This window comes from Antarctobacter jejuensis (genome assembly GCF_052266595.1).
Lineage (GTDB): Bacteria > Pseudomonadota > Alphaproteobacteria > Rhodobacterales > Rhodobacteraceae > Antarctobacter > Antarctobacter jejuensis.
The window spans coordinates 223,960-279,873 of sequence record NZ_JBQQXJ010000006.1 but is presented as its reverse complement, the minus strand read 5'-3'; the positions used below and the strand labels follow the sequence as shown (position 1 = coordinate 279,873).

The window sequence follows — 55,914 nt, the reverse complement described above, 5'->3', positions numbered from 1 at the left end:
TATTCATGCAGGCGCGACAGGTTGATGTCGGCGGTGCCCTCTTTCGACGCCGGTTTTTCCAGCCCCAGAACAACGCTGAGCGACAAAAGGATGCCCCCCACCGCAAGCACCTTGGGGAAGGTCGAAGGCCAGATCGGACGCTGCTTCATGATTGGGGGCAACAGCCCGTCCATGGTGAAAAACGCCGTGTACCCATAGGCCAGACACAGCAGCAGGATGACAAAGGCTATCCAGCGATCAATCGCCATCGTTCCCTCCGGAGGGTTGAAGTGTTGCGCCCGGGGGTGTCCCGGGCGCCTCTTTCTTGACTGTCAGTGGTGCGGATCAGAGGAAGCCGAGCTTCTTCATCAGGTCGCCGATGACCTTTTCCTGGTCTTCGAGGAAGCCGCGGAAGTCGTCGCCGGGCTTGTGGATGTTGACCCAGCCGTTGCGCGCGCGCACGGTTTCCCATTCGGGGGTGTCGTACATCTTGGCGATGGCGTCCTGATAGGCGGCCAGCTTGTCCTCGGGCAGACCGGGCGCCGCGAAGAAGCCGCGCCAGTTGATGAACGTGGTGTCGTAGCCCTGCTCGACGATTGTCGGCGCATCTGCGTAGGCGGGGACGCGTTCCGGCGCGGTTACGCCGATGATGCGCACCTCACCTGCCTTTGCCAGTTCGACCGCCTCGGAGAAGCCGGTGGACACCACCTGAACCTCACCCGACAGCAGGCCCGCCATCGTCTCGCCGCCACCATCGTAGGGCACGTATTTCATCTGGATCGGATCGGCGTCCGCCGCCTGCCAGACCATCGCGGCAACAAGATGGTCCATGCCACCCGGAACCGAGCCGCCACCCACGGCAATGGATCCCGGATCCGCGTTGAAGGCGGCAATCAGCCCCTCGACGTTCTGGATGTCGCTGTCTGCCGCGACAACCAATGCGGCGTAGTCGCCGATGGTGCCGGACACCAGCGTCAGGTCACGGAACGATTGCGGGAAAACGCCGGTAAGCGAGCGGATCACGATCGGGGTCGAGTTGACCATCAGCGTGCCGTGGTTCGATTCAGCGTTTTCGATCAGGTAGCCGATGGCCTTGCCGCCGCCGCCGCCCGACATGTTCTCATAGCTGGCGGTGCCGACCAGACCCGCGTTGGTCAGCGCCTCGCCGGTGCCGCGCGCGGTCCCGTCCCAGCCGCCGCCCGCGCCGCCCGGGATCAGAAAGTGGATGCTGTCCACAACCTGATGGCCGTCGGCCATGAGCGGCGTGCCGAGCGACATGGTTGCCGCTGTGGCAAGGGCAAAGGCCCGGCGTGAAAGTTTGAAGTGTGCCATTGGTTCCTCCCGTAGTAATGGCGTGAAGTCTTTTGACCTCTTTGGCTTTTCAGCCCTCAGAGTATAAGCGGAACATCCGCGACAAGAACACCGTCTTCATCGCAGTAAATGCATTGGCCGGTCTCAAAAAGCAGGTGGCCAAAGGCCACCGGCACATCCAGAGCGCCGATCCCGGCCTTGGCGGACCTGACAGCGGTTGTGCCCAGCGCCTTGATCCCGATGTCCATGCCGGCAAGCGCTGCGCTGTCGCGCACCGCGCCGTTGATGACGATCCCGACCCAGCCGTTGTCGATTAACCGCTGCGCCATCCGGTCGCCCAGCATCGCCGTGCGCAGCGATGCGCCGCCATCCAGCACGATCACACCGCCCTCTCCGGGCGTGGAAAACAGCGCCTCCTGCACAAGCCTGGTGTCCTCCATCGTCACCGCTGTGCGGATGCGGCCCGAAAACTGCCGCTTGCCGCCGAAATCCGTCAGAGGCAGCAGCAGGGGCCGCGCCTTGTCCGGGTGCGCGTCGCAAAGATCCGTGGTCGGGAAAAAGTCCAGCGCGCGGGTCATTCAGCGGCTTCCGGAAAATCCGAGGGGTAGAGCACCGCGCCTTCCATGATCCGCCGCTGAGTGCGGAAGGTGCCTGCGGAAATCGCCTCTGGCCCGTTTGGCCCGCTGCGCACCTCTGCCGTCACCGGCAGCACGCCAGAGGGTGTTCCGATGCGCAGGATCTGTCCCTTTGGCTGTGCCGTGGTCTGGATGAGGCTGCCCGCGATCTGCGCGGCAACGGCGCTGCACATGCCGCCCGTCAGCGTGATCGCCCGGTGGAAATTGCCCATCGAGACCAGCCGGATGTTGATGTCATGGCTTTCGGGGGCATAGGTCTGCCCATCCAGCGCGGTGAATTCCCGTGGTCCTGCGGCCATCGCCACCTTGGGGTTGGAGCGTTTGACCGTGTCCAGCGTCGCCGCCATGCCCATCGCAATCGCGCCTGCGCAGCGGATCTTTTCGACCTGCGCCATGAAGGCGGCATCGCTGTCCAGCTCCTGCGGAGACTCTGTCGCGGTCTTTCCCAGATCGGCGGCGCGGAAATAGACCACCGGATTGGCCGCGTCGATCAGGGACACCTCCAGCGCGCCGATGCCATCGACCTCTACGGTTTGCAGCGCGTGGCCGCCGGGCAAGAGCTGCCCCGTGGCCGCCCCACCGGGGAACAGGAAATCCAGCGTCACCCGCGACCCGGTGCCCGACACACCGGCGATGGCGAAATCGCCCTGTTCAACCGGCAGGCCGCCGCTGACCGCAAAGCGCGCATGGTAGATCTGATTGGTATTGGTGTTGAAGATGCGCACCAGCGCCTCTTCGTCGTCGTTGGCCACCGTGACCATGCCCTCTTCGAGTGCGAAGGGACCGACGCAGGAGGACATGTTTCCGCAGGCCGATCCGTAGTCGGCCAAGGGTTCGTTCACCGAGATCTGGACAAAGGTATAGTCCACATCCGCATCATCCCGGGCCGAGGGTTCGACAATCACCACCTTGGACAGAGAGGACAGCCCGCCGCCCATGCCGTCCAGCTGGCGGCCGTAGGGATCCGGGCTGCCCAGAACGTGCAGGAAGATGCGGTCGCGCAGGGCGCGGTCCGCTGGCAGATCGGCGCCGTTGAACACCACGGCCTTGGAGGTTCCGCCGCGGTAGAAGGCTGCTCTGAGACGCTGTGCCATCATGCTGCCCTTCCCAGAAAGCCGCGGAAGGCGCGGGGCAGCAGCCCGCCTTCGGCAAAGGTTGCCCGCTCTCCGTCGTTATACAGGCGCAGGTCCAGTGGCGTCGTGTCGGTGCTGCCGTCCTTGCGATGGATCGTCAGGGTCGCGCCGGTCAGGTCGTCCGCAAGGGCGATGTCGTAGGTTTCTGTCCCGTCGAGGCGCAGCGTCTTGCGCGTGACACCTTCGGGGAAACACAGCGGCGCGATGCCCATGTTCACAAGGTTCGAGCGGTGGATACGCTCAAAGCTTTCGGCGATCACCGCGCGGATCCCTGCCAGCCAGGGGGCCTTGGCCGCCGTGTCGCGGGACGAGCCGCAGCCGTATTCCTTGCCCCCGATCACCACCAGCTTTTGCCCGCGGTCCTGGTAGGTTTCGATGGCCTTGAACACGGTGGTTATTTCGCCTTCGGGTTCGATCCGCGCCCAAGAGCCCTCTTTGTCCGGCGTCATCTCATTGCGCAGGCGGTAGTTGGCAAAGGTCGAGCGGATGATCACATCCGAACAGCCGCGCCGCGTGCCGAAAGAGTTGAAATCGCGCGGTTCCACCCCTTTGGCTTGCAGGAATTGTCCGGCTTCGGATTCCGGCGTGATGATTCCGGAGGGCGAGATGTGATCGGTGGTCACGCTGTCGCCCAGAATGACCAGCGGGCGCAGACCTTTGAGCGGCGCGATTCCGGTGTTGACCGGGTCGATGTCCGCCACGAAGGGCGGGAAGGAAACATAGGTCGACGGCACCCAGTCGTATTTGTCGGTCCCGACCTCCAGCGCGTTCCACTGGTCGTTCACATTGGCGATGGAGGCGTAGTTCTTCTGGAATGCCTCTGGGGTCACATGCGTCTCGACGATCTGCGCCACCTCTTCGGCCGAGGGCCAGAGATCGTCCAGCATCACCGGGTTGCCATCCTGGCCATGGCCCAGGGGCTGTGTCGTGATGTCGTTCAGCACGGTGCCCATCAGCGCATAGGCCACCACAAGCGGCGGCGAGGCGATCATGTTGCGCGAGGCCAGCGGATGGATGCGGCCCGCGAAGTTGCGGTTGCCTGACAGGACGGCGATGCCCTTGATATCATGTTCCTTGATCGTCGCCTCATGCGCAGGATGCAGGGGGCCGGACATGCCGTTGCAGGTGGAACAGGAGAAGGCCGCGACCTCGAATCCCAGCGCATCCAGCGAGGTTTGCAGCCCGCTGTCGGCCAGGTATTTCGCCACAACCCGAGAGCCGGGAGCCAGCGAGGTTTTGACATGCGGCTTGACCGTCAGCCCCTTGGCGACCGCGTTGCGCGCCAGCAGGCCGGCCAGCACCATGTTGCGTGGGTTGGCGGTGTTGGTGCAGCTGGTGATCGCGGCGATGATCACGTCGCCATCGCCGATGTCGTGGCTTTGCCCCGCGACCGGGACGCGGCGTTCCGTTTCGCCGTCAAAACTCAGGCGGTCTGTGGCGGCGGCGAGGTCGATGCGCTGTTCGGGCCGCGAGGGGCCGGAAACCGAGCGGCCGATCCGGTTGAGGTTCAGCTCGATCACCTCTTCGTATTCGATGGCGCTATCGACGCCGTCGACCCAGAGGTTCTGCGCCCGGCAGTAGGCCTCGGTCCGGGCCACGTGTTCGCCCCTGCCCGTCTGACGCAGATAGCCGATGGTGCGCTGGTCCACCGGGCAGAACACCATGGTCGAGCCATATTCCGGCGCCATGTTGGCGATGGTCGCGCGGTCCGCCACGCTGAGCGCGCTGTAGCCGGAGCCGAACAGCTCGACAAAGGTATCCACCACGCCCACGGCGCGCAGCTTTTCGGCCACCACCAGCGCGATATCGGTGGCGGTGATGTCATCCGACGGCGTTCCCGTGACCTCCAGCCCGATGACGCGCGGCACGTTGACCAATGAGGTTTCGCCAAACAGCAGCGCCTCGGCCTCCAGCCCGCCGATGCCCCAGCCCATGATGCCCAGCGCGTTGATCATCGGGGTGTGGCTGTCGGTGCCAAGGCTGGAATCCGGGATCAGGATGGAGGGATCCTCGTTCGACGGCAGCACCGTCTGGCCGAGGTATTCAAGGTTGATCTGGTGACAGATGCCGCCGCCGGGCGGGATGACCCGCAACCGGGGAAAGCGCGTCTCGCAGGCCTTGAGAAAGGCAAAGCGTTCGCGGTTGACCTCGAACTCACGCTCCATATTCGCGTCCAGCGCAAAGCGGTCGGCCCAGTGGTTGATCGACATGGAATGATCGATCGCCAGATCCACGGGCAGGCTCATCTCTACCTTGGACGGGTCGCCGCCCTGATCCTCGAGCAGGTTGCGCATCGCCATGATGTCGATCAGCGCCGGAATGCCCAGCATGTCGTGCAACAAGAGCCGCGCTGGCCGGAAGGGCACGGCCTCTCCCTTGCGGGCCAGAACGTCCTGAACTGCCGCGCCCCCTTGGGAATGGCGGGCGGCGTTTTCGGCCAGAACGCGCAGCGAATAAGGCAGGCTGCGATAACCGGGGCCAAGCAGGCCGCAGTAGTCAACCGCGCGCAGCGACGTGTTGGCGATGTCCAGATATTGCATGTCGGGCCTCCTGAATTGACTAAAAACTAGACAGCACGCGAACGATGCCGCAAGCTGGCGCGACCAGCGTTTCACCTGACAGAATGCACATGGCCGCCAATCGCACCGAGTCCGTAGAACGCGCAATGGCGATCCTCAGCGCCTTTTCGGCGCAGAAACCGGCCATGACGCTGGCGGAGCTTGCCGAGGAGACCGGCCTGCACAAAAGCACCATCCTGCGGCTGACCAATTCGATGACGATCTTCGGCTTTATCCAGCGCGACAAGGAGGGCGTTTTCAGCGTAGGTCCCAGCGTCTGGCGGCTGGCCCTGATCTTTCGCCGGGACTTTACCAAGCGCGAGCATGTGGCGCCGTCGCTGAAGATCCTTGCCGAAGCAACCGGAGAGACCGCGTCGTTCTACGTGCGGGCGGGCAATGAAAGAGTTTGTTTATACAGGGAAAACTCCCCCAACCTGTTGCGCTTTCACGTTGAGGAAGGGATGCGGTTGAAACTGTCGACCGGGGCGTCCGGATTGGTGCTGCGGTATTTTTCGGGCGAGGGTATCGGGGAAATCGGGCAGTTGAACCAGAACGGCACCGCCAATTCAGTGGGCCAGACCAACCCCAATATCTCTTCCATTTCGACGCCGGTGTTCGATGCAAATGGCAAGCTGACCGGCGCGCTGACCGTCTCTGGTCTGGCCAGCCGTTTCGACGATACCGCGCGGGCCAAGGCGATTCCCCTGCTGGAAAGCCTGGCCCGGTCCCTGTCAGCCGGATAACGCCTGATTTCGTCAGATAGAACGCCGAGCGGCCATGCTGGACGCATTCCGCCCCTGCCGTTAGTCAAACCCGATATTCCACCAGTTCAGGAGACCGTTCCCATGATGACTCACGAGATCAACAAGGCATTCCGTGAACGGCTGAACACAGGTGGCGCGGTCCTGATGCCCGGTGCGGCCAACGCGCTGGCGGCGCGGGTGATCGACCAATTGGGATTTGAGGCGCTATATATTTCCGGCGCGGGTCTGACCAACACCTATCTGGGGATGCCTGACCTTGGCTTTATCTCGCTTCCCGAGATCGCCCAGCATACCGCGACGATCCGAAACACGACCGATCTGCCCATCGTGGTGGATGCCGATACAGGTTTCGGCAATGCGCTGAACGTGCATCACACCGTGCGCACGCTGGAACGCGCCGGGGCCAGCGCCATCCAGCTTGAGGATCAGGTGAACCCGAAACGCTGCGGGCATTTCTCGGGCAAGGATGTGGTTGATCTGGCAGAGGCGCGCAGCCGCATCAAGGCCGCGGCAGATGCGCGGCAGGATCCCAATTTCCTGATTGTCGCGCGCACCGATGCCTGCGCGACGCAAGGGTTCGACGCGGCCATTGAACGGGCCGAGGCCTTTATCGAGGACGGTGCCGACATCACCTTTGTCGAGGCCCCTACCGACATGGATGATATCCGCGCCATTCCCGAACGCCTCAAGGGCACGCCGCAGCTGATCAACCTTGTGGTCGGCGGCCGCACCCCGATCATCGACTTTGCCGATCTGGACGCGATGGGGTTTGGCCTTGTGCTATATGCCAACGTGGCGTTGCAGGGTGCGCTGAAGGGGATGCATGACGCACTGTCGATGCTGAAGACCGATCAGCGGATGGACGAAAGCGGCCCGGTGGCCAGCTTTGCGGTGCGTCAGGGCGCGGTGAACAAGGCGCACTATGACGAGATGGAAGAGCGGTATTCCACGGGCGGCTAGATCGCTTGGGGGCACGATTGGGCGTATAGCCATGTGCGGACATGGCTATACGCGCGCGTTTTGGTGGCTCAGAATGACTTGGTCAGGCTTACCTTGAACGTCCGGCCCGGCGCCTTGCGCTCTGACGAGGACAAGTGGCCCACGTAGTCGAGGTCAAGCACGTTCTCGATCCCGAAGCGGACCTCTGTTTCGTCCAGCCAGCCTGTCTGGTCCGGCCGCCACGTGGCGCGCAGATTGTGGACGGTTGCGACGAGCAGATCGGCCCCAAGCGCATCGCGCCGGTCGGCGGAATGCACCATCTCCCAGCTGAGATCCAGCGCATCGTCCCATTTCTTGCCAAGCGTCAGTTGCAAGCGATCCGCAGCCGTGTTGCGCCAGACGGTCCCGCCTGCCCCCGGTGCGAACTCTTCCCCCGACCCTATATGCCAGGCCACATCGACGTAGATACCCGTCTCGTGCCCGTAGGAGGCTTCGAGTTCGAAACCACGGGTTTCGATCCGTTCCAGATTGGTCGAGGTGAACCCGGCAGCGGTGTAGCTGGTGATATCCCAGATCGTGGTGGCGTAGGCGTTGCCCCGAATGGTGAAACTGTCGCCCGCGGCAAAGACGTCCGCGCCGGTATACTCTGCGCCCAGTTCGAAGGTGTGCGATTTTTCCGAGGTCTTCATCCGGGCGATGGAGGCCGCGGATGCGCCCAGATCGTCGATGATCGGCAGCCCTTCGGTGTAGGCGGCGCTGCCAAAGACAGAGAGGCCGTTGCCAAAATCATAGGCCAGCGCCAGCCCCCCCATCAGGGCGTCATTCCTGAAGGTTCCAAAGCTGGTCGCGCTGTCGACCTTTGAAGTCTCATAGCGCAGCGCGGGCGTCACGGTGACGGCGCCCATGGTGATCTCATCGACAAGGAACAGCGCAAAGCGCCGATCGGTCCCGCCCGGGGCGCTGGCCGCGGCGTTGTCCTTGCGTTCCTTGCGGATCAACTCGACCCCGGCCAGAAGATCATGCCCCACCATGTCCGAGCCGAACAGCGCCCGGTTGGAGAATGTCAGCTTGGTCGTCTGGTAGCGCTGATCCGCGTTGACCGTCCCGGAGAGGAAGCCAAAGGTCGGCGTGCCTTCGAGCGGGGAAGACCCGGGAACGTAATCGTATTCGATCTTCTGATCGGCATAGGAGAGGTTCACCCGCAGATCGACGAAATCGCTGACCGGGTTGTAGCGGTAATCCAGAACCGCAGCCCGCGTGTCGGTCAGACGATCGACATTGCCGAAGTTTCCGCCGGTGGTGGCGAACTGGTCATAGGGGACGTCCTTGTCATCGGCGACGGTCCGGGAATAGCTGAAGGTCAGCTCGTGCGCGTCATCCTCGCCAAAGGTGAACTTGGCCTTTGCCAGCCCCGACGGTGTGCGGAAGGCGCTGTTGCCGATGGTATGGCCGTCGCCGTCGGTCAGGTCACCCTGATCGCGGATGGTGTAGTTCAGCAGGAATTCCGCGCCCTGCGCGGGTTGCCAGGCCAGGGTGGTGGAACTGACCTTGCCGCCGCCGTTCGAGCTGAATTCAAAGGTTTGCGCCCCTCCGAAGCCCAGTTCGCCGCCGGTAAAGTCCCCGGCGTCCTTGGTTTCCAGCTTGACCACACCGCCGACGATCCCGGACCCGTAGGCAAAGCTGCCGATGGTGCCGCGCAGAACCTCGGCCTGTTTGTAAAGCAGGGGATCGGTGAAAAGCTGGGTGCCAATGCGGTAGAGTTCCTCTGACCCGACAGCCGCGCCATCCACCAGAACGGCGATTTTCTGGTCCGAGCCATAGGTCGTGTTCGCGCCGAAACCGCGAATGTTGATGCCGGACCCTTGCGGCGTCGTGCCGTTGACAAGGGTCACACCGGGCACCGAGTCGATGAGTTGCGCGACGGTGCTGGCCTGCCGGTCCTGGATTTCCTCTTCGTCGACCACGGTGCGCGACAGCGCCGTGCCGAAACTGAGGTCTCTTTTGCCGCCGGTCAGGATCAAGGTGCCTAGGAATCCGGAAGTATCCTGCGCCGCCGCGGGCATTGCCAGCGACAGGCAGACAAGCGCGGTGGTCCCGCGCAATAGGTTGGTGAGCATTTACGCTGTCCTTCGTGTGGGTGTGTTTTGGCCGTGGCTTGCGAAGGGCTGGCGCAGGCAAATTGTTGCCAGAGCGATAAAACTTATCGCGACGGCTTGCAGCGTTACAATAATCAGACTAAAATAGTCAAGTAACTATCGAGAGCCACGCGCGGCCAGAAACGGGCGAAGCCATCGGATTATCCCAATGATCTGAGGACGCCCAATGACCCAGCACACAGCACCGTCACCCGAAGAGATTCGCGCAGCACAAGCGGACAACCCGAAGGCCCGCGCCCGCGACCTTGCCGTACAACTTGGCATTTCCGAAGCGCAGTTGATCGCCGCCCGCGTGGGTCAGGGCGTGACGCGCATCGCCGCGCATCCGGACGGGATCATGTCCGCCGCCGAAGGGCTGGGAGAGGTCATGGCCCTGACCCGGGTCGAGGGCTGCGTGCATGAGAAAGTGGGCCGCTACGCCAACTATCACTCCGGCCAACATGCCTCGATGGTGCTGAACGAAGAGATCGACCTGCGAATCTTTCCCTCGCATTGGGTTCATTCCTACGCGGTAGAGGTTGCGGGCGACGCGGGGGTGGCACCGCGCCGTTCGTTGCAGGTTTTTGATGCGGCTGGCGATGCGATTCACAAGATCCACCTGCGCGACGCGTCGAACCATGACGCATGGGCGCAGGTTGTGGGCGACCTGGCGCTAGAAGATCAGTCGCAGGGTCAGACGGTAGCGGAACGCACCCCCACAGAGCCGCCCAAACCGCGCACCGACAAGCGCGATGTCCTGCGCGAGGAATGGTCGCGTCTGACCGACACGCACCAATTCCTGCGGCTTTGCGCCAAGCTCAGGATGAACCGCCTTGGGGCCTATCGCATCGCCGGGGCGCCGTTTGTCCGCGCGCTCAAGCCCGAAGCCGCCAATGCCATGCTGCAAGCGGTGCAGGAGAGCGGGATCGAGGTCATGATCTTTGTGGGAAACCGCGGCTGCATCCAGATCCATTCCGGCCCGGTCCAAACGCTGCGCCCGATGGGGCCTTGGCAAAACGTGATGGACCCGGGGTTCAACCTGCACCTGCGTCTGGACAAGGTGGCCGAGGTCTGGGCGGTGGAAAAGCCGACACAGCGTGGCCCGGCGGTCTCTGTCGAAGCCTTTGACGCCGAGGGCGGGATCATCTTTCAGGTCTTTGGCGTCGGCAAGGCAGGCCGCGACTCGCGCCCCGCATGGGGCCGGATCGTCGAGGCCCTGCCCGCACTTGAAGAGGTCACCGCATGACCCGTCGCCTGCGAAACCGTAGCATCGCCCTGTGCGGCAGGCTTTCGACCGCCGTGTTCGGCGCTCTTGCGGCCTGTGCCGTATCGGCCCAGCAGACGGACCTGCCGGATGCCGCCGCGGACATCCTTTCGATCGGCGGATCGGTGACCGAAATCGTCGTGGCACTGGGTCAGCAACATCGGCTCCTGGCCCGCGACACGACCTCGACCTATCCGCCGGAGGTGAACGCCCTGCCGGATGTGGGGTACATGCGCGCGCTTTCGCCCGAAGGCGTGCTGTCGGTCGGCCCTGCTCTGATCCTGTCGGAAGAAGGGGCAGGCCCGCCCGAAGCGCTGGATGTGATCCGCGCGGCGGGTGTCACCTTTGTCGAGGTTCCCGACGCCTTCGGTGCCGAAGGCATCCTTCGCAAGATCGAGATTGTCGGCGACGCGCTTGGCGTCCCGGAACGGGCCGAGACGCTGGCCGCCGAAGTCGGGGCCGCGTTGGACCTCGCCCGGAAGCGCGCTGATGTTGCCCCCGAAAACCGCAAGCGCGTGCTGTTTGTCCTGTCAACCCAAGGCGGCAAGATCAACGCATCCGGCACGGGAACGGCGGCGGATGCGATCATTCGCATGGCCGGGGGCGTCAACGCCATCGACGCCTTTGAAGGGTACAAGCAATTGAGCGACGAGGCGGTGGGGCTGGCCGCGCCCGACGTCATCCTGATGATGACCCGTGGTGGCACCGATGCGGACCTGTTCGAGATGCCCGCGATCCGGCTGACCCCGGCCGCAGCGACCCGGTCCATCGTCAGGCTGGACGGATTGTTGATGCTGGGCTTTGGCCCTCGGACGGCGGAGGCGGTCGAGACGCTCAATGCAGCCCTTTACGGCGAGGCGGGCTGACCCGATGGTTACGGTTTCCGAAAACCTGTCGCCGGGGCGCGACCGTCTGACGCGCGCCCGTGTCCTGCATGGGGTGCTGGCCGGGTTCCTGCTGCTCTGCGCCTTGGCCAGCCTGCAGGGCGGCGCGTCGGATGTGACGCTGACCACGTTGATCGGCAAGCTGGTTGCGGGGCAGGAGTTGAGCCAGATCGAACAGGTCGTCCTGTTCGACATCCGCCTGCCCCGGCTGGTCATGGGCATTCTGGTCGGGGCGGCGCTGGCCGTGTCCGGGGCGACCATGCAGGGGCTGTTTCGCAATCCGCTTGCCGATCCGGGCATTGTCGGCGTTGGCGCCGGGGCGGGGCTTGGCGCGATCCTTGCCATCGTTCTGGGTGGGATGCTGCCAGACTGGGTTCAGAACCTGACGGGCAATCAACTGACGCCTTTTGCCGCTTTCCTTGGCGGATGGGGGACAGCCGTACTGCTGTATCGCGTGTCGACCCGCCACGGCAGAACATCGGTCGCGACCATGCTGCTGGCCGGTATCGCCCTTGGGGCGCTGTCCGGTGCGCTGTCGGGGATCCTTGTCTACATCGCGGATGACCGGCAGCTGCGCGACCTGACATTCTGGGGCATGGGCTCGCTGGCAGGCGCAAGCTGGGCCAAGGTCCTGTCGGCGGGGCCGCTGATCCTGTTGGCGATTGGCACCGCGCTGGTGCTGGGGCGCGGGTTGAATGGATTGGCGCTGGGTGAAGCCACGGCCGCGCATATCGGCATCAACGTCCAGCGGATGAAGAACGTTGCCGTTCTGGCCGTCGCGGGGGCGGCGGGGGCGGCGGTTGCCGTTTCGGGCGGCATCGGTTTCATCGGGATCGTCGTGCCGCATCTGCTGCGTCTCTGGTCCGGGCCGGATCACCGGACGCTGCTGCTGAACTCTGCGCTACTGGGGGCGAGCCTGCTGATCCTTGCGGACGTGATTGCCCGCGTGATCATTGCCCCGGCGGAACTGCCCATCGGCATTGTCACCGCCGTGCTGGGCGCGCCGGTATTCCTATGGATTCTCTTGCAACGACGGGGGCTTGTCGATCTGTGACACTTGAAGCCGAAAACATCCGCGTCCGCTATGGCCGGCACGAGGCCCTGCGGGGTGTCAGCCTGCAGGCCCGGGCCGGCGAGCTGACCGCCATCGTCGGTCCCAACGGGTCCGGGAAATCGACCCTTCTGGGCGCCATCGACGGCACCGTTCCGCATGACGGCCAAGTGCGCCTGAACGGTGTTCCCGTGGCCGATCAACCACCCTGGGCGCTTGCGGCGCTGCGCGCTGTGCTGACGCAATCTTCGCGCCTTGCCTTTCCCTTTACCGTGCTCGAAGTGGTTCGGATCGGGCTGCAATCCGGGACCGCCGGGGACCGGCCAGAGGTCCCCTTGCAGGCGCTGGCGCGGGTGGGAATGGCGCGTTACGCAGACCGGTTCTATCAGGACCTGTCGGGCGGCGAGGCGCAGCGTGTCATGCTGGCGCGGGTTCTGGCGCAGGTCTGGGCGCCGGTGGAAAACGGTGAGCCGCGCTGGCTGCTATTGGATGAACCTGTGTCCAGCCTCGACATTGCGCACCAGTTGCAGGTGATGGAAATCGCGCGCGACTTTGCCAAGGCAGGCGGGGGCGTCGTGGCCGTGATGCATGACCTCAACCTGACCGCGCTGTATGCCGACCGGGTGGCCGTGCTGGCCGAAGGTCAGCGGCTGGCCTTTGGCACGCCGGAAGAGGTGCTGACCGACGACACGCTTTCGCGGGCCTATCGCTGCACGCTGCGGGTCTCTGCCCCGCCGCTCAACGGCATTCCCTACATCCTGCCACACGCAGCGTCCGCATGAGGAGGACTGACATGCGCCTTGCCGCCCTGATCATCTGTCTGGCCGGGTCCGCCCTGGCCGATGTCGGGCCCGACATCGTCATCCTGGGCGAGGTGCATGACAATCCCGACGCCCATCTGGGACAGGCAGCCGCGCTGGCGGATCTGCAACCCACCGCAGTGGTTTTCGAAATGCTGACCCATGAGGAGGCGCAGAAAGCGGACGCGGACCGAAGCCGGATCGAAGAGGCCTGGACAGCCAGCGGCTGGCGGGATTTCCCGATCTATGCGCCGATCTTTGACGCCTTGGGCGCGGCCCGGATCATCGGTGCCGCCGCGCCGCGCGATACCATCTGGTCGGTCTATTCCGATGGCCCCGCCGGTTTGTTCGGCCCGGATGCGCCGCTGTACGGACTGGACGTGGCTTTGTCAGCGGATCAACAGGACCTCCGCGAGACCCTGCAATTCGAGGCCCATTGCCAGGCGATGCCGATCGAAATGATGGCGGGTATGGTCGACGTGCAGCGCTACCGCGACGCGGTCTTTGCCCGCGCGGCGCTGGAGGCCTTGGAAACCTTCGGGCCGCTGATCGCAATCGTCGCGGGAAACGGCCACGCGCGCACCGATTGGGGCATCCCGGCGCAAATCGCGCGGGTGGCACCCAAGGTGACGACCCACGCCATCGCCTTTGTCAAAGCGCCGACCGACACGCCTTTCGACGAAATCCGCATCGTCCCGGAAACGGAGCGTGACGACCCCTGTGCGTCGCTGACATCCAACTGATGACGCGCGCTGTTTCGCCGGCCAGGACGCCAGAAGGAGATGGGCGGCTGGTTTTGATGCTGAACGCATCCATGCGGTTCGGGCTGCCGCAGCGGTCTTTCACATCTGCGAAACGGCGCGCCCAAATGGTTTATTGATTTAATCAGGTATTGAGGGCCGGTCTGCCGCGTGGTAGTTGCCATCCATCAGCAAGGGCCATGTCCCCAGCCATTGAACGATTCGGACTATCGGAGGCTGGTGCCATGTGCGCATTCCCAAAGACCCTGATTTCAACCTGTCTTGCCATCGCGGTGGCTGTTGGGGCCGTTCAGGCACAAGAGGTGCAGGGAACGAATGTTTCCATAGAACTCAACGCGCTGGAACCCGTCGACGATGCCTGTCGGATGAGTTTCATCATCCAGAACGGCCATGCGACGGACATTTCTCAGGCCGTGTTCGAAGCCGTCCTGTTTGATGGCGATGGGCGCGTGAACCGGATGACATTGTTCGATTTTGGCGAACTGCCAGCAGCGCGCCCGCGCGTGCGCCAATTCGTGATCTCCGGCCTGTCCTGCCAGAGCCTGAGCCGTGTGCTGATCAACGGGGCGGAGACCTGTAGCGGCGAGGCCCTTGTCGAGAGCGCCTGCACCAAGGGGCTGGAACTGCGCAGCCGCACAGAGGTGGAGATCATCGGATGATCGGCACGCTTCAGGATGCCGTCCAGCGTGTCTATGAACTGGGCGGTCCGGTGGTCATTCTGCTGGGCGCGATCTCCGTCCTCGTTCTGGCGGTCATCCTGTACAAGCTGTGGCAATTCACGGCGGCGGGTGTCGGGCGGCACAAGGCCCTGCGCGACGCTGTCGAGGCCTTGGACATGGGCGACCGCAGCGCCGCCCGCAGGCATCTGGACGCATCGCGAAGCTATCTGCGCCCCGTGGTCGCCATGGCCATCGACGGACAGACCGATCCCGAGCGGCTGGAGGCCGAGGCGGAAGCGCGCTTTGCGCGTCTGGAAACCGGGCTGAGGCTGCTGGATTCCGTCGCGCAGCTGGCGCCCCTGCTGGGTCTATTCGGCACCGTGCTTGGCATGATTTCGGCCTTTCAGGCGCTGCAGGATGCCGGTGCGCAGGTTGATCCCTCTGTTCTGGCGGGCGGCATCTGGGTGGCCCTGCTGACCACGGCGGTGGGGCTTGCGGTGGCCATGCCCACGGCCCTGATCCTGAGCTGGTTCGAAGGCCGGATGGACGCCGAGCGGGTGCTGGCGCAAAAGGCGCTGCGCACCGTCCTTGCGCCCTCGGGACATGGCCAGAGGGCGGGACATTCCGTAGGCACGCCGGTCCATGCGTAGGCACAAACGACGGCGCAGGCTGTCGATGACCTCGCTCATCGACGTGATTTTTCTCCTTCTTCTGTTTTTCATGCTCTCATCGACTTTTACGAAATTCGCCGAGGTGGAACTGACGGCGGGCGGCGCGGGCACGGGTGCCTTTCCTGCCAGCCCGCCGGTCTTTCTGCGCCTCGAAGAGACCGGGTTGACCCTGAACGGCACGCCGCACGAACTGACCGGCCTGCCCCGCGCCCTTGGGGAGCACAGGCCAGCTGGCAGCGGCGCGCTGCCGGTCATCGTGGCGCTGCAGGAAGACGTGACCGCGCAACGGCTGACCGACCTGCTGGTCACGGTCCGGGCCATTCAGGGGCTGAGCATCACTGTATTGGAGGCGGGATGAAACGCGTCGACCGGTCGAAACCGGACAAGGAACCCACCATTGCCCTGATCAACATCGTTTTCCTGATGCTGATCTTTTTCCTTGTCGCCGGAACCCTTGCGCGCCCCTTGGACAAGGGGCTGAAACTGGTTCGCACCGCGCAGCTTGAGGGGACCGCCCCTGCGGATGCGCTTGTGGTGCATGAAAACGGTCGCATGATCTGGCGCGGTGAGCCGCAGGCCTCGGTCGCGGCCTTTCTTGCCCAACTGCCGGCAGAGGCGCGGGCATGGGTGCGCATCGTTCCTGACAGGGACCTGAGGGCCGCAGATCTGGTCCGGATCGGTCGAACTCTGAGAGAGGGCGGGGCCGAAAAGGTTTTTGTCGTCACTGAAAAGGCCCTGCAATGATCGTTTCATCCCGGATGGTTAAGGTCGGTACGTTGTCGATGGCGCTTGTTGCGCATGGGGCCATTGCCCTGACCCTGTCGAAACCCGCCCCCCCCCAGATCGAAGGCGCCTCTGGCGGCGCGGAGGTGCGACTGGGCACGTCTTTCGCCGATATGTCCGCCGGGCGGATCACACCTGAACGGAGTGAGGACACGACTGAAACGGCGGAGCCGGAAAAAGCGGCCCCGGTTCCTGCGCGGGACGCGGTTGAGAGGGCGGATTCGGACAAGACGGATGCGGACGCGACGACGGACATCGCCAAAATGGCAGAGCCCGACCACGTCGAACCGGAGCAGGTCCGAGATGTGGCCGACAAGCCGGACCGGACTGTACCCCTCACCGCCCCAGAGGTGTCCATTCTTGCCCCCCGCCAGTCCATAGGCGCGGATTTCGCGGCCCGTCCCTTGGCGCTGCTCACGCCAGAGACCGGTTTGCGGCTGCAGGCCACAATATTGCCAGAACAGGCCGAGAAAGCAGCGGTCTATGCATCGCTTAGGTCCCCGGTTTCGCTGGAGATCTTGCCGTCGGCGAGCGTTTCGGATCGATCCAAAATGCTGGAGCCTTCAACTCCCGGCAAAACGGCGATGCCTGCACCGGCAGAACCAGCAAGCGCCGCGCCGGAAACGACCGAACGGCTGACCGGCCAAGCGCCGGTTCATGCAGCGGTTACGCGGTCCTTGCGCCCCCGGATGCGAACGCCGGAGTTCGATGCCGCGAACAAGCCTGCTGCGAAGCCCAGGCCAAAGGCGAAAGCGAAACCCGTGGCGGTGGCGAGCGGCGGTGCCAACCGAAACGCGCGGGCGGGCGCGCCGACCGGCAGCGTCCTGTCAAAAAGCGCGACCAGAGGCACCGAGGGTCGAAAGGCCGCTTCGGGAAACGCAGCGGCCAGCAACTATCCCGGTGTCGTCATGCGCAAGCTGTCGCGCGCGCGCCGCCCCAATGTGAACGCACGGGGGAAGGCGGTGGTCTCTTTCACGATCGGAGCGAACGGCGGACTGGTGTCGGTTTCACTGTCGGGCAGTTCGGGGTCGTCTGCTCTTGATCGGGGCGCTGTGCAAGTCGTCCGCAACGCCGCCCCCTTCCCTCGGCCCCCCAGCGGCGCGCGGCGGAGTTACTCGGTCGAGATCAAGGGACGGTGACGGTTTTATTGCCGAGCGGAAAGAGAAACTTCCTTCTGCTCTCTCCCATTAAACCTCTGTGAAATGCACCTGCTTTGGGCAGGAGTTTCGACCGTTGGCGGATGCTCCAACTCTTGGGAACACACGCGCAAATGGCGGCCGAGCAGGGGGCGCTGCCCCCGTCCCTGCGGGACTCCCCCGAGGTATTTTCAGCCCAAAGAAGCCGCGCCACCAGTCGTTTAGCGGGCGAGCGTGGTCAGTTCGATTTCGATGCGGTATTTCGGATCGATCAATCCGCATTCCACCATCGTCGCGGCGGGCGGATTGTCCCCGAAGGCCGCGTGCAGGATTGGCCAGCAGGGTTCGAATTCGCGCCGGTCCGGCAGGTAATAGGTCACGCGCACCGCGTCACTGAGACTGCTGCCCGCCTTTTCCAGCGCCGCAGAAATGGTGTCGAGCGCGGCGCGGCATTGGTCCTGCACTGTATCGCCCTGCCCCACGGTGCCGGCCACATGGACAAAGCCGCCCGCGACGACGGCGCGGCAATAGCCGATCTTTTCCTCGAAGGGGCTGCCGGAAGAGATGCGGGTGATGGTCATGTCCTGTGCTCCAGACAAAGGAAAGGCGGGGTAAACCCCGCCCTACGCAATTGTTTTTGTTTCGATCTCAGCCCGCCGAGGCGCCCTCTTTCTTGGGTTCGGCGTAGATCATCAGCGGCTTGGCGTCCGAGTTGACGGCCTCGTCGTTCACCACCACCTCTGTCACGTCCTCCATGCCCGGCAGTTCGAACATGGTGTCCAGAAGGATGCCTTCGAGGATGGAACGCAGGCCGCGTGCGCCGGTTTTGCGTTCAATGGCCTTTTTCGCGATGGCCGAGAGCGCGTCTTCGGTGAAGTCGAGCTTGGTGTCTTCCATCTCGAAGAGGCGCTGGTACTGCTTGACCAGCGCGTTCTTGGGCTGGGTCAGGATGGTGACAAGCGCGTCCTCATCCAGATCCTCAAGCGTGGCGATGACCGGCAGACGACCGACAAATTCCGGGATCAGGCCGAATTTCAGCAGATCCTCGGGCTCGAGCTCCTTGAAGGTTTCGCCAACGCCCTGTTCGCTGTCATCGCGCACGTCCGCACCGAAGCCCATGGCAGAGCCCTTGCCACGCTGCTTGATGATGCGGTCGAGACCGGCGAAGGCGCCGCCGCAGATGAACAGGATGTTTGTCGTGTCCACCTGCAGGAATTCCTGCTGCGGATGCTTGCGCCCGCCCTGCGGCGGAACGGAGGCAACGGTGCCTTCCATCAGCTTGAGCAGGGCCTGCTGCACACCCTCACCCGACACGTCGCGGGTGATCGAAGGGTTTTCAGACTTGCGCGTGATCTTGTCGACCTCGTCGATGTAGACGATGCCGCGCTGCGCGCGTTCGACGTTGTATTCGCTGGCCTGCAACAGCTTGAGAATGATGTTTTCCACATCCTCACCGACATAGCCGGCCTCTGTCAGCGTGGTCGCATCCGCCATGGTAAAGGGCACATCGAGGATGCGCGCCAGCGTCTGCGCCAGCAGCGTCTTGCCGCAACCGGTGGGGCCGATCAGCAGGATGTTGGATTTCGCCAGTTCGATATCCGACGATTTCTGCGCGTGGTTCAACCGCTTGTAGTGGTTGTGCACCGCGACAGAGAGCACGCGCTTGGCCGTTGCCTGACCAATCACGTAATCGTCGAGCACCTCACATATTTCGCGCGGGGTGGGCACCCCGTCAGAGGCCTTGAGCCCCGCGCCCTTGGTTTCCTCACGGATGATATCCATGCAGAGTTCAACACACTCGTCACAGATGAACACCGTGGGGCCAGCGATCAGCTTGCGCACCTCGTGCTGGCTCTTGCCGCAGAAACTGCAGTAGAGCGTGTTCTTGCTATCGCCGCCTGAATTCGTTGCCATCAGTCGCACCTTTCCCGGGCTCGGTCCCGGTTTCCTGCTTCGCCGGCGGCCAGTCCTGCACCCACCAATGCCGCCGATCGCCAGTGTTCGGACAGCTTAGGCCACGTCACGGGACGCGACAATCCGAAAATTGGCCCTGCGCCGGCTATGGCGCAGGGCTGATGAATTACGCGTCGCCCTTTTCGTCGCCGGAGACGCGAGAGGTCACAATCTCATCGATCAGGCCCCATTCCTTGGCCTTTTCCGCATCCATGAAATTATCACGTTCCAGCGCGGCTTCGACGTTTTCGTAGGTCTGGCCGGTGTGTTTCACGTAGATTTCGTTCAACCGTCTTTTCAGTTTCAGCGTCTCTTCGGCGTGAATCATGATATCCGTCGCCTGACCCTGATAACCGCCGGAGGGCTGGTGAACCATGATGCGGCTGTTGGGCAGCGAGTAGCGCATGCCCGGCGCACCGGCGGTCAGGAGCAGAGAGCCCATCGAGGCCGCCTGCCCGATCACGAGGGTCGAGACCTTGGGTTTGATGTACTGCATCGTGTCGTAGATCGACAGACCCGAGGTCACGACACCGCCGGGGCTGTTGATATACATGGAGATTTCCTTGGACGGGTTTTCCGCCTCAAGGTGCAGCAGCTGCGCCACGACGAGCGTGGACATGCCGTCATGCACCGGGCCGTTCACGAAAATGATCCGTTCCTTCAGCAGCCGCGAAAAGATGTCATATGCGCGTTCGCCCCGAGAGGTCTGTTCGACCACCATGGGAACGAGGTTCATGTATGTCTCGATTGGGTCGTTCATGCTTGCCTGCCTGCTGAAGTGTCGTCAATTGTTCGTAACGCCGAGAAGTTACCTGAGTCTTAGTATCGCCCTTGGGGGGCTGCAAGGGGCGGCGAAGAATTGCGCAGGTTGTGCGGCGGACGGGCTTGGCCCCGCGGCGGTTCGGATTAGTTGTGCAAGATGGGCAATTTTGGCTTTCGACCTGACCGCTCCACAGCGCTGGAGGCGCCGAACAGGTGGTGACGCCCTGTGCGCGGGCATGGCCGCATGCGGCAGCCGGGATTTTCAAGTTCAAAAGCGGATCCCAAAGCTGCAGGGTGACATGCGTGGGATGAGCCTCGCCTGACGTCGGGTGTTGTCAGCCAATCCGGCGCGCGTCGGTGCAGACATGCGCCGCGCATTCCATTTCGAGCGTTACATGGGTCAGACCATGGGCCTCTTTCAGGCGGATCTTGACGCTGTCCTTGATGGCATCGGCCCGATGCCATTCACCCGATGCAATCACCAGATGCGCCTGCAGGGCGGCGGCATGTTCGTCCACCTGCCACACGTGCGCGTGGTGCAGCCCCTCGACGCCCTCAACCGACTCGGCGGTGCGCAGCACATTTTCGGGGACCATGCGCGGCGGGCTGCCCAGCATGAGAATACGGATCACGCCGCCGATTTCGGACCAAGCCATCCACAGGATGTACCCCGCGATCAGGAGCGTGATCGCCGGGTCCACCCAGAACCAGCCAAAGGCCCAGATCAGCCCGCCCGCGACGATCACCGCGACTGACCCCATCGCATCGGCGAGGTTGTGCAGAAAGGCCGCGCGGATGTTCACGCTGTCCTGCGCCATCCGATAGGTCAGCGCGGCGGTCACGAGGTCGATCACAAGGGCCACCGTCGCGATGACGATCACCAGCCAGCCGATGACCTCCTGCGGCTGCAGGAAGCGCATCACCGCCTCATAGGCAAGATACAGGCCAATGACGATCAGCGTGGTCAGGTTGATCAACGCGGCCACCACCTCTGCCCGGCCGTAGCCGAATGTCATGTCCGAATCCGCCGGACGGCGCGCGATGCGGCGCGCCCAGGCGGCGATGATCAGGCTGGCGGCGTCGGAAAAGTTGTGCAGCGCGTCGGCGATCATGGCGAGCGATCCCGACAGGATACCGCCCGCCACCTGTGCGACTGTCAGCAGAAGATTGACGCCGACGGCGGCAGCCATGCGGGCGTCCCCGGCATCGGGATCGACTTGGTGGTGATGGTGATGACGACCGTGGGGCATGGGCGCAGGAAGGGCGCTATTTCAAGGCGCGTCAAGCGCCCACGTCAGGAAGGGCGGCGAAGCGCCGCGCGGGTGCCGGCCCCGGAGACATCCCCGGAGCCGGCATTTACTGGGCCGTCTAATTTTCAGTCACCCACAGCCTCGCGGGCGATGCCGTCCAGCAGGCTTTGCACGTCCTGCATCGGGCCATCGGGCAGGTTGCGGAATCCCACGGCAACCTCCCCCGCCTTGTCAGTGACGAAGATGCCATAGGGGCAATGCGCGATGTTCATGGGATCGGCCTCCATCACGCTGCGCGACACCACGGCCGAGCAGAAGATGAAGATGTCGGCGGCGTCGTAGATCTTGACGTCGCTTCCCACATCTTCGCCCGTGCGGTTCAGCATGTCGCCCACATGGCTGACGTAGTCGATCACCAGCCCCTGCCCGACGATCGCGCTTTCAACGGCAAAGGTCGCATCCTCGAACGTCCCATCGAAGGCATAGGTCGTAACGCCATCATCGGCGAGCGCCGCCAAAGGTGCCAGGGCAACGGCCCCGGCGGCCAATACAGTGCGTATCATGTCAATCTCCCTTTCGTCGTGTGAACGCCAAGGCGTCCGGTTCAGCCGAACATGTCGGCGGTGATGCCAGAGTACCAACCTATGCTTTCCTCATAGGTGGCCTTGCGCATGGCGGCGTCCTCTCCCGTCTGGCTGACGAAACTGGAGACCGATGCGATCTTTTCATCCGTCGCTTCATAGGCCGCGCCGACCTTGACGCCGTCGTCGGTGGCGATCAGCGACCAGCAGGTGTTGGAGTACTTGGCCGGGAAAATGCGGCTGCCGGTCAATGCGCCGCGCACAGCCATGGCCGCAACCTTGGCCTGGCTGTTGGCGGAAAAGCCGGATTTCGGCATGTCCCCCTGATTGGTGGCGTCGCCGAGGATGTGGATGTTCTCATCCATGCGCGACACCATGGTATGGCCGTCGACCGGGGCCCAGTTGCCATCGGTCAGACCCGCCGCGGCACAGATCATGCCCGCCTTTTGCGCCGGAATGACGTTGCAGACATCGGCCTTGACGATTTCGCCGTCGATATCGACCTCCATCGTGTCCGCATTGACCGAGACGTTGCCGCCGCCAAATTCCGGTCCCAGACGTTCGATCATGCCACCGTAATGCTTTTGCCAGCCTTCTTCGAAGAGTCCCTGCTTGGAGAATTTCTCTTTCGGGTCGGCGATGATGATCTTGGCGGTCGGGTTCTTTTCCTTCAGCACATGGGCGACCATCGAAATCCGCTCATATGGGCCGGGCGGGCAGCGGTAAGGGTTCGGGGGCGCGACCATGACATAGGTGCCGCCCTCTGGCATGGATTCGATCTGAGCCTTTAGCAGGGCCGTCTGCGTGCCCGCCTTGTAGGCATGCGGCATGGCGGTCTGGGTCGAGAGATCCCAGCCGGGCACTGCGCCTTCGACAAAGTTGATCCCCGGCGAGATCACGAGGCGGTCATAGGGAACGCTGCCACCACCGGCCAGCGCCACGGTCCTGGCGTCGCGGTCCACGCCCACGGCCCAATCATGCACGACGTTAATGCCGTACTCCGATGCCAACGTGGCATAGCTGTGGGCGATGCTTTCCAGCGTGCGAAAGCCGCCGATGTAGAGGTTCGAGAAAAAGCAGGTGTAATAGGTGCGCGTAGGCTCGATCAGGGTGACGTCGATCTCTCCCTTCGAATCCTTGGCGATGTAGCGGGCGGCGGTTGCGCCCCCTGCCCCGCCGCCGATCACCACAACGCGCGGCTTGCCGTGGCTGGCCGCCTGCACCATGGGTGCCGAAAGCGAGGCCGCCGCCGCGGCGGTGCCCAGAAACGCTCTTCTGTTGAATGTCATGTCCATCTCCTCATTACTGGACGGTATTTGTACGCGGCGCCCCCGTTTTTCTCAGAGGGTTACGCCGGCTGTGCCCCCCCCAAAACGTAGAACGCCCCGGGGAACAGCGTGTCCCTCGGAGCGTCCGTTGGTCTGAAAATGTCTTTTCGGGGCGCGGGCCCGCGTCGTCAGGCCGGTAACAGCCCGTATGACGCCGCAAGCGCAAGGATCGCGCCTAACATGACAATGCGGTAGGCGAAGGTCATTCGCATAAGGTCCATCCAAATCGTCCGGGGGTGCAGCCCCGGTCTGAAAACCACGCGTCGGCGATAAAAAAGCCTCTGCGCGACGGGTCGTCAGTTCCCGTAACGTCACTTTCGCGATTTGGGTGGCTTGCCTCAATTGCGGAATACCTGACCCTCCCTAGTCGATGGTGGCAAAATATGCCGCGAGCGCGGCGATTTCCTCGTCCGACAGACGCCCCGCCATCATCTGCATGACCGGATGCGGACGCAGGTTGCGCTTGTAGGCGTGCATGGCGACGACGAAGTCTTCTTCATGCCATTTCACGATGGACGGGATGCCGTCATCGGCGCCATCCCTTTTGTGACAGGTCAGGCATTCCGAGGCGAGATATTCGCCGTAAGCCACGTCACCGACGATGGCGAGGATCTCTGGCGGCAGTTCGACCTCGCGCGCGATGGCGGTCGGCTCGGCCTCCGGGATGTCCTGCGGGCTGGCGGAGAACTGGCGCAGATAGGCCAGCACGTCGTGGCGGTCCTGTTGGTCCTTGATGCCGCGAAAGGACATGCGCGTGCCGGACACAAGGGCGCGGGGATTTTCGATATAGGCGTCCAGGCGATCGTAATCCCAGATCAGCCCATCGTCATGGGCGCGGTCCATCGCGTCGGAATAATCGAAGCCATCGATGCTGCCCGCGCGGCGTCCGAAGATGCTGTTGAGATGAGGACCGGCGCGGTTGACAGCACCCGGGCCGAGGTTGTGACAGCCGGTGCATTTGCGAAAGACCTCTGCCCCGCGATCGGCATCGCCGATGAGCCGGGCTTCCTCCTCTGCAAGAACTGGCCCCCCGATCAGGGGGACCAGTGCGACGAGGGCTGTTTTGACCAGCCTCTTCATCTGCTTACTGCGGGTCTGACGTCAAATAGGCGATGATCGCCTCCAGATCCGCGTCTTTTTTCAGACCGGCAAAGGCCATCTTGGTGCCTTTCACCGTACCGCGCGGGTCGGCGAGGAAGGCTGCGAGGGTCTCTTCGTCCCAGGCGCCGCCCATCTCGGCCATGGTCCTGGAGTACTTGAAGCCGTCGATCCCGCCGATCGCGCGCCCGACAACCTCGTTCAGGTGCGGACCGGTGCGATTCTTGGCACCTTCCCCGATCTGGTGGCAGGCCTTGCACTTGCCAAAGACCTTTTTACCCGCGGCGACCAGTTCCGGGTCCAGCGCACCCCCTGCCGGGGCGGCGGCCGGGGTTGGCTCCGGATCGGGCGTGGCGGTGGGTTCCGGCGCGGGGTCGGCGGAGGCGGTCACCTCGGGCTGCGGCTCGGGATCGGCCTTGGGCTCGACCGTTTCCTCTTCGGGGGTCACGTCCAGCACGGTGGCGCGCATGGTGATTTCCACGCTGTCCTTGCAGTTTTCCATGCAGGGTTCGGTGCGCCAGATCGAATATTCGGTCTCTGCCCGATCATCGACGATGAACCCGTCCGCATTCGGCAGGGTAACTTGCGGCAGCGTCTCCTGGTTGAGCTCAAAGTCATCCTCGATCAGGTCGTTCGAATAGAGGATGTAGGCGACGATGGCATAGGTATCGTCCACCGACAGCGACTGCGCGTTGCCGAAGGGCATGGAGCGGTGCACGTAGTCCCAGACCGTCGAGGTATAGGGCCAGTAGCTGCCCACGGTCTTCAGCGGGTCTTCATCGGCAAGGGTGCCTTCGCCCCCGGCCAGCTTGGGCCAGTTGTCGACACCTTCGGCAAAGGAGCCGTGGCAGGAAGCGCAGTTCTCTTCAAAGATGCTTTCGCCGTCCAGCGCGTTGCCGGTGCCGGCGGGCAGGCCGGTGCCGTCCGGGCTAACGTCCAGATCCCATGCCTTGACTTCCTCCGGCAGCGCCTCGCGGCCAAGGCCGAATCGCAGGCCCTTGCTGTCACCGTTGTCGGCATGGGCCGCGCCGATGATGCCGCCGTCAAGCGCTGCCGGGTCCGCCGCCGGGGCGGTGGCGGTCTTGACCGGTTCGACCGGCTCCGGGATGGGCGCGGGCAGACTGCCCAGCATATCCGGGCGGTCGGGGAAATCGGCCACGTTGCGGTCGGCGAAGTTGTAGGCGCCGAGCAGCAGCAGGCCGACGCCTGCGGCAGTGCCTGCGTAAAGATTAAGAGACTTCGACATTTTCGGCCTCCCCGTTGGCTTTCACATGCCATGTCTGGATGCAGTTGTTGTGATAGATCGAGTTCAGCCCGCGCACGTCGCGCAACTGGGCCTTGGTCGGCTGGACATAGCCGGTCTCATCCATCGCGCGGGACTGGATCAGCATGTCTTCGCCGTTCCATGTGGTGTCGAGGTAGAAGCGGGTCAGGGCCTTGTCCTCACCCGGGGCCGCCAGGCGGGCGGTTTCCCATGTGATGCCGCCGTCCTTGGACACATCGACTCGGGTGATTTTGCCGTGGCCGGACCACGCCATGCCGGTGATGACCAGCGGGCCGTGACCGTGCGTGATGGGCGCCTGCGGGCTGGGCGAGGTGATGACGGACTTGGCGTCCATGACCCAGGTCCACTTGCGCGAGGTGCCATCCTCCAGCGTATCGGTGTATTTCGACGTCTCTTCGCGGCTTTCGACGGGGCCATCCATGACCTCGACGCGGCGCAGCCACTTGACCCACATGTTGCCTTCCCAGCCGGGAACGACAAGGCGGACGGGGTAGCCGTGCTCCTTGCGCAGCGCCTCGCCGTTGGCCTTGAAGGCGACCAGCACGTCGTCCATCGCCTTTTCCATCGGGATGGAGCGGCCGTTGGAGGAGGCATCCGCTCCCTCGACATAGACCCACTTGTCCTTGAAGTCGCCAGCCGCATCCAGACCGGCCTCTGCCAGCAGGGTGCGCAGCGGGACGCCGGTGTATTCCATGTTGTGGATCATGCCGTGCGTGAACTGCGCGCCGTTCAGCTGTGCGCCCGCCCATTCCATGCCGGTGTTGGCCGCGCATTCGCAGAAATAGACGTGCTGTTCGCGCGGGAAACGTTCCAGATCCTCGTAGGAGAAGACAAGCGGCTTATCCACCAGACCGTTGATCATCAGGCGGTAGTCGGGCTTGGACAGTTCGATCGCGCCCGAGTGATGGCGCTCAAAGGCGCAGCCTTGTGGGGTGATGGTGCCGTCCAGCGCGTGGATGGGGGTGAAGTTGATCGAAGAGATCGTGTCTGCGGTCAGCCACTCGACGTTGCGGCGCACAACATCGTCTTCGAACTTGATCGGCAGGCCATAGGGGACCTCATCTACGCCGTGGCCAAAGCCGGCCGCCCATTCCTGCACTTCGGTGATCAGCGGATCGGGACCTGCGGCGCGGGCGCCGGTGGCGGCCACTGCCCCTGCCCCCAGTGCGGCGGCACTGGTCAGGAACTGGCGGCGCGAAGGGCCGTTGGTTTCCTTGCTCATTGCGTTCTCCTTACGGATCATTTCATTCATCTATGTGAATGATTTGGCGAAATTTTCGGCGGGCCGAAGCCCGCCGGAACTGAAGGCCGGTCGCTCAGGCGTTCACGACCTCGACATTGTTGCGCGGGTCGATCGTCACGGTGCCCAGCTTGCGGATGTGGTTTTCGACCACGTCCCAGATCTGTGGCCCTTCGGTGCCCTCGTTGACCGAGGCCCAGCCGGCGACCACGTAGTTCTTGGCCGGGTCGATGGCCTCTCCGGTCTTGAGCAGGGTCATGTCGGAGATCCGCTCTCCCTGCGGCTTGGTCACGTCGCAGCGATAGCCCATGCCGCCGATGCGAACCATGTCACCGCCCTGCTGATAATAGGGATCGGGGTTGAAGATGTTGTCGGCAACGTCCTCAAGGATCACCTTGATGAATTCGCCTGTCATTTCAGAGCGATACGCCTTACCGTAGGACATGCTGGTGACGTTCCAGATGTCCTCTCGGGTGATGTCGTCACCAGGGATCAGCGACGGCCCCCAGCGGACGCCGGGCGACATGGCGATGTCCGCCTCACGCTCAGACAGCAGCGCGTCACAGATCAGGTCGTCCCATGTGCCGTTGAAGTTGCCACGGCGATAGAGCAGCGAATCCGTTTGGCCGATCACCTCGGACAGTTCCGACGCGTAAGGCGCGCGCTGTTCGTCGATCAGGGCGGCCATATCCGCATCCGGCGTGATCACGTCCGAGAAGATCGGGATCAGCTTGTGGCGGAAGCCCATCATGCGGCCGTTCTGCACGTCCAGATCAACGCGGGAGACGAATTTGCCGTTGGAGCCGGAGGCGATCAGGATGGTGTCGCCGATCAGGACCGGCTCAGGCAGGGCGTCATGGGTGTGGCCGGTCAGGATCACGTCGATGCCGGTGACCTTCGAGGCCATCTTCTTGTCCACGTCGAAACCGTTGTGCGACAGGCAGACCACCAGTTCGGCGCCCTCGGCACGGACCTCGTCGACCATGGCCTGCATGTTCTCGTCGCGGATGCCGAAGGAGAATTCCGGGAACATCCAGCGCGGGTTGGCGATGGGCATATAGGGGAAGGCCTGACCGATGACGGCAATCTTGACACCGCCACGTTCGAAGAACTGGTAGGGTTTGAACAGATCCGAAGGTTCGTCCCATTCGGCGTCAAAGATGTTCTGGCCCAGGGCTGCGAAGGGCAGCCCTTCGACCAGCTCTGTGACGCGGTCGGTGCCCAGCGTGAATTCCCAGTGGAAGGTCATCGCGTCGGGCTTCAGCCCGTTCATCACGTTGACCATGTCCTGCCCTTCGGTGTGGTAGCAGGTGTAGGAGCCGTGCCATGTATCGCCGCCGTCCAGCAGCAGCGCATCGGGGCGGTCGGCGCGGATCGCGTTCACCACCGTTGCGACCCTGTCCATACCGCCAACGCGGCCATAGGCTTGTGCCAGCGATGAAAAATCGCCCGAGGACAGCGCGTAATGCGAAGGAGAGCCGTCGTCGATGCCGTAGAGCTTGCGGAAATCCGCGCCGGTGACATGCGGCACCGCACCCTTGTTGCCGCCCACCCCGATGTTGACCGAGGGTTCGCGGAAATAGATCGGCTTCAGCTGCGCATGGATGTCGGTGACATGGATCAGGCTGACGTTGCCGAAGGTATCGAATTGCAGCAGCTGGTCCTGCGTCAGTTTCTGCTGGGCGGCGAGCCGCGCCCAGTTACCAAAGCCAGAGGCCCCGAGCATTGCCGAGGCCGCCATGGACACCTGCAGGAAATCGCGTCTTGAGATCATGGGGAGGGCTTTCTGTCTCATGACACACATGCGCATGTGTGAATTTGTATGTTGAAAGAAACCCCGCGCCAGTCACCTGACGCGGGGCCGGTTTGTTTAGTTGCGGACCGAGGGGCCTTCGACCGAGAGGCCGTTGCCGCGCGACTTGACGTAAAGCTCAAGCGCGATGAACTCGGGCGAACCGGTACCGAAGGTCTCGGCGCGGGTGTCGCGGATGCAGCCTTTGAAACGCGAATGCGTGCCGTTCAGCTTGGCATTCTTCAGACGGTAGGTCGGGAAACCGTTGATCTGGCCCTGGCTGAGGTGGTCGGCGCGGATGTAGTTGCCGTAATTCGCCTCGTGGCAGGACGCGCAGGCAAGCTCGAGCTGACCATAGCGCGTATAGTACATCTCCTTGCCTTTTTCCCAGTAGGACTGCGCCGGGCCGTCGATCGCCACGTTCACCGGCATGCCGCGCGAATGCGAGGTCACGAAGGCTTCCATGTTGATGGCGTCACCGGAGTCGTACTTCCAGGCATCTGCGCCCATCCGGTTCTCGCGGCAGTCGTTCATCTGCATCTGCAGCGTGCGCAGTTCGCCTGCTTCTTCGTTGTACTTCGGATAGGCCGCAGCGACGCCCTTCATGCTTTCGGCCGCGTCGGCGTGGCAGTCAGAGCAGGCCTTGCCTTCGGAACCTTCGGCTGTCTCCCAAGCTTCTGCGCCTTGGTCGACAAAGATCATGCCCTGGTTTTCGAAGTCGTCGGTCTGCAGTTGCTGCGTCTCATCCGAACGGAAATGCCAGCCCGAGATGATCTCGTCCAACGCGCCGTCCAGATGATCCGGAGCGGCGGCCTTGGTGACCATTTCGATCTCGCCATTGACGATCAGCGTGTCGTCATCGGCCCCGCCGGCAAAGGCCGCGGTTGCCGTCAGCAGTGCGGCCGCAGCCGTCAATGCCTTGATTTTCATTATGAACCCTCCCAATTGGCGACCCTGCCCCACTGCATGCGGGACAGGATGTAGCTTGCTCAGGTCAGCCGACGGCGACCGACTTGGTATCTTCGTAGACGTCGCCGTCATCGTCGTACCAGGTAAACTTCAGATCGCCGGCTTCCGGGATGGTCGCTTCGAATTCGAAGTAGGGGTTGGTCGAGATCGCAGGCGCGAGAACGATGTCGATCACGTTCTGACCGTTGAAATCGCAGGTGAAGCGATTGATGATCGACCGCGGGATGACATTGCCATCGCCGTCCTTGCGCTGACCCGATTCCATCTTGTGGGAAATCAGGGTCTTGATGGTCACGACCTCACCGGCAGATGCCTTCTTGGGGGCCTTGACGCGGGGTTTGACACCAGATGCCATTTTTCAGAACTCCTATGAGATAAGCCGCAGGATCAGCCGCCGCAGCCGCCGATGGTGACCTTCACAGTCTTCATCGCGGTTTGGTAGCTGCCGTCAGCCATCTTGGCGATGGCCTGCACGTCCTGCGTGCCTGCAAGGCGGATACGGGTCGATGCGGCCTGCGAACCGGCCAGCGGGCCAAAGCGGAAGGTGGCCACGCCCGGGGTCGGGTTGCCGAGGGCGTAGACACGCACCTCGACCGCGCCGGGCGCGTCGACCGCGATCGGAACGGTGTTGCCGTTTTCGGCGATTTCCGGGGCGGTCAGCGTCAGATCGCCCGCGCCGGCGTCCGCGCCAGCAAGGAAATCGTCAGGGGCGCCGACCATTTCGGCGTTCGGGTCTGCCTGAGCAGCAGCCTGCAGCGGCAGCATCGCCATTGCGGCGGCACCAGCGCCCAGTGCCAGGGTTTCACGTCTCGTGAAGTCCATCGTGTTTCTCCTTGGTGTGCTCGGTCAGCTTTCCTGCAGCGTCAGCAGGAATGCGACCACGTCTTCGATATCCTGCGCCGAAAGGATCGGCGCGAGTTCGCCCTTGGCAGCCTTGCCGGTATAGCCGTCACCGGGACGGATAAAGCCGGAGGTCTTGTAGAAGGACGGCATGACGGTGTCCGGGAATGCCATCTTGGCGTTTGCCACGATGCCGCGCAGCTCCTCGGCGGTGCGTGCCTCGCCTGTCCAGGACAGCTCGGGGCCGACTTCGCCCTGGAAAGGCACGTCGGGAAGCTGTGAAACCGCGTGGCAGGCCACGCAGTTGCCCTTGGATCTCGACGAAAAGACGGATTTGCCGTTTTCCACGTTTCCGTCAACGCCGGTCAGAGAAGCGGCAACTTCTCCGTACTCGCCATACTGGACGTCCCCTGGGGCGACGGTGTCCGCAAACGCGGCCCCGGCGACCAGAGCCGCCGCCGCAGTCATTGCTGTAAGCCTCATGTTCCCTCCCTAGGCTTTCGAGCCCCTTGAGAGGCTCTGGCTATTCGCTGTTGTCGTATACCGTAGGCCACCGCGCGTGTATTTCGCAACAACAAATTCACGGATGTGAATTATTGCTCCGTTTCGCCGCACCTTGAAATAATCTTTGCCGACGGTGCTGCGGCGCAGCGGTGCGCTAAGTTCCACATTTCCGCATAAAGATGAACGCGTTGACGGCTGCAACCGAGATTGTCGCGTGGCAAAGCGGACGGCCGAGACCCGTTCTGGACCCGCACGGCACCCAAAGCCGGAAACCGCAAAAGTTGACTAGAATCTCCCCTGTTCACCGGGGATGACTGCGCCCGGAGCGAAATGCCGACCGGGCCAGATGGCTTTCCGGTCAGCCGCGAATCGCGCGCGCCTCAGTCGGTGCGGCCGTTGTCCCGTTCCTGGATCCGGCGGGCGTGGTAGCGCTGAAAATCCTCGCCGGTTTCTTCCTGGATCTCGTACCGCTTTTCCGCAACCCAAGTGAACATGTCCAGCGACGTGCCCTTGGCAAAGGCCCCCGGCATCACCGCCACCTGAGCGTCCATCGCGGTCATGCCTTCGGGCACGTCTTCGGGCAGAAAGACGATGGTGGGCGTGAACAGCACCCGCCACTTCCGGGCCATGTCCTTTTCGGCCAGCGTCTCGCCGTCGAAATCCGTGACCTCGATGTCGCCGTGCAGGTTCAGCTGAACGACAAAGTAATTGTCTTCGATGAATTGCGACACGTCCGGCAGGTCAAACACCTCCTTGTGCATCGCGCTGCAGTAAACACAGCCGCGTTGCTCGAAGAACAGGACAAGCCGCTTGCCTTCGGCATTCGCCTCTTCGAGGTCTTCGCGCAGATCCTTGAAGGTGTCGCGCATCCAGGGTTGTTTGTGCAGGCCATCATCGCCCAGTTCCGCTGCCGCCACCGGCAAGGCCATGACAACGGCAAGCGCCGCTCCGATCCAGGTCTTCATACGGGTCTCCTCCTTGTATGCGATAGCGGGCCCGGCAGCGCCGCGACCGCGACCGTGAAATTGGCAGATGTCAGCTCAGGGCCGTCCACGACGGAAAGGTGTCGATCATCCACTGGGCAATCACATTGACGGTATCGGTTGCGATGAGAATGGCAAACAGGATCAGCATACCGCCCATCACCTTCTCGACATATTGCAGCTTGTCCCGGTGGCGCGCCGTCCATTTTAGGAAGGGTCCGGAGAACAGCGCCGCCACGACAAAAGGCGCGGTCATGCCAAAGCCGTAGACCAGCAACAGCAATCCGCCCCGGGTGATGTCCCCCATGCCGCTTGCGATCATCAGGATCGAGGCCAGCGCCGGGCCGACGCAGGGTGTCCAGCCAAAGCCAAAGGCAAGCCCCATCAGGTAGGCCCCAAATATGGTCGTGGGCTCTGCGCTGCTTTCCACGCGCGCCTCGCGGTACAGCAGCCCGATGCGGATCACGCCGAGAAAATGCAGGCCAAAAACCGCAAGGATCACCACGGCGACCCATTTGAGCGTGTCCAGATAATCGGCAAAGGCCTGTCCAATGGCCGTCGCGCCCATTCCCAGCAGCACGAAGATCGTCGTGACCCCTGCCGCGAAAAAGATCGCGGAGACAATCAGGCGGCGTTGCGCGCCGGGGCTGATCCCCGCATCATCGCGCAGTTCCGACATCGAGATCCCGGCCATGTAGCACAGGTAAAAGGGCACCATGGGCAGGATGCAGGGTGTAAAAAAGCTCAACAGACCGGCAAGTGCCGCACCGGCGAAGGATATCTCGAGCACGGGGGGACGCCTTTGCTTGAATAATTCACATATTCAGATTACGTTGTCCGTCAATCTGACGTCAATCGGTGTGCCATGCCTTCTGTGAAAATCTTTGCGGCCAGCGTGATCGGTCTCATCTCCACGATGGGGGCCGCGCTTGCGGACGACCTGCGGCTGGTGATTGTCGAACAACCGGGCTGCGCATATTGCGCGGCGTGGAATGACCAGATCGCACCGGCCTACCCGAACACCAGCGAAGGTAAGTTTGCGCCGCTGGTGCGTGCCGATCTGCACATGGGCCCGCCCGAAGGGATGAGCTATGCCCGCCGGGTCAACTTTACTCCGACCTTTATCCTGATCGAAGACGGCGAAGAAATCGCGCGGATGGAGGGCTATGTCGGCGAAGACTTCTTCTGGCCGATCTATTCCCAGCTCCTGCAGGAGCATACGGCCTATGTGCCGCCCGCGAACTGACACGAAAGACCCCCATGCCCCTACCGGTTTTGCACGACGATCTCTCTGACGATGAGCTTGACGCCATCGTGGAAAAGGCAACGACCGCCTCTTCGTTCCTGAAGGCGATCAGCCATGAAGGCCGGTTGATGATCCTGTGCCACCTTGTGACGGGCGAAAAATCCGTGACCGAACTCGAAGACCTTCTGTCCGCCCGGCAGGCAGCGGTGAGCCAGCAATTGTCGCGCCTGCGGCTGGAGGGGCTGGTGGTGCCCCGGCGTGAGGGCAAGGCAATCTATTACCGTCTCGCGGATGATCGTCCGCGCAAGATGCTGGAATGCGTCTACGAACTGTTCTGCAAGGACGACTGAGCCCGACGGAGCACCGCAGGGCGGCAGCGTCGGGACGCTTGCAGGATCGCGGACCGCCCTGCATACTCGATCTGCCTTGAGGCAACGGGTCAGGAGGAGGGCCCGTCCATGACCGAGTTTCTGACCGAACCCCAGGTGGTGGCCCTGATCGGGCTGCTGAGTGGTCTCCTGCTGGGCCTAGCGGCGCGGCTGGGGCGTTTCTGCACAATGGGTGCCATCGAGGATGCGCTGTATGGCGGATCGACAGTGCGGCTGCGCATGTGGGGCATGGCGATCGGGCTGGCCGTATTTGGCAGCTTTGCACTGATGGCCTCCGGTCTGTTGGTGGCTGCCGAAACCTATTACCTCTCGATCCGCTGGATGCCGCTGGCCTCTATCTTTGGCGGGCTGGTGTTCGGCTATGGCATGGCCCTGTCCGGCATGTGCGGCTACGGCGCAATTGCCCGGCTGGGCGGCGGCGATCTGCGCAGCTTTGTCATCGTGCTGGTGATGGGGGTGTCGACCTTTGTCGTCCTGTCCGGCCCGCTGGCCCCGCTCCGCGACATGGTGTTCCCGCAGGCCCCTGTCACGACAGAAGTGCCACCGGGCATCGCCCACCATCTGTCCGTCCTGACCGGCGCACCGGTCGCCGTGCTGGGTATGGGCCTTGGCGCACTGTTGTTCGCAGGCTCCGCAGCCTCTCGCGCGGTCTGGGAAAAGCCCGGACCGTTCATCTGGTCGACCGCCGTGGCGCTGGCGGTTGTTGGCGCTTGGGCGGGCACCTCATGGGTGGCCCATACCGGCTTCGACGCGCTGCCCGTCGTCTCGCACAGCTTTGCCGCGCCCTTGGGTGACACGATCCTGTGGTGGATGACCGGATCGGCCCGCCCGTTGAGCTTTGCCGTGGGGTCCGTCGCGGGTGTCTGGGGCGGAGCCTTTATCGGATCACTGATCAAGGGGCATTTCCGCTGGGAAGCCTGCGAAGACCCACGCGAATTGCGCCGCCAGATCTTTGGCGCGGCCCTGATGGGCGGTGGCGCTGTGATCGCGCTGGGCTGTTCCGTGGGTCAAGGGCTGAGCGCCTTTTCGGTGCTGGCCTTTTCCGCGCCTGTCACCTTTGCTGCCATCTTTGCCGGGGCTGCACTGGGCCTGCGGCAGTTGATCGTGGGCTTTCAGCCCGCAGAGTGATCCCGGGCTTATCGCGCCTTGATTGGCAAGACGGGGCGCTCTGAACCTTCAAATGTGACCAATGGTTCCGCTGGGGCGCGACGTGCTGACGGAATGGCCGACCTCCCTCAAAGGTCCGCCCCTTTGGACGGGACGGACCGGCATCGGAACACGGGCGACGCCGCCCTACTCCTGAATAGTCGACAGGAACATCGTGACGGCAAGGATGCGACCACTTGCAATGGCGATCGCGTCCCCCGGTTTGACACCGCGATCCGCCAAAGAGTCCGCGACGAAGTAATCCCCCCAGACCGGCATCTCCGCCTCACCATGGCCCGCCTTGCCCATGCCCCGCGCCAAGGTGTTGTAGACGCGGACAAAGGGAAACTGGCCGCCTTCGTTCTCTGAAAGCTTGGTCAGGTCAGCGGGCGGGATCTTGAAGAGTTCGGCAATCTCTCCTCCCCCCTTGCCGTCTTCGCCGTGGCAGACGGCGCAGAGCGCGCCAAACGCCGTTTTACCCAAAACCACTTCGTTTTCTTGCGCCTGTACCGTCGACGCACCGGCCAAAATCAATGCCGTCGCCAAGATTGACCTGAACTTCATGATCTTTCCTCCCGAAATCAGACAGCGGGAGCGGGAGACCCCCACTCCCTTTGAAACAAGCCAGAGACTTGCACATGAAAGACTACCGGGGCCCCTGAAGGCCCGGTATGATCTCCATCAATGCATTCGGGTTTTGGAATCTTTAGGCGCACACCCATCGGCTAAGCGCGCGGCGCGGGGGTTATCCGCCAATCTTGACCCTGAAAAGGATCAGCCCCAGTCCTGCAGACGGGCCACGTAGCGGGCAAGCGTGTCGATCTCGAGATTGATCCGGTCGCCGACTTTGGTCCCGCCCCAGGTGGTCACTTCCTTGGTGTGCGGGATGAAGTTGATGCCGAAATCGCGGCCATCGACCTCATTCACCGTCAGGGAGGTGCCATTGAGCGCCACTGATCCCTTGGGGGCGATGAATTTGGCCAGCGCCTCTGGCGCGCGAAAGGTAACGCGGGTGCTCTCCCCTTCGTCCTGCATCGCCACCACCTCGGCCACGCCATCGACGTGTCCGGACACGATATGCCCGCCCAACTCATCTCCGACGCGCAGCGCGCGTTCAAGGTTGATCCGGGTGCCTTCGGTCCAGTCGCCGACATTGGTCTTGGACACGGTTTCGGCGCTGATATCGACGTCAAACCAGCCCTCGCCCAGGCCCACAACCGTCAGGCAGACCCCGTTGCACGCAATAGAAGCCCCCATGTCGATACGCGAGGTGTCATAGGCGGTGCCGATCCGCGCATGCAGATCGCCGCGCTGTTCCAGCTTCTGAACCGTGCCCATATCCGTCACGATGCCTGTAAACATGCCGTCCCCTTGCCCTTGGGTCTTAATTTCGCCGAACTCAACGGGTAAACCATTTGCTCAGCAAGAGGGCATATCTGCGTGTCATGAGCAAGGCAACCGGCGATAAACGGGTCTTTCTGTTCCTTCAGGGACCGCACGGGCCGTTCTTTCACCGGCTCGGGACGATGCTGCGCAAGACCGGTGCCGATGTCTGGCGCGTGGGCTTCAACGCGGGCGACCGCGCCTTCTGGTTCCATCCCGAAAGTTACCTGCCCTATCGCGGGACGCCGCAGGATTGGCGCGGCTGGTTCGCGGACCTGATCAAGACGCGCCGTGTCACCGATATCGTGCTGTATGGCGATGTCCGGCCCATCCACGCCGAAGCGGTGGAAGAGGCACGGGCGCGCGGACTGACGGTGCATGTCTTCGAAGAAGGTTACATGCGGCCCTACTGGGTCACCTACGAACGTGGCGGATCAAACGGGCATTCGCGGCTGATGCAGATGTCGGTCGAGGACATGCGCCGCGCGCTGGAGCTGTCGGACATGGAGGCGCCCCTGCCCCCGGCCCATTGGGGCGACATGCGCCAGCACATCTTTTACGGCGCGCTCTACCATTGGTTCGTGATGTTCCGGAACGGCGCCTACCGAAATTTCCGGCCGCACCGGTCCGTACCGGTGTTTCAGGAGTTCCTGCTGTACCTGCGGCGGCTGTTCCTGATGCCGTTCAGCTGGGCAGACCGGGTCGCCGCCACGGCGCGCATCCGCATGGGCGGATTTCCCTATCATCTGGCGCTGATGCAGCTGGAGCATGACTCCAGTTTTCAGAAACACTCGCCCTTCGACACCATGCCCGAATTTGTCGACCTTGTGATCGAGGGCTTTGCGGAGGGTGCGCCGGGCCATCATCACCTTGTTTTCAAGGCGCATCCGCTGGAGGACGGCCGGGCGCGGGTGCGCCGCGCCGTGGCGCAGTCCGCCAAAAACCACGGCGTGGCCGACCGGGTGCATTACGTGCGCGGCGGCAAGCTGGCGCAACTGCTGAACGATGCGCGCAGCGCGGTGACGGTCAATTCCACCGCCGCGCAACAGGTGCTGTGGCGCGGTATCCCGCTGAAGGTCTTTGGCGAGGCGGTCTATGCCAAGCCCGAATTCGTCTCGGTCCAGACGTTGCCCGACTTCTTTGCCATGCCCACCCGGCCAGACAACAAGGCCTACAAGGATTACCGGCGCTACCTGCTGGAAACCTCGCAGCTGCCGGGCGGGTTCTATTCTGCCCGCGGGCGGCGGCAATTGCTGCGGCAGGTGGTCGATCTGATGCTCTCTCCCGATGATCCCTATGACGCGCTGAAGCGTGGGACCGCGGCCCCAAGGCAACAGTTGCGCGTGGTGCACTGACAGCCTGCGGCTGCCGGACTGGCTTTTATGCACGGAGTCCGGTACGTTATCCCAAAAACCTGAGGCAGAATAAAACAGGTCGAGGAGACCGAGCAGTGAAACAACCCCCTCTCCGGTGGGCGCGTGGAGTCGCGTTCCTGGTCGCGGTGTCGCTTGTGGCATCCTGCGGCCTGCCCCGCGTTGGTCCCAACAAACGTGAAATCTATGCCGGATCGGTCCAGCGCGAAGGCGATGCCTTTATCGTCTCCGTCAATGACCGGGTGACGCGGGCCACCGCAGTTGTCCCGGCCCTGGGTTTCACCGATTCCTTCAAGAACGCAGGCGTCGTTGGATCCGACACCATCCGACCCGGTGACACACTGGGCCTGACGATCTGGGAAAACGTCGATGACGGCCTGCTGGCCGCCGAAACCGCCAATTCCACCATCCTCGAAGAGGTGCAGGTGGATGGCGCGGGCTTTATCTTTGTACCTTATGCAGGCCGCATCCGCGCCTCGGGCAATACACCGGAACGTATCCGGCAGATCATCACCACCCGGCTCGAAGACCAGACCCCCGATCCGCAGGTCGAGGTGCGCCGCGTCGCCGGTGACGGATCGACCGTTAGCCTAGTCGGCTCTGTCGGCGGTCAGGGTGTCTATGCGATCGAACGGCCCACGCGCACGCTGTCCTCCATGCTGGCGCGCGCGGGTGGCATCACGATCGAGCCCGAAATCGCGCAGGTCACTGTTTTGCGCGGCGACCAGAAGGGCAAGATCTGGTTCCAGGACCTTTACGAGAACCCGCAGTTCGACATTGCCCTGCGCGGTGGCGACCGGATCCTTGTCGAGGAAGACACCCGCGCATTCACCGCGCTTGGCGCAACCGGCACGCAGGCGCGTGTGCCGTTTGAAACGCAGGTTATCTCGGCAGTCGAGGCCATCGCACAGGTGGGCGGCCTGCTCGCCACCTCCGCCGATCCGACCGGGGTCTTCGTGTTCCGCAACGAACCGGCCGAAGTCGCAAATCAGGTGCTGGGCCGCGACGACCTCGTGGGAGCGCAGCGGCTAGTTTACGTTCTGGACCTGACCGAACCGAACGGCATGTTCATGGCGCGGGATTTCGTGATCCGCGATCAGGACACGCTCTACGTCACCGAAGCGCCGTTTGCGCAATGGAACAAGGTGATTGCCGCCCTGACCGGGACATTGGGCGCGGTCGGCACGCTGAGCACAGCGACCGACACCCTGACGGGCGGCTGACGGCCCTTGATAAAAACATACGAGGGACAGGGCCACGCCGGGGGAGATTTCCCCCGGCGTCTTTACGTGTACAACGCAGGCTTTCTACGACAGGCGCGCCTGCGCCGCATCCTGTCCCTTGCGGGGTTTCGCCTTTCGCTCGGCAGGCCCACGGCTGACGATTTTGTCGGCGTCTGGGGCCAGTCGCCCTATGCCCACCGGGGCGAGGCAATGGCCGCCCGTACCGGCGCGGGACTGGTACGGATCGAGGATGCCTTTCTGCGATCCCTGCACCCCGGACGCGCGGGAGAGCCCCCCCTAGGGCTGTTGATCGACCATACGGGTGTCCATTTCGACGGCCGCGCACCCTCGGATCTTGAAACCCTGCTGAACACCCATCCGCTGGATGACACAGCGCTGCTCAACCGGGCGCGCGGCGTGATGGCCCGGATGCAGGAGGCACATCTCAGCAAGTATTCGGCCACCAGACTGGATCTGGAAACGCCGGAGCCGGGCTATGTGCTGGTGATCGACCAGACGCGCGGCGACGCATCCGTTAGCGCCAGCGGGGCAAACCGGTCTCGGTTCCTTGAAATGCTGTTCGTCGCGCGGGAGGAAAACCCCGTCGCGCGGATCGTGTTGAAAACACATCCGGAAACCGGCGCAGGGTATCGCGCCGGCCATTTCGAGGCCGGGGATGCAGGCGGCGATGTCGTGCTGTGTGATGCGCCTGTCTCACCCTGGGCGCTGCTGGAGGGCGCAACTTCGGTCTACACGGTGTCCTCTCAAATGGGGTTTGAGGCGATACTGGCCGGGCATCGCCCGCGCGTATTTGGGCAGCCTTTCTATGCAGGATGGGGCCTGACCGACGACGAAACCGTCCTGCCCCGTCGGCGCCGCACCCTGACGCGCGCGCAGCTCTCCGCTGGCGCCATGATCCTGTATCCGCGCTGGTACGATCCCTACGACAATCGCCTGTGCGAAATAGAGGACGTATTGGGCGCGCTGGAGGCCCGCGCCCGCGCATGGCGCGAGGATCGCGCCGGTTGGGTCGCCGCCGGCATGCGCCTGTGGAAAAGAGCGCCCCTGCAGAAGTTCTTTGGACAGGAAAAGCGCATACGCTTCGAGGACAATGTGGAGAAAGCTCGGGATATCTCTGTGCGGACCGCCCGTCCATTGATGGTCTGGGCCAACCGCGCCGAGGGCGAGGCGACCCGCGTCGAAGACGGGTTTCTCAGATCGCGCGGATTGGGGGCGGATCTGATCTCTCCGCTGTCGCTGGTCCTGGATTCCGAGGGCATCTACTATGATCCGACCCGCACGTCCGCGCTGGAAAGTTGGATTCAACAGCGCGCCACGGGTCTGCGCCTAGACCAAATCGAACGTATTCAGAGGCTGATCGCCTCGATCGTTCAGCAAAGCTTGTCCAAATACAATTTATCCGGAAAATTACCCACATTGCCTGCGGGGCGGCGGATTCTGGTGCCCGGGCAGGTCGAAGACGACGCCTCCATCCTCAAAGGCAGCCCGCAGATGCAAAGCAACACCGCCTTGCTGGAGCTTGCGCGGGCCGAAAACCCCGATGCGGTGATCCTCTGGAAGCCACATCCGGACGTCGACGCCGGTTTGCGGCTCGGAATCGTCGAAAACCCGGAGCGTTGGGCCGACATGGTGCTGGATCGCTGTGACATTGGCGCGCTCTTGCAGGAGGTGGACGAAGTCTGGACCATGACTTCCTTGACGGGGTTCGAGGCCCTTTTACGGGGCTGCCGTGTCGTCACATTGGGGGCGCCCTTTTACGCCGGTTGGGGTCTGACGCGGGATCTGGGCCCTGCTCCGGCGCGCCGGTTGCACGGGCCGCGCCCGACGCTGGAAGCTTTGGTGCATGCGGTGCTGATCGATTATCCACGATACTTCGATCCGGTCACGGGCTCATCCTGCCCGGTAGAAACCGTGGTTAACCGCCTGAAAACCGGGGAAATCCCCGCGCCCGGCCCCGTCAACCGAAGCCTTGCCAAGCTGCAGGGCGCGCTGGCCAGCAAATCGCATCTCTGGCGCGGTTGAAGCTTGTTAAAAGCGCTTTGATACATCCGCCTGATTTAAAGTTATTTTCAGAGTTATCCACAGACGGTTAACCTCGGGTTAACTTCACGCAAGGGTTGTTAACCAATTGGGATTGCCCGGTTTACAGCCCCTGGCGTCGCCGCCAAACGTGGTGAATATCCGCGCCGATCCCGTGTACATCCACAAGCTGGAAAGCGGGGGTCTCGGACAACCTGTCCACCCCCAGCGCGCCAATGCCCGGATACCCCTCTGCGCCCAGTGTCAGACCGGCGGAAAACACGTGCAATTCATCCACCAGATCGCTCTGCAGCAGAGACGCGGCCAGTTGCCCGCCCCCTTCACAGAACACACGGGTCAGCCCCTCTCCGCCAAGGCCCTGCAATAGCGCGGCAGGGTCGATCCGGCCGCCCGCGATCTGACAGGGGATCAGGCGTGCGCCAATCCCCTCCCACGCCGCGCGCAGTTCCGAACGCGCCTCTGGTCCGTGACAGAGCCACACCGGCACCTCGAGCGCGGTCTGGGCCAGATTGCTCAACAGCGGGACATCGATCAGGCGTGACACGACCACGCGAACCGGCTGCCGCCTTGTTCCAAAGCCGCGCACCGTCAATTGCGGATCGTCGGCGCGGGCGGTCCCCGCCCCCACCATCACCGCATCATGGCTTGCCCGTAGCGCATGGACTGCCCGGCGCGCCGCCGGTCCGGTGATCCACTTGCTTTCGCCGGTGGCGGTCGCGATCCGCCCGTCCAGTGTCATGGCGAGCTTCAACGTCACCCAAGGCCGGCCTTGGGCGTTTTTCAGAAAGAACCCGGCGTGATCCTGCAGGGCTTCGGTCGCGCCAACGCCCGTGGTGACCTCAACGCCATGTTTGCGCAGATATTCAAAGCCTTGCCCGTCGACCCTGATATCCGTGTCGGCGATGGGGGCCACAACGCGGGCAATCCCGGCAGCGGCCAGCGCCTCACAACAGGGCGGCGTTGCACCGTGATGGGCGCAGGGCTCCAGGGTGACATAGGCCGTGGCACCGCGCGCTGCCTCTCCGGCCATCTTCAGGGCTTCGGTTTCGGCATGCGGGCGACCGCCGGGCTGTGTCCAGCCGCGGCCCACAACGCGCCCGTCACGCACGATCACGCAACCAACCGCAGGGTTCGGCCAGCACTGGCCCTTTCCGCGCCGGCCCAAGGCCAGCGCGTGAGCCATGTAGCGGGCGTCGTCCGGGCTCACTTCTCCGGCTGCCCCTCGGGCCGCAACTCACTGACGAACTTGTCGAAATCGTCAGCCGCCTGGAAGTTCTTGTAAACGCTGGCAAAACGCACGTAGGCGACGGTGTCGATCCGGGCCAGTGTTTCCATGACAATCTCACCGATCATCTTGGACGGAATGTCTGTCTCACCCATGCTTTCCAGCCGCCGCACGATGCCAGAGATCATCTGGTCAATGCGTTCGGGATCAAGCGGGCGTTTCTGCAAGGCGATCCGGATCGAGCGTTCCAGCTTGTCCCGGTCAAAATCTTCGCGGCGGCCATTGGTCTTGATGACCACCAGATCACGCAATTGCACCCGTTCGTAGGTGGTGAAACGACCGCCGCAGGCAGGACAAAACCTGCGTCGCCGGATCGAAACGTGGTCTTCGGCGGGACGCGAGTCCTTCACCTGAGTATCGATGTTTCCGCAAAACGGGCAGCGCATGGGCCCATCCCCTCGTTTTTCCTGGTGTTCCTGCCTCTGGTCATGGGGTTGGCCCCCAATTATCCACAGCCACTATAGGTCAGCCTCCACAATTTGGGTAGAGGGGAATTCACGCCGCTAGATCAGGGATGCCTTATCCGGGGATGTGCCAATCCGTGCCGCGCTGTGTGGTCACGTATTCCGGCCAGGGCAGATCAATCGGCGGCGGGTAATCGGCCAGCGGGGGGATCGGCGCGGCGGTGCGGCGGGTGTCGAACTCGGCCCAGGCGGCATCGCGCGCCTCTGGATCGGTTAACAGGTACAGCGCGGTGCGTGACAGGACACGGCCCGCCGTTTGCACACTGGGGTCGATGAGTGCGGGGATGCCGCCCAAGGCATTCATTGCCCAAGGCGGGTATGGCCCCCCCCGCAACGCCGGGCGGGCGACGTAGATGCGCGCGGTGGGCGCGTGCCAGCACATGTCGGTGTAATCATCCGACGTGCTGTTGAGCTGGCTTGGCGGCAGATCCCGTCGCAGCAGCGCCTCCGCCTCTTGCGGCGCGATGAGGCGGGTGCATTCCGGGATCAGAGGGTCCTCTGTTTCGGGCTGACCACAGGCAGATTGTACCTGCCGGGCCAACGCCTGCGCCTCTTCGGAATAAACGGGCGCGCCGACATCCTGCAGGGCATCCCACGCAAGGCCCGCCAAGGCGTGATTTGGCAGACCGGGGCGGGATTTGCAGACCCAGACCTTTTCAACAGTGCAGCCCGTCATTTGCGCCGACAGGTCCGCCTGTGCATCCAAACGGGCGGTGATCTGTTCGGCCATCTCGATGTCAGGCACGCGGATCATGTACTGAAGATCGGCTTGACGTGCGGGCAGATTGTCGGCGGTGGCCTGACCCGTGGACAGGATCGCCTCTGACACGGACCACCCGCCCCGATGCGGCAACATCGAGTCCCGCAGGGCGCGCGCGCCCTGATACATGGTCATCAGAGCATCGTTTGCACCGGGCGGGCGCACGTCGGAATGGCTCTGCGGGATAGGTGGCGCCCCCGAGCCGCCCTGCATCCACAGGTGCGGCGCCTCACATCGGAAGCGGTAGACAAAGCTGTAGGCCGCACCACAGTGCGTGTCCCAACGGACGGTATTGCACAGCGGCAGCATATAGAACGGATGCCACGATAGCATGGCGCATAGCCCGTCATAATAACCTGCCGCCGCATGCAGGGGTTTGGACCCGCGCACCTTTTCCGCCGGTTCGCCGGTGATCTGCAGCCCGCCGGGGATGTTCAGCGCCTGCATGGCCGCCTTGGTGGCAAGCACCCCGGCCAGCGCCCCCATGCCCAAGGCGGAATGCGGATCCGTGTGCCCGGCAGCCAAGGGGCCAAGCCCGTCGCGCGGAGCCTCATAAGGTACTGCCGCCTGACAATTGGCAGGGACGGCATCATATTCGGCATACATGCCGACCATCGGCCCCTGCCCCTGCGACCAGCGCGCGCAAAAGGCCGTGGGCATCCCGGCAGAGCCTTCCTCGACCTCGAAACCCTCGGCGCGCAGGCGGTCGACGTACCAGGCCGCCGACCGGTATTCCCGCCACGCCGGTTCGCCAAAGTCGAAAATCCGCGCGCACCAGTCCGAAAGCCGGGTCGCGTTCTCTGCAATCCAGCGATCTGCTTCGGCCGGACAAGTCCTTGATATCACGTTCAGAGCCCCCGAGGATCCTTCGCCGGGCGAAGATACTCGGGCATTGTCTGCGGTTCGCCGGACAGAAGCAACTCTTCGCGCTCTTCCATCCACTGTTCGATCTCGTCCGGGCTGGGATCCGTCAGTCGGATCCACTGCAGGCACCACTCCATCTCCTGCAGCAGCATGGAAGCCGGCAGATGATCCAGCGACCGTTCGGGATCATCCCAGCGCGGTCCGCCAAGAAAAACAGCGGCATACATGACCTTGGCCATGCGCGGCGGCGTACCGTTGACCAGCAGCGCCTCGTAGAACATGCGGTGCACTTCCCGCCACGGGCGGGTGCGGAAGGTTTCCAGGCCCTCGTTGCCCATGCCGCAATAGGCGTCATGCAGGGCGGCGGCCATCACGTATTCGCGGCTTTGCCGGTCCCCGATCAACGGCGCAAAGATCACCGGGATCGTCGCACCATCGGTCAGGGTGTTGACCGGCGCGGTCCATGTCTGTGCGCCCGCGTCGATGAAATCGATCTTGACCTTCGTGGGCAGGAAGGCGTGAGAAATCGCCTCCATGTAGACGGGCTCTCCGGCCATTTCCAGCGGGCCGCCGATGAAGCGGCAGATCTTGTCCCGCTTCTCGATTTCGAGACAGGTCGAGGCCAGATTGTCCGTCTGGCGCGCTATGAATTCGGGCAGGCCAATCACGGCCCCGGCACCACCTGCGGCAAGCAGGAGTCCGATGGCGATGAACGCCCGACCTTTAGACTTGCGTGGCATGGGTTCAATCCCGTTGAAACGAAAAGAAAAACGGCGTCAGCTATTGGCCGGAAGTGTACCATCAAAGGTTAGTGGAACAATGGCGGAAAACCTCACCCGCCCAGATGGGCCGCCACCTCTCGGCGATGTGGCGCGGTCCGATGTTCAAACAGGTAGACGCCCTGCCATGTCCCCAATGCCAGCCGCCCGGCCATCACCGGAATGGACAGGCTGACCGGCAACAGAGCGGCCTTGATATGGGCGGGCATGTCATCCGGACCTTCGTAGCGATGGGTCAGATAGGCCATTTCGGGCGCATCGGCATCCGGCACAAGCCTTTGAAAATAGGCGTTCATGTCCCGTTGCACGTCCGGATCGGCGTTTTCCTGGATCAACAGGCTGGCCGACGTGTGCCGCACGAACAGGGTACACAATCCGTCCCCATGCCCCGACTTGCGCACCCAATCCAGCAACTGTGGCGTGAATTCGTACAATCCCGGTCCCGCCGTGGTGATCGTGAAAACGTTATTCGCCATCCTCTTTCCCTGTTGGTTTTTGCAGGTATCCTTTTTGCATCCGCGGGCCGGCACCGCAACGGACCGGCACGGATCTCAGGGAGAGTGCGATGAACGACCAGACACCTCAGCGCCGCATGACGGCCGCCGATTTCGATCAGGAACTTCTTGATCTTTATGACTTCTATGCACACGGCAAAATCACCAAACGCGAGTTCCTTGACCGCGCGGGCAAGTTTGCCGTGGGAGGTGTGACCGCCCTCACGCTTCTGAATATGCTGTCGCCCAACTACGCACTCGCGCATCAGGTCGATTTCACCGACCCGGACATCATGCCCGAATACATCGAGTTCCCCTCGCCCAACGGCCACGGAGAAGTGCGCGGATATCTGGTGAAGCCCGCCAATGCCACCGGCCCCTTGCCCGCGGTCGTCGTCGTGCATGAGAACCGCGGTCTGAACCCCTATATCGAGGACGTCGCCCGCCGCGTCGCTAAGGCCGGTTTCATCGCGCTGGCGCCGGACGGGCTGAGCTCTGTCGGGGGATATCCCGGCAACGATGCAGCGGGGCGCGATCTGCAAAGGACGGTCGACGGCGTCAAACTGATGAACGACTTCTTTGCGGCCTACGAATTCCTCGCTGGCCACGACGACACCACCGGCAAGGTCGGCTGTGTCGGCTTTTGCTATGGCGGCGGGGTTTGCAATGCGCTTGCCGTGGCCTACCCCGAACTGGGCGCTTCCGTCCCCTTCTACGGGCGGCAGGCCAGCGCCGAGGACGTGCCAAGGATCGAGGCGCCGCTCTTGCTGCAATATGCGGAACTGGACGAGCGCATCAACGAAGGCTGGCCTGCCTACGAGGCCGCGCTGAAGGAACACGACAAGACGTACACCGCCCATGTCTATCCGGGCGTGAACCACGGTTTCCACAATGATTCGACCCCGCGCTATGATGAGGCGGCCGCAGAATTGGCTTGGGACCGGACAATCGCCTTTTTCAACGAACATCTGACGTGATCGGGACGGGCCCGCCCAAATAGGGCGGGCCCCTTACTTCCTGTCAAATTTCCGGCAGATATCAGGCATGGACGTGCCGCCCAAATGGCACGGTTCTCAATGGCCATATCCACGCCACATTCTCGCCATCGAATTCAATTTTAACGTGTAAAACTTAGTCCAATCCTGACGTTCTCGTCACAATTCAAAAATATACGACCCCACTAGTAGTTGTTTTTATTGCCTTATTTTGACGATCCTAGCGCAAAGATTTTGCGGCAATTGAGCCACGTCCATGTGCTCAAACGTATAGTTCAACCCAAGAATGATTAACACGGGCGCTCTGCCGAGATACAAATCCTGCATCGGGTTGCAAACGGAACTCTTTAAAGGAGGGGGACCGCAAAGACGGTCTCAACGGGCAATGACAATACGACTCTTTCACTGCGACAGTTGCGGTCACAAAATGCGCGTATCGCGGGACCATTGCGGCAATTGCTACGATCTGAAACCCGTCTGGCAAAACCCGGGCGTGTTCTGGTCCGGCGTCAGCGTCATCACTGTTGCCTTCGTCGCCAGCCTTGCCTTGGGTGTCGCCGTGGTCAGCGCGGACCAAAGAGCCGAAGCCGTGGAGATGCAAATCTCGTCACGGTGAGAAAAGGCTCCGCTTGCGGGCGGTTTGACAGAACTGTTCGCACGACATTGAAACGGCGCGCCCAGGGGGCGCGCCGTCAATCGTTTTAGTCCAGAGATTTCGAACGGGGCAACCAGCGTGACGCTGATTGCCCTGCCTTGTTACTGATCCAGGAAAGACCGCAGCTTGCGAGACCGGCTTGGGTGCTTGAGCTTGCGCAGCGCCTTTGCCTCGATCTGGCGAATTCGCTCACGGGTCACGCTGAACTGCTGGCCCACTTCTTCCAGCGTGTGATCGGTGTTCATGCCGATGCCGAAACGCATCCGCAGAACCCGCTCTTCACGAGGCGTGAGAGAGGACAGTACCCGCGTCGTGGTCTCTTTCAGGTTTTCCTGAATGGCCGAATCTAGCGGCAGGATCGCGTTCTTGTCTTCGATGAAATCGCCAAGCTGGCTGTCTTCCTCGTCCCCAATCGGGGTTTCGAGCGAAATCGGCTCCTTGGCGATCTTCATCACCTTGCGGACCTTTTCCAGCGGCATCTGAAGCTTTTCCGCCAGTTCCTCCGGCGTCGGTTCGCGGCCGATCTCGTGCAGCATCTGGCGACCGGTGCGGACCAGCTTGTTGATCGTCTCGATCATGTGGACCGGGATACGGATCGTGCGGGCCTGGTCGGCAATCGACCGGGTGATGGCCTGACGGATCCACCATGTCGCATAGGTAGAAAACTTGTAGCCGCGGCGGTATTCGAACTTATCGACGGCCTTCATCAGGCCGATGTTGCCCTCCTGGATCAGATCGAGGAACTGCAGACCACGGTTCGTGTATTTCTTGGCGATTGAAATCACGAGGCGCAGGTTGGCCTCGACCATTTCCTTTTTCGCCTGCCGCGCTTCCTTTTCGCCCTTCTGAACCTGGTTCACGATGCGGCGGAATTCGCTGATATCCAGACCGACATACTGACCGACCTGAGCCATGTCCGCGCGAAGCTCTTCGACCTTGTCGGTCGAGCGTTCGATGAACATCTGCCAGCCGCGACCGGACTTTTCGCCCATCCGCTCCAGCCAGTTCGGGTCCAGCTCGTGGTTGCGATATTCCTCGATGAACTCGCGGCGGTTGATGCGGGCCTGGTCGGCCAGCTTCACCATCGCGCTGTCGATCGCCATGATGCGCTTGTTGATACCGTAGAGCTGGTCGATCAGCGCCTCGATCCGGTTGTTGTGCAGGTGAAGTTCGTTCACCAGTTCAACGATCTCGGAGCGCAGCTGTTGATACTGCGCCTCATCCGCCGCGCTGAACGAACCATCCTTGTTCAGCGTCGCAGAGATCCGGTCATCCTGCAGCTCCGCCAGCGCCTCGTAATCGCTTGCGATGCGGTCCAGCGTTTCCAGAACCCGCGGCTTCAGCGCGGTTTCCATCGCGGCCAGCGACATGTTGGCCTGTTCGTCGTCGTCGTCGTCGTCTTCCTTGGCGATGGGATTGCCATCAGCGTCGTATTCCGGCTCGTCGCTCTTGGGCTTGGCCGCGGCATCGACGTTCGAAGTATCCACGACGGGTTCGTCGACCTCACCATCCTCGCCCATCTGGCCAGAGAAGGTGGTTTCGAGATCGATCACATCGCGCAGCAGAATGTCTTCGGACAGAAGTTCGTCGCGCCAGATGGTGATCGCCTGAAAGGTCAGCGGGCTCTCGCACAGCCCGAGGATCATCGTGTTGCGGCCCGCCTCGATGCGTTTCGCAATCGCGATTTCACCTTCGCGGGACAACAGTTCGACGCTGCCCATCTCGCGCAGGTACATGCGCACCGGGTCATCGGTACGGTCCAGCTTTTCCGCGCTACCGGCAGAGACAGCGACCTCACCGGCCTTCTTGGTTTCGACCAGGTCGGTCGAGCCCTTGTTGTCGTCGTCTTCCTGCTCTTCTTCCTCGGTGACCTGGATGCCCATTTCGGACAGCATGGACATCACGTCTTCGATCTGGTCGGACGAGACCTGATCCGGGGGAAGCACCTGGTTGAGCTGATCGTAAGTGATATAGCCACGCTCTCGCGCGTCAGCGATCATCTTCTTGACCGCTGTCTGGCTCATATCGAGGCCAGCATCCTCTTCCTGGTCTTCGGACTTGACGTCTTCGTTGTCCTTGGCTGCCATGCGGCTCTCCTGATGAGGGGTCCGGAAACGGGGGCGATTCGATGAAACGACTCAATAGCGCGATTAAGTGATTCGCACACCCGTCTAACCTTATTTCTCTACGTTTTCGTCACTGATTCGACGATTATCCGCGGTTTTTGTCGAATCGAATCTGCGACAACAGCGAATCGAGGGCATTGCGTTCCTCACGGTCGATCTGCGCACCGTTCGGGCCGATATCATATTCGGCCGCGTCCTCTTCGTTGCGGCGTCCGGCCTGCGCGCGCACCCGCGCCGCTTCGGCCAACCTCCATGTCAGCGCCTCGTCGGCGTGCGCTTCCAGATCCTCTTCGGCTTCTCTCAGTTCCGCATGCCAGCCGTCCTGCGCCGCCAGCTTGGCCAGTTCTTCGGCCACCGTCAGACGGGCAAGCTCCGCGTTTCCGGGGGTTCGGATGCAGGGAACGATGGCGACATGGCGTCCTTCCAGCAGCATTTCAAGGGGGTCATGCCCGATTGCCGCCTCAGCCTCTGCCCGCATGCGCTCTGCGTTGCCGATACAGCGCAGCATCACGTCCCGCAGCAGCGCAAGCTGGGGGTCCGTGCAGGGCATATCCTCCAGCTGTTGCTCGAACTCCGGTCCGATTTCCGGGGCGGAGAGGATCGCGGCAAGGATCACCTCTTCACGCAACCGGCGCTCTCCGGCCTCTCCCCCCGAGGCCAGTAGCGACGCCTTGGCAGTCTGGCTGGGCGGCAATGGCGCGCCCTTGGGTCGCCACGGGGTCCGCTTGCCGCCCTGCCCGCGTTCGGGCCGTTGCGTGCGGAACGCCTGATAGCGCAGCTCCTTCAGCGCTTCGCCGTAGTGATGTTTCAGGCTGGGATCCTGAATCTTGTTGATCCGGGAACGCAGGGCCTTGTCCAAGGCCGCGCGCCGTTCCGGGCTGTCGAAATTCTTGCCCTCGGTTTCCTGCCGCCACAGCAGGTGTACCATGGGCATGGCGCTGTCCAGAACCGCCTTTACCGCCTCCGGCCCTTGGGCACGCAACAGGTCGTCAGGGTCCTTGCCGTCCGGCATCAGGGCAAAGCGCAACCCCTTGCCCGCCTCCAGAACCGGCAGGGCAACGTCGATCACCCGGAACGCCGCGCGCAGGCCCGCCGTATCCCCGTCCAGCGCGATCACCGGTTCCTCCGACACGCGCCACATCAACTGCAACTGCGGTTCGGTCACGGCGGTGCCCAGCGGCGCGACAGAGGCTTCGAACCCCGCCTCTGACAGCGCGATGACGTCCATATAGCCCTCGGCAACGATCAGCGGCTGGCCCTTGCCGGCTGCCTCACGCGCCGGTTTCAAATTGAACAGGTTGCGCGACTTGTCGAACAGTTCCGTTTCCGGAGAGTTCAGATATTTGGCGTTGTCGTCCGGGTCCATCGCCCGCCCGCCAAAGGCGATGGCGCGCCCGCGCCCGTCCCGGATGGGAAACATGATGCGGTTGCGGAACACGTCATAGGGCGCGCGCCCCTTGTCGGATTTCTTGACCAGTCCCGCCGCCAGCATCAGGTCCGCAGACACGCCCTTGGCGCCCAGCGCGTCGCGCAGGTTGTCCCAACCCGGCGGCGCAAATCCGATCTCCCAACGGTCCAGCGCGGCCTGATCCAGCCCGCGCTTGGCAAGATAGGCCCGCGCAGCCTCTCCTGCCCCGGTCTTGAGCATCAGGCGGAAGAATCCCACCGCCTGCTCCATGACCTCGGCCAGTTGCGTACGGCGGTCCGCCTTTTCCTGTGCCCGCGGGTCCTGCTTGGGCACTTCCATCCCGGCCTCGGCGGCAAGGATTTCGATGGCTTCCATGAAGCCAACATTCTCCGTCTCACGCACGAACTTGATGGCGTCCCCGCTCGCTTGACAGCCAAAGCAATGGTAGAAACCCTTGCGGTCATCCACGTGAAAAGACGCGGTTTTTTCGTGGTGAAAGGGGCACGGCGCCCACAGGTCGCCCTTGCCCTGATTGGATTTACGGTTATCCCACAGCACCTTGCGCCCGACCACCTGGGCCAGGCTCAACCGATTGCGCAGTTCATCCAGAAATCCGGGGGGGAGACTCATGCCTCTCAATATCGGGTTGGGGTGCGCGGTGGCAAGCCCCTGTCGCCGGTCATTGACCCGCAGGCATCGCCTCGCACTGCGCCCGCGCCGCCTCTGCCAAGGCCGGGGTCAGTTGCTCTTCGGGCAGGAGATAGACAAAATCGGCCAGCTCGTTTGCCGCCTTGCGTTCGCCCATCTCGGCCTGAAGCGCGCGGCGCACGCTGCTCTTGGGTTCACCCAGAATCCGAGAGTCGATCGCCAGCTTGAACCAGCTTTCCGTCTTGGCGCATTTGTCGGCCTCCTGCGCAAAGGCACCGGTGGCAAAGGCCGAAACAACCGCAATCACAACAAACATACGCATGTCACACTCCCACGAAACATTCCGGGGTGTATCTAACCCGCCGCCTGTCGGGCGGCAACCGAAGCCATGGCTTCGCCGATCTCATGCGCAAGAGTCCGCGCCATCGACCGAAAGGCCATGATCCCAAAACCATCCTCGCGCCGCCAGATCGTAATCGTCATGTGCTGACACAGCGTTCGGGCGGAGGTGCCAACCGGAAAGGCGGCGGGGCGCAGATCGATGGGCACCAGCCGGGCCAGGACATCCTCTGCCGCCTCCCCGGCCAGCAGGACCGTCGCCCAAGCATCGCTCTGATCCGTCATCGCGGCCAATTCGGCAAGGCCAGGATCCGGGGCCGGGCCAATCAGGAACGCCTGATCGCGCCCCGACCAGATACAGGAAACGCCTTCCCCTTCATCGGCCTTGCCGACCTCGGGAAAGGACACGCCATGCGCCGCCTGCAACGCGGCAGACAGTGCCGCGCGCTGCCCCCGCAACGGCAATAGCGCCGTGATGTGACCGGGTGCGATTTCGCTCAGGGTCACGCCGCCCCGGCTGATGGGCAAAAGCCCCTCGCAGGCTGTCTTTGCTGTCAGCTCAACCACGCATCCGCCCTCCATCCGGGTCATGGGCCACCGGGTCGCCCACCAAACACAACATGTCGACCCCGCGCAGGTGATCGACCATGCGCACCGTTTCTCCGTGCCGGGCGCGGCCGTTGCGCAGGAAACCAAGGCCCAGATAGGTGCCAAGTGTCGGAGAGAAGCCGACCGAAGTGATATATCCTTGGTCGTTCACCCGCACCGGCTCCGCGCCCTCGTTGAACAGATGCGCCCCGGCGGTCAGTTGCGCGCCTGTCTTGACCGGGCGCAGGCCCACCAGTTGCTCACGCCCGTCCTCGACCAAACCGGGCCGCGCCGCCAGTTCCTTGCCGATACAGTCCTTCTTGGCCGAAACCATGCGGGCGAAACCGATGTCAAAGGCCGTCACGCGGCCGTGGATCTCGGCATGGGTGATATGCCCCTTTTCGATCCGCAGCACGTTCAGTGCCTCCATTCCGTAGGCCCCGCCGCCCAGCGCCTCTGCCCGGCCCACAAGCACCTCGTAGAGGCTGGCGCCATAACGCGCCGGCACCGCGATCTCATAGGCATGCTCACCCGAGAAGCTGATCCGGAACAGCCGCGCACCGATCCCGCCGAGGGAAACCGGCCCGCATTGCATGAACGGAAAGCGCTCATCATCGATAGGGGCATCCAGAACGTCGTTGAGCAATTCACGCGCCTTGGGCCCCGCAACAGCGAATTGCGCCCACTGTTCCGTGACAGAGACAAAGCGCACGTCCATCTCCCGGCAATAGGCCTGTTTCACCCAGTCCAGATGCTTCATCACCAATCCGGCGGCGGCGGTGGTCGTGGTCATCACCCACTGGTTATCCGACAGCCGCGCGGTGGTGCCGTCGTCCATCACATGCCCGTCCTCGCGCAGCATCAATCCATAGCGTACACGCCCCGGTTTCAGCGTCGAAAAGGTGTTGGTGTAGACGAAATCCAGGAAGGCGCCCACGTCCCGCCCCTGCAGATCGATCTTTCCCAGCGTCGAGACATCGCATATGCCGACAGTGCCACGCACCATACGCACCTCCCGGTCACAGCTTTCGCGCCACGTGTCCTCGCCGGATTTGGGAAAATACGAAGGCCGATACCAGAGCCCGGCCTCGACCATCGGCGCGCCGCGCAGGACGCTGCCTTCATGAGAGGTGGTGAACCGTTGCGGGGCAAAGCCATCGCCCTGCGCCCCCGCCCCCATTCCGGCGATGGAGACCGGCACATAGGGCGGGCGAAAGGTCGTCGTGCCGGTTTCGGGAATGCCGCGCCCTGTGGCATCCGCCAGCACCGCCAGCGCCGAAACGTTCGAGCTTTTACCCTGATCTGTGGCCATGCCCTGCGTCGTGTAGCGCTTCATGTGCTCGACGCTGGCGTAATTCTCTGCCGCGGCCTGCTTGACGTCCTTCACGGTCACATCATTCTGAAAGTCCAGCCATGCCCGCCCTTTGCCGGGCACCGCCCAAAGCCGCCGCAGCCGGTATTCCGTCTCCTCCGCCACCGGAAGCATGGGCATCGAGGGGGCAAAGCCCAGTGCCTCTGCCGCAGCCGTTCCGGCCTCTGCCCCGTCGCGGAGGCATCCGCCCGTGGAAAACACGCCGCGCGCCGCCCCGGCCACCGTCATTCCCGGCACTGCGCCCTCTCGCGGGACAAAGGCGGCGATCCGGTCATCCCAGACCGGTCGCCCGTTCAGATGACAGGTCAGATGGACCGAGGGGTTCCAGCCGCCAGAGACGCCCAGCGCCTTGACCGGCAGGCGCTTGTACGCCCCATGCGGCCCGACCATATCGATGCCTTCCAGTTCTTTCATGCCCAGCCCGCGCCGCACCTGCCATCCAGGATAAAACGGCACGTCTCCGGCAAGGTTCTCGGCGTCATGGCGGCTGTCGATCAGCGCGATCACGTCCAGTCCGGCGGCCTGCGCATCCCGAGCCGTGCGATGCGCATCGTCGTTATTGCCAAAGACCGCTACCTTTTCACCGGGCGCCACGCCCCAGCGGTTGATGTAGGCCCGCAAGGCGCCCGCCATCATCACCCCGGGCCGGTCATTGTCACGAAAGGCGATGTGCCGCTCCAGCGCCCCGGCGCAAAGCACCGTGCGCTTGGACACGATCCGCCAGAAGCACTCCACCGGCGCGTCCCCAGACCGGTCCAGATGCTGCGTGACCCGTTCCAGCGCGCCATAGGTGCCGTCGTCATAGGCCCCGGTCACCGTGGTGCGCCGCATCAGCCGGACATTTGGCATGGTCGCCAGTTCCGCCGCCAGCGACAGCGCCCATGCGTGCGCCGGTTCATAGTCGATCTCTTCTTCTTCGGCCTCCAGCCGCCCGCCAAAGTCGCAGCCTTCATCGGCAAGGATCACCTCCGCGCCGGTCCGGGCCGCAGCCAGCGCCGCCATCAACCCGGCAGGGCCGCCGCCGATCACCAGCACGTCGCAGAAGGCAAAGGCCTTTTCATAGCGGTCACGGTTGTGTTCCCCCGACAGCGCACCCAACCCCGCCGCGCGCCGGATCATCGGCTCATAGATCTTTTCCCAAAAGCTCTTGGGCCACATGAAGGTCTTGTAATAAAAACCTGCCCCGAAAAACGGTGCGGCCAGGTTGTTGACCGACAGCATATCGAAATCCAGGGACGGCCAGCGGTTCTGGCTGACCGCTTTCAGCCCGTCGTACAGCTCCTGCACCGTGGCGCGCGTGTTCGGATCCTGATCCTTGGCGCGCTGGATGGTGACCAGCGCATTCGGTTCTTCGGATCCAGCCGTCAACACGCCCCGCGGGCGGTGGTACTTGAAGCTGCGCCCCATCAGGCGCACCCCTTCGCCCATCAGCGCAGAGGCCAGCGTATCGCCGGCGAAGCCGCTGTAGGCTTTGCCGTCAAAGCTGAAGGACAGGGGCTTTGACCGGTCGATCCGGCCCTGGCCGTCAATCCGCATCCTGCGCCTCCACCAATTGAACGTCGAAAATCTCATGCGTGGTGGTGTCGCGCTCCACCACCAGCCAAGAGGTGCAGCCCGCCTCGTGATACCAGAGCTCTCGCGTGCGGCCCCTCGGGTTGTCCCGCAGGTGCAACCAATCCGCCCAGACTTGCGGCGCATCCGCAGGCGCGGGACGGTCCAGCATGGACGCGTCCCCCTGATAATAGAATTCGCGCCGGTCGCGCGCGCCACAGATCGGGCAGGTCAGCCGCATCTTCTTACATCCCGTAACAATCCGAGTCCGCGACCCGGTAAAGCCGATAGCTCGTGTAGGCGCCGGGCACCTCGGCCATGTCCATCACGCCGCCGCATTCACTGGTTTCGCCCACCAGCATGTAACGGGTACGAAACACCATGCCCTGCCCGTCCTGCTTGGTGACTTCCATACGGCCGCCGTCACATTCCACCTGGCAATAGGGCGCGCCGCTTTCGGTTCCGCAGATCAGGAACTGCTGCAACCGCGCCCCCACCCAAGGCTGGCCGCGCACATGCCCCTGGTTGGCGGGCACCACCTCGATCCGCGCCTCGCGCGCCACCTCTGTCATCCATTGACCGACGAACAGGCGCACGGATTTTACAACCTGGCTCGGGTGCGCCCGCAGATGCGCATCCGAATAGACGCGCTGATAACAGCCGGGGCGAATATCTTCGGCCACGGCGGGCGCCGCCATGCTCAGGGCGGCCACAAAC

At 63.1% G+C, this 55,914-nt stretch carries 56 protein-coding genes (2 of these 56 cut by a window edge); 20 read left to right on the top strand and 36 right to left on the bottom strand.

Translation table 11 applies throughout. The features are described 5' to 3' along the window. From ACTXGA_RS11240 to acnA, 5 genes are all read right to left on the bottom strand, one after another. Positions 1-248: the 5' portion of a tripartite tricarboxylate transporter TctB family protein gene (locus ACTXGA_RS11240; protein WP_443393643.1), read on the bottom strand. Its footprint begins 244 nt before the window's first position; the window shows 248 of its 492 coding nt (coding positions 1-248); it begins with the start codon at positions 246-248; the stop codon falls past the left edge of the window. A 76-nt stretch (positions 249-324) separates the two neighbouring features. Then, positions 325-1,311 (bottom strand): tripartite tricarboxylate transporter substrate binding protein, encoded by a 987-nt coding sequence (locus tag ACTXGA_RS11235; RefSeq protein WP_443393641.1) that lies wholly within the window; start codon positions 1,309-1,311, stop codon positions 325-327. A gap of 56 nt (positions 1,312-1,367) precedes the next feature. Further along, the gene (gene rraA / locus ACTXGA_RS11230; protein WP_443393639.1) at positions 1,368-1,868 is read right to left on the bottom strand and encodes a ribonuclease E activity regulator RraA; all 501 of its coding nucleotides are present in this window, start codon (positions 1,866-1,868) and stop codon (positions 1,368-1,370) included. Continuing rightward, positions 1,865-3,022: a PrpF domain-containing protein gene (locus tag ACTXGA_RS11225; RefSeq protein ID WP_443393637.1), complete on the bottom strand. Its 1,158-nt coding sequence runs from the start codon at positions 3,020-3,022 to the stop codon at positions 1,865-1,867. The genes rraA and ACTXGA_RS11225 overlap by 4 nt, the downstream gene beginning before the upstream one ends. Continuing rightward, entirely contained in the window at positions 3,019-5,598 is a 2,580-nt protein-coding gene (gene acnA, locus ACTXGA_RS11220; protein WP_443393635.1) for an aconitate hydratase AcnA, read from the bottom strand. The genes ACTXGA_RS11225 and acnA overlap by 4 nt, the downstream gene beginning before the upstream one ends. Before the next feature lie 89 nt (positions 5,599-5,687). Here acnA and ACTXGA_RS11215 point away from each other — a divergent pair, with 89 nt between their 5' ends. Then, positions 5,688-6,359 carry an IclR family transcriptional regulator gene (locus tag ACTXGA_RS11215; protein WP_443393634.1) on the top strand — a complete coding sequence of 224 codons (672 nt, stop codon included), beginning with the start codon at positions 5,688-5,690 and terminating at the stop codon, positions 6,357-6,359. Between the two features lie 102 nt (positions 6,360-6,461). After that, positions 6,462-7,340, top strand: coding sequence for an isocitrate lyase/PEP mutase family protein (locus ACTXGA_RS11210; RefSeq protein WP_443393633.1), 879 nt, complete (start codon positions 6,462-6,464; stop codon positions 7,338-7,340). 68 nt (positions 7,341-7,408) lie between these two features. Here ACTXGA_RS11210 and ACTXGA_RS11205 read toward each other — a convergent pair whose 3' ends face one another. Continuing rightward, positions 7,409-9,436, bottom strand: coding sequence for a TonB-dependent receptor domain-containing protein (locus ACTXGA_RS11205; RefSeq protein ID WP_443393631.1), 2,028 nt, complete (start codon positions 9,434-9,436; stop codon positions 7,409-7,411). A gap of 205 nt (positions 9,437-9,641) precedes the next feature. On the opposite strand from ACTXGA_RS11205, the gene ACTXGA_RS11200 reads away from it, so the two are divergent. The 10 genes from ACTXGA_RS11200 to ACTXGA_RS11155 all read left to right on the top strand — a co-directional run bounded on the left by ACTXGA_RS11200 (position 9,642) and on the right by ACTXGA_RS11155 (position 17,466). Next, positions 9,642-10,700 carry a hemin-degrading factor gene (locus tag ACTXGA_RS11200; protein ID WP_443393629.1) on the top strand — a complete coding sequence of 353 codons (1,059 nt, stop codon included), beginning with the start codon at positions 9,642-9,644 and terminating at the stop codon, positions 10,698-10,700. After that, positions 10,697-11,584 (top strand): heme/hemin ABC transporter substrate-binding protein, encoded by an 888-nt coding sequence (locus ACTXGA_RS11195; protein WP_443393627.1) that lies wholly within the window; start codon positions 10,697-10,699, stop codon positions 11,582-11,584. The genes ACTXGA_RS11200 and ACTXGA_RS11195 overlap by 4 nt, the downstream gene beginning before the upstream one ends. Positions 11,585-11,588: 4 nt before the next feature. Beyond that, complete coding sequence (locus tag ACTXGA_RS11190) at positions 11,589-12,656, top strand: FecCD family ABC transporter permease (protein ID WP_443393625.1); 1,068 nt, start codon at positions 11,589-11,591, stop codon at positions 12,654-12,656. Further along, positions 12,653-13,435, top strand: coding sequence for a heme ABC transporter ATP-binding protein (locus ACTXGA_RS11185; protein WP_443393623.1), 783 nt, complete (start codon positions 12,653-12,655; stop codon positions 13,433-13,435). Before ACTXGA_RS11190 ends, ACTXGA_RS11185 begins: the two co-directional genes overlap by 4 nt. A gap of 11 nt (positions 13,436-13,446) precedes the next feature. Continuing rightward, positions 13,447-14,196, top strand: a complete 750-nt coding sequence (locus ACTXGA_RS11180; RefSeq protein ID WP_443393622.1) for a ChaN family lipoprotein — start codon at positions 13,447-13,449, stop codon at positions 14,194-14,196. 242 nt (positions 14,197-14,438) lie between these two features. Further along, positions 14,439-14,873 carry a hypothetical protein gene (locus tag ACTXGA_RS11175; protein ID WP_443393620.1) on the top strand — a complete coding sequence of 145 codons (435 nt, stop codon included), beginning with the start codon at positions 14,439-14,441 and terminating at the stop codon, positions 14,871-14,873. Next, positions 14,870-15,523 (top strand): MotA/TolQ/ExbB proton channel family protein, encoded by a 654-nt coding sequence (locus ACTXGA_RS11170; RefSeq protein ID WP_443393618.1) that lies wholly within the window; start codon positions 14,870-14,872, stop codon positions 15,521-15,523. Before ACTXGA_RS11175 ends, ACTXGA_RS11170 begins: the two co-directional genes overlap by 4 nt. After that, positions 15,516-15,902, top strand: coding sequence for a biopolymer transporter ExbD (locus ACTXGA_RS11165; protein WP_443393616.1), 387 nt, complete (start codon positions 15,516-15,518; stop codon positions 15,900-15,902). The genes ACTXGA_RS11170 and ACTXGA_RS11165 overlap by 8 nt, the downstream gene beginning before the upstream one ends. Further along, positions 15,899-16,288, top strand: a complete 390-nt coding sequence (locus ACTXGA_RS11160) for an ExbD/TolR family protein (RefSeq protein WP_443393614.1) — start codon at positions 15,899-15,901, stop codon at positions 16,286-16,288. Before ACTXGA_RS11165 ends, ACTXGA_RS11160 begins: the two co-directional genes overlap by 4 nt. Beyond that, entirely contained in the window at positions 16,285-17,466 is a 1,182-nt protein-coding gene (locus tag ACTXGA_RS11155) for an energy transducer TonB family protein (protein ID WP_443393612.1), read from the top strand. Before ACTXGA_RS11160 ends, ACTXGA_RS11155 begins: the two co-directional genes overlap by 4 nt. Positions 17,467-17,684: 218 nt before the next feature. Here ACTXGA_RS11155 and ACTXGA_RS11150 read toward each other — a convergent pair whose 3' ends face one another. The 16 genes from ACTXGA_RS11150 to ACTXGA_RS11075 form a co-directional block, all read right to left on the bottom strand. Beyond that, the gene (locus ACTXGA_RS11150) at positions 17,685-18,044 is read right to left on the bottom strand and encodes a RidA family protein (RefSeq protein ID WP_443393610.1); all 360 of its coding nucleotides are present in this window, start codon (positions 18,042-18,044) and stop codon (positions 17,685-17,687) included. Between the two features lie 67 nt (positions 18,045-18,111). Then, the gene (clpX, locus tag ACTXGA_RS11145; protein WP_443393608.1) at positions 18,112-19,377 is read right to left on the bottom strand and encodes an ATP-dependent Clp protease ATP-binding subunit ClpX; all 1,266 of its coding nucleotides are present in this window, start codon (positions 19,375-19,377) and stop codon (positions 18,112-18,114) included. A 166-nt stretch (positions 19,378-19,543) separates the two neighbouring features. Beyond that, a complete protein-coding gene (locus ACTXGA_RS11140; protein WP_443393606.1) occupies positions 19,544-20,176 on the bottom strand; it encodes an ATP-dependent Clp protease proteolytic subunit in 633 nt (210 codons plus the stop codon). A 337-nt stretch (positions 20,177-20,513) separates the two neighbouring features. Next, entirely contained in the window at positions 20,514-21,428 is a 915-nt protein-coding gene (locus tag ACTXGA_RS11135; RefSeq protein ID WP_443393604.1) for a cation diffusion facilitator family transporter, read from the bottom strand. A 125-nt stretch (positions 21,429-21,553) separates the two neighbouring features. After that, entirely contained in the window at positions 21,554-21,991 is a 438-nt protein-coding gene (locus ACTXGA_RS11130) for a DUF302 domain-containing protein (RefSeq protein WP_443393602.1), read from the bottom strand. A gap of 41 nt (positions 21,992-22,032) precedes the next feature. Then, entirely contained in the window at positions 22,033-23,298 is a 1,266-nt protein-coding gene (locus ACTXGA_RS11125; RefSeq protein WP_443393601.1) for an FCSD flavin-binding domain-containing protein, read from the bottom strand. Between the two features lie 402 nt (positions 23,299-23,700). After that, positions 23,701-24,417, bottom strand: a complete 717-nt coding sequence (locus tag ACTXGA_RS11120; protein WP_443393599.1) for a c-type cytochrome — start codon at positions 24,415-24,417, stop codon at positions 23,701-23,703. 4 nt (positions 24,418-24,421) lie between these two features. Beyond that, positions 24,422-25,681 carry a c-type cytochrome gene (locus ACTXGA_RS11115; RefSeq protein ID WP_443393597.1) on the bottom strand — a complete coding sequence of 420 codons (1,260 nt, stop codon included), beginning with the start codon at positions 25,679-25,681 and terminating at the stop codon, positions 24,422-24,424. Beyond that, the gene (soxC, locus tag ACTXGA_RS11110; protein WP_443393596.1) at positions 25,665-26,942 is read right to left on the bottom strand and encodes a sulfite dehydrogenase; all 1,278 of its coding nucleotides are present in this window, start codon (positions 26,940-26,942) and stop codon (positions 25,665-25,667) included. The genes ACTXGA_RS11115 and soxC overlap by 17 nt, the downstream gene beginning before the upstream one ends. Before the next feature lie 94 nt (positions 26,943-27,036). Beyond that, positions 27,037-28,734 carry a thiosulfohydrolase SoxB gene (gene soxB / locus ACTXGA_RS11105; RefSeq protein ID WP_443393594.1) on the bottom strand — a complete coding sequence of 566 codons (1,698 nt, stop codon included), beginning with the start codon at positions 28,732-28,734 and terminating at the stop codon, positions 27,037-27,039. A gap of 96 nt (positions 28,735-28,830) precedes the next feature. Continuing rightward, entirely contained in the window at positions 28,831-29,682 is an 852-nt protein-coding gene (gene soxA, locus ACTXGA_RS11100; protein WP_443393593.1) for a sulfur oxidation c-type cytochrome SoxA, read from the bottom strand. A gap of 64 nt (positions 29,683-29,746) precedes the next feature. Further along, entirely contained in the window at positions 29,747-30,076 is a 330-nt protein-coding gene (gene soxZ / locus ACTXGA_RS11095) for a thiosulfate oxidation carrier complex protein SoxZ (protein WP_443393591.1), read from the bottom strand. Between the two features lie 32 nt (positions 30,077-30,108). Beyond that, positions 30,109-30,543, bottom strand: coding sequence for a thiosulfate oxidation carrier protein SoxY (gene soxY / locus ACTXGA_RS11090; RefSeq protein ID WP_443393590.1), 435 nt, complete (start codon positions 30,541-30,543; stop codon positions 30,109-30,111). 24 nt (positions 30,544-30,567) lie between these two features. Next, positions 30,568-31,044: a sulfur oxidation c-type cytochrome SoxX gene (gene soxX, locus ACTXGA_RS11085; protein ID WP_443393588.1), complete on the bottom strand. Its 477-nt coding sequence runs from the start codon at positions 31,042-31,044 to the stop codon at positions 30,568-30,570. Positions 31,045-31,445: 401 nt separating this feature from the next. Next, on the bottom strand, positions 31,446-32,030 hold the full coding sequence (locus ACTXGA_RS11080; protein ID WP_443393586.1) for a thioredoxin family protein: 585 nt from the start codon (positions 32,028-32,030) through the stop codon (positions 31,446-31,448). A 70-nt stretch (positions 32,031-32,100) separates the two neighbouring features. Beyond that, positions 32,101-32,838 carry a cytochrome c biogenesis CcdA family protein gene (locus ACTXGA_RS11075; protein WP_443393585.1) on the bottom strand — a complete coding sequence of 246 codons (738 nt, stop codon included), beginning with the start codon at positions 32,836-32,838 and terminating at the stop codon, positions 32,101-32,103. A gap of 75 nt (positions 32,839-32,913) precedes the next feature. Between ACTXGA_RS11075 and ACTXGA_RS11070 the strand changes: the two genes are divergently transcribed. The 3 genes from ACTXGA_RS11070 to ACTXGA_RS11060 all read left to right on the top strand — a co-directional run bounded on the left by ACTXGA_RS11070 (position 32,914) and on the right by ACTXGA_RS11060 (position 34,811). Beyond that, positions 32,914-33,294 (top strand): thioredoxin fold domain-containing protein, encoded by a 381-nt coding sequence (locus ACTXGA_RS11070; protein ID WP_443393583.1) that lies wholly within the window; start codon positions 32,914-32,916, stop codon positions 33,292-33,294. Between the two features lie 14 nt (positions 33,295-33,308). Then, entirely contained in the window at positions 33,309-33,644 is a 336-nt protein-coding gene (locus ACTXGA_RS11065) for an ArsR/SmtB family transcription factor (protein ID WP_443393581.1), read from the top strand. 108 nt (positions 33,645-33,752) lie between these two features. Next, the gene (locus ACTXGA_RS11060) at positions 33,753-34,811 is read left to right on the top strand and encodes a YeeE/YedE family protein (RefSeq protein ID WP_443393580.1); all 1,059 of its coding nucleotides are present in this window, start codon (positions 33,753-33,755) and stop codon (positions 34,809-34,811) included. Between the two features lie 165 nt (positions 34,812-34,976). Here the strand turns inward: ACTXGA_RS11060 and ACTXGA_RS11055 are convergent, their stop codons facing one another. Together ACTXGA_RS11055 and ACTXGA_RS11050 are read right to left on the bottom strand one after the other, a co-directional pair. After that, positions 34,977-35,393, bottom strand: a complete 417-nt coding sequence (locus ACTXGA_RS11055; protein ID WP_443393578.1) for a c-type cytochrome — start codon at positions 35,391-35,393, stop codon at positions 34,977-34,979. A 210-nt stretch (positions 35,394-35,603) separates the two neighbouring features. Beyond that, a complete protein-coding gene (locus tag ACTXGA_RS11050; protein ID WP_443393576.1) occupies positions 35,604-36,191 on the bottom strand; it encodes a riboflavin synthase in 588 nt (195 codons plus the stop codon). Between the two features lie 83 nt (positions 36,192-36,274). Between ACTXGA_RS11050 and ACTXGA_RS11045 the strand changes: the two genes are divergently transcribed. From ACTXGA_RS11045 to ACTXGA_RS11035, 3 genes are all read left to right on the top strand, one after another. After that, on the top strand, positions 36,275-37,567 hold the full coding sequence (locus ACTXGA_RS11045; protein WP_443393574.1) for a capsule polysaccharide biogenesis protein: 1,293 nt from the start codon (positions 36,275-36,277) through the stop codon (positions 37,565-37,567). Positions 37,568-37,662: 95 nt separating this feature from the next. Beyond that, on the top strand, positions 37,663-38,808 hold the full coding sequence (locus ACTXGA_RS11040; RefSeq protein WP_443393572.1) for a polysaccharide biosynthesis/export family protein: 1,146 nt from the start codon (positions 37,663-37,665) through the stop codon (positions 38,806-38,808). A 66-nt stretch (positions 38,809-38,874) separates the two neighbouring features. Then, the gene (locus tag ACTXGA_RS11035) at positions 38,875-40,851 is read left to right on the top strand and encodes a capsule polysaccharide biogenesis protein (RefSeq protein ID WP_443393570.1); all 1,977 of its coding nucleotides are present in this window, start codon (positions 38,875-38,877) and stop codon (positions 40,849-40,851) included. A 121-nt stretch (positions 40,852-40,972) separates the two neighbouring features. On the opposite strand, the gene ribD is transcribed toward ACTXGA_RS11035, so the two are convergent. From ribD to ACTXGA_RS11010, 5 genes are all read right to left on the bottom strand, one after another. Beyond that, complete coding sequence (gene ribD, locus ACTXGA_RS11030) at positions 40,973-42,076, bottom strand: bifunctional diaminohydroxyphosphoribosylaminopyrimidine deaminase/5-amino-6-(5-phosphoribosylamino)uracil reductase RibD (protein WP_443393568.1); 1,104 nt, start codon at positions 42,074-42,076, stop codon at positions 40,973-40,975. Continuing rightward, positions 42,073-42,540 carry a transcriptional regulator NrdR gene (nrdR, locus tag ACTXGA_RS11025; RefSeq protein ID WP_443393566.1) on the bottom strand — a complete coding sequence of 156 codons (468 nt, stop codon included), beginning with the start codon at positions 42,538-42,540 and terminating at the stop codon, positions 42,073-42,075. Before nrdR ends, ribD begins: the two co-directional genes overlap by 4 nt. 133 nt (positions 42,541-42,673) lie before the next feature. Further along, positions 42,674-44,224: a zinc-binding metallopeptidase family protein gene (locus tag ACTXGA_RS11020; RefSeq protein ID WP_443393564.1), complete on the bottom strand. Its 1,551-nt coding sequence runs from the start codon at positions 44,222-44,224 to the stop codon at positions 42,674-42,676. Positions 44,225-44,226: 2 nt separating this feature from the next. Beyond that, positions 44,227-44,982, bottom strand: coding sequence for a DUF1353 domain-containing protein (locus ACTXGA_RS11015; protein WP_443393562.1), 756 nt, complete (start codon positions 44,980-44,982; stop codon positions 44,227-44,229). Between the two features lie 92 nt (positions 44,983-45,074). Further along, positions 45,075-45,497 (bottom strand): secondary thiamine-phosphate synthase enzyme YjbQ, encoded by a 423-nt coding sequence (locus ACTXGA_RS11010; RefSeq protein WP_443393560.1) that lies wholly within the window; start codon positions 45,495-45,497, stop codon positions 45,075-45,077. A gap of 89 nt (positions 45,498-45,586) precedes the next feature. On the opposite strand from ACTXGA_RS11010, the gene yghX reads away from it, so the two are divergent. Both yghX and ACTXGA_RS11000 read left to right on the top strand, forming a co-directional pair. Then, the gene (gene yghX, locus ACTXGA_RS11005; protein WP_443393558.1) at positions 45,587-46,492 is read left to right on the top strand and encodes a YghX family hydrolase; all 906 of its coding nucleotides are present in this window, start codon (positions 45,587-45,589) and stop codon (positions 46,490-46,492) included. A 445-nt stretch (positions 46,493-46,937) separates the two neighbouring features. After that, entirely contained in the window at positions 46,938-47,126 is a 189-nt protein-coding gene (locus ACTXGA_RS11000) for a hypothetical protein (protein WP_443393556.1), read from the top strand. A 140-nt stretch (positions 47,127-47,266) separates the two neighbouring features. Here the strand turns inward: ACTXGA_RS11000 and rpoD are convergent, their stop codons facing one another. The 7 genes from rpoD to ACTXGA_RS10965 form a co-directional block, all read right to left on the bottom strand. Beyond that, the gene (gene rpoD / locus ACTXGA_RS10995) at positions 47,267-49,252 is read right to left on the bottom strand and encodes an RNA polymerase sigma factor RpoD (protein WP_443393554.1); all 1,986 of its coding nucleotides are present in this window, start codon (positions 49,250-49,252) and stop codon (positions 47,267-47,269) included. A 124-nt stretch (positions 49,253-49,376) separates the two neighbouring features. Continuing rightward, positions 49,377-51,329: a DNA primase gene (gene dnaG, locus ACTXGA_RS10990; protein ID WP_443393552.1), complete on the bottom strand. Its 1,953-nt coding sequence runs from the start codon at positions 51,327-51,329 to the stop codon at positions 49,377-49,379. A 49-nt stretch (positions 51,330-51,378) separates the two neighbouring features. After that, on the bottom strand, positions 51,379-51,669 hold the full coding sequence (locus tag ACTXGA_RS10985) for a hypothetical protein (RefSeq protein WP_443393550.1): 291 nt from the start codon (positions 51,667-51,669) through the stop codon (positions 51,379-51,381). 32 nt (positions 51,670-51,701) lie between these two features. After that, on the bottom strand, positions 51,702-52,253 hold the full coding sequence (locus ACTXGA_RS10980; protein ID WP_443393548.1) for a sarcosine oxidase subunit gamma: 552 nt from the start codon (positions 52,251-52,253) through the stop codon (positions 51,702-51,704). Further along, positions 52,246-55,182, bottom strand: coding sequence for a sarcosine oxidase subunit alpha family protein (locus ACTXGA_RS10975; RefSeq protein WP_443393546.1), 2,937 nt, complete (start codon positions 55,180-55,182; stop codon positions 52,246-52,248). The genes ACTXGA_RS10980 and ACTXGA_RS10975 overlap by 8 nt, the downstream gene beginning before the upstream one ends. After that, positions 55,172-55,438 carry a sarcosine oxidase subunit delta gene (locus tag ACTXGA_RS10970; RefSeq protein ID WP_443393544.1) on the bottom strand — a complete coding sequence of 89 codons (267 nt, stop codon included), beginning with the start codon at positions 55,436-55,438 and terminating at the stop codon, positions 55,172-55,174. Before ACTXGA_RS10970 ends, ACTXGA_RS10975 begins: the two co-directional genes overlap by 11 nt. 4 nt (positions 55,439-55,442) lie before the next feature. Beyond that, positions 55,443-55,914 carry the 3' portion of a hypothetical protein gene (locus tag ACTXGA_RS10965; protein WP_443393542.1) on the bottom strand. It continues 35 nt past the right edge of the window, so only the last 472 of its 507 coding nucleotides appear in the window; its start codon lies beyond the right edge, outside the window; its stop codon occupies positions 55,443-55,445.

Bases quoted from the DNA above. Each gene is read 5' to 3' on its own strand.
- ACTXGA_RS11065 (WP_443393581.1), top strand. From the start codon at position 33,309: ATGCCCCTACCGGTTTTGCACGACGATCTCTCTGACGATGAGCTTGAC.
- ACTXGA_RS11130 (WP_443393602.1), bottom strand. From the start codon at position 21,991: ATGATACGCACTGTATTGGCCGCCGGGGCCGTTGCCCTGGCACCTTTG.
- ACTXGA_RS11150 (WP_443393610.1), bottom strand. From the start codon at position 18,044: ATGACCATCACCCGCATCTCTTCCGGCAGCCCCTTCGAGGAAAAGATC.
- ACTXGA_RS11195 (WP_443393627.1), top strand. From the start codon at position 10,697: ATGACCCGTCGCCTGCGAAACCGTAGCATCGCCCTGTGCGGCAGGCTT.
- soxC (WP_443393596.1), bottom strand. From the start codon at position 26,942: ATGAGCAAGGAAACCAACGGCCCTTCGCGCCGCCAGTTCCTGACCAGT.
- ACTXGA_RS11135 (WP_443393604.1), bottom strand. From the start codon at position 21,428: ATGCCCCACGGTCGTCATCACCATCACCACCAAGTCGATCCCGATGCC.
- ACTXGA_RS11200 (WP_443393629.1), top strand. From the start codon at position 9,642: ATGACCCAGCACACAGCACCGTCACCCGAAGAGATTCGCGCAGCACAA.
- ACTXGA_RS11070 (WP_443393583.1), top strand. From the start codon at position 32,914: ATGCCTTCTGTGAAAATCTTTGCGGCCAGCGTGATCGGTCTCATCTCC.
- ACTXGA_RS10985 (WP_443393550.1), bottom strand. From the start codon at position 51,669: ATGCGTATGTTTGTTGTGATTGCGGTTGTTTCGGCCTTTGCCACCGGT.
- ACTXGA_RS11000 (WP_443393556.1), top strand. From the start codon at position 46,938: ATGCGCGTATCGCGGGACCATTGCGGCAATTGCTACGATCTGAAACCC.
- ACTXGA_RS11155 (WP_443393612.1), top strand. From the start codon at position 16,285: ATGATCGTTTCATCCCGGATGGTTAAGGTCGGTACGTTGTCGATGGCG.
- rpoD (WP_443393554.1), bottom strand. From the start codon at position 49,252: ATGGCAGCCAAGGACAACGAAGACGTCAAGTCCGAAGACCAGGAAGAG.
- ACTXGA_RS11055 (WP_443393578.1), bottom strand. From the start codon at position 35,393: ATGAAGTTCAGGTCAATCTTGGCGACGGCATTGATTTTGGCCGGTGCG.
- nrdR (WP_443393566.1), bottom strand. From the start codon at position 42,540: ATGCGCTGCCCGTTTTGCGGAAACATCGATACTCAGGTGAAGGACTCG.
- ACTXGA_RS11165 (WP_443393616.1), top strand. From the start codon at position 15,516: ATGCGTAGGCACAAACGACGGCGCAGGCTGTCGATGACCTCGCTCATC.
- ACTXGA_RS11215 (WP_443393634.1), top strand. From the start codon at position 5,688: ATGGCCGCCAATCGCACCGAGTCCGTAGAACGCGCAATGGCGATCCTC.
- clpX (WP_443393608.1), bottom strand. From the start codon at position 19,377: ATGGCAACGAATTCAGGCGGCGATAGCAAGAACACGCTCTACTGCAGT.
- ACTXGA_RS11125 (WP_443393601.1), bottom strand. From the start codon at position 23,298: ATGACATTCAACAGAAGAGCGTTTCTGGGCACCGCCGCGGCGGCGGCC.
- ACTXGA_RS11160 (WP_443393614.1), top strand. From the start codon at position 15,899: ATGAAACGCGTCGACCGGTCGAAACCGGACAAGGAACCCACCATTGCC.
- ACTXGA_RS10975 (WP_443393546.1), bottom strand. From the start codon at position 55,182: ATGCGGATTGACGGCCAGGGCCGGATCGACCGGTCAAAGCCCCTGTCC.
- ACTXGA_RS11015 (WP_443393562.1), bottom strand. From the start codon at position 44,982: ATGCCACGCAAGTCTAAAGGTCGGGCGTTCATCGCCATCGGACTCCTG.
- soxA (WP_443393593.1), bottom strand. From the start codon at position 29,682: ATGAAAATCAAGGCATTGACGGCTGCGGCCGCACTGCTGACGGCAACC.
- ACTXGA_RS11010 (WP_443393560.1), bottom strand. From the start codon at position 45,497: ATGGCGAATAACGTTTTCACGATCACCACGGCGGGACCGGGATTGTAC.
- ACTXGA_RS10970 (WP_443393544.1), bottom strand. From the start codon at position 55,438: ATGCGGCTGACCTGCCCGATCTGTGGCGCGCGCGACCGGCGCGAATTC.
- ACTXGA_RS11175 (WP_443393620.1), top strand. From the start codon at position 14,439: ATGTGCGCATTCCCAAAGACCCTGATTTCAACCTGTCTTGCCATCGCG.
- acnA (WP_443393635.1), bottom strand. From the start codon at position 5,598: ATGCAATATCTGGACATCGCCAACACGTCGCTGCGCGCGGTTGACTAC.
- yghX (WP_443393558.1), top strand. From the start codon at position 45,587: ATGAACGACCAGACACCTCAGCGCCGCATGACGGCCGCCGATTTCGAT.
- soxX (WP_443393588.1), bottom strand. From the start codon at position 31,044: ATGAGGCTTACAGCAATGACTGCGGCGGCGGCTCTGGTCGCCGGGGCC.
- ACTXGA_RS11140 (WP_443393606.1), bottom strand. From the start codon at position 20,176: ATGAACGACCCAATCGAGACATACATGAACCTCGTTCCCATGGTGGTC.
- soxB (WP_443393594.1), bottom strand. From the start codon at position 28,734: ATGATCTCAAGACGCGATTTCCTGCAGGTGTCCATGGCGGCCTCGGCA.
- ACTXGA_RS11225 (WP_443393637.1), bottom strand. From the start codon at position 3,022: ATGATGGCACAGCGTCTCAGAGCAGCCTTCTACCGCGGCGGAACCTCC.
- ACTXGA_RS11190 (WP_443393625.1), top strand. From the start codon at position 11,589: ATGGTTACGGTTTCCGAAAACCTGTCGCCGGGGCGCGACCGTCTGACG.
- soxZ (WP_443393591.1), bottom strand. From the start codon at position 30,076: ATGGCATCTGGTGTCAAACCCCGCGTCAAGGCCCCCAAGAAGGCATCT.
- ACTXGA_RS11235 (WP_443393641.1), bottom strand. From the start codon at position 1,311: ATGGCACACTTCAAACTTTCACGCCGGGCCTTTGCCCTTGCCACAGCG.
- ACTXGA_RS11170 (WP_443393618.1), top strand. From the start codon at position 14,870: ATGATCGGCACGCTTCAGGATGCCGTCCAGCGTGTCTATGAACTGGGC.
- ACTXGA_RS11045 (WP_443393574.1), top strand. From the start codon at position 36,275: ATGAGCAAGGCAACCGGCGATAAACGGGTCTTTCTGTTCCTTCAGGGA.
- ACTXGA_RS11180 (WP_443393622.1), top strand. From the start codon at position 13,447: ATGCGCCTTGCCGCCCTGATCATCTGTCTGGCCGGGTCCGCCCTGGCC.
- ACTXGA_RS11060 (WP_443393580.1), top strand. From the start codon at position 33,753: ATGACCGAGTTTCTGACCGAACCCCAGGTGGTGGCCCTGATCGGGCTG.
- ACTXGA_RS11205 (WP_443393631.1), bottom strand. From the start codon at position 9,436: ATGCTCACCAACCTATTGCGCGGGACCACCGCGCTTGTCTGCCTGTCG.
- ACTXGA_RS11210 (WP_443393633.1), top strand. From the start codon at position 6,462: ATGATGACTCACGAGATCAACAAGGCATTCCGTGAACGGCTGAACACA.
- ACTXGA_RS11080 (WP_443393586.1), bottom strand. From the start codon at position 32,030: ATGAAGACCTGGATCGGAGCGGCGCTTGCCGTTGTCATGGCCTTGCCG.
- soxY (WP_443393590.1), bottom strand. From the start codon at position 30,543: ATGGACTTCACGAGACGTGAAACCCTGGCACTGGGCGCTGGTGCCGCC.
- rraA (WP_443393639.1), bottom strand. From the start codon at position 1,868: ATGACCCGCGCGCTGGACTTTTTCCCGACCACGGATCTTTGCGACGCG.
- ACTXGA_RS11115 (WP_443393597.1), bottom strand. From the start codon at position 25,681: ATGTCGAAGTCTCTTAATCTTTACGCAGGCACTGCCGCAGGCGTCGGC.
- ACTXGA_RS11050 (WP_443393576.1), bottom strand. From the start codon at position 36,191: ATGTTTACAGGCATCGTGACGGATATGGGCACGGTTCAGAAGCTGGAA.
- dnaG (WP_443393552.1), bottom strand. From the start codon at position 51,329: ATGAGTCTCCCCCCCGGATTTCTGGATGAACTGCGCAATCGGTTGAGC.
- ACTXGA_RS11120 (WP_443393599.1), bottom strand. From the start codon at position 24,417: ATGAAGAGGCTGGTCAAAACAGCCCTCGTCGCACTGGTCCCCCTGATC.